This window comes from Micromonospora polyrhachis, assembly GCF_014203835.1.
GTDB lineage: Bacteria > Actinomycetota > Actinomycetes > Mycobacteriales > Micromonosporaceae > Micromonospora_H > Micromonospora_H polyrhachis.
In genome coordinates, this window is record NZ_JACHJW010000001.1 from 1,844,495 (window position 1) to 1,902,165 (window position 57,671).

The following is a 57,671-nucleotide window of genomic DNA, read 5'->3' on the forward strand; positions in this document are numbered from 1 at the left end:
CCGGGAGACCGAGGCGATGGCCGACGGCTCGGACGCGATCGCCGACTGGCCGCTACTCAACGCGCTGGTCAACACCGCGTCCGGGGCGTCCTGGGTGTCCCTCCACCACGGCGGCGGGGTAGGCATCGGCCGCTCCATCCACGCCGGCCAGGTCTGCGTGGCCGACGGCAGCGCGCTGGCCGGGCAGAAGATCGAACGAGTGCTCACCAACGATCCAGCCATGGGCGTCATCCGGCACGTCGACGCCGGCTACGACACCGCCCGCGGCGTCGCCGACGCCACCGGCGTCCACATCCCCATGCCCCAGGCGTGAAGGAGATCCCCGTGTCATCGCATCCTGCGGCGGAAGGCTCGTTGACCGACCGGTTCCGGGACCTGTGGGACCAGCTCGCGCCGATCGGTCGGGACGAAAGCACCGGCGGCTACCTGCGCTACACCTGGACCGCACCGGAGCTGCGGCTGCGGGACTGGTTCCGGGAGCAGGCCGCCCAGCGGTCGATGCCCGTCACCGACGACGGTAACGGCAACCTCTTCGCCTGGTGGGGCGACCCGGCCGCCGGGGACGCGCCCGACGCCGAGCGTGGCGGGGACGTGGTGCTCACCGGCAGCCACTTCGACTCGGTGCCGCACGGCGGCGGCTATGACGGGCCGTTGGGCATCGTCAGCGCCCTGCTCGCCGTCGACGAGCTGCGCCGGACCGGGGTCACCCCGAACCGGCCGATCGGCATCGTCGCGTTCGCCGAGGAGGAGGGAGCGCGGTTCGGCGTACCGTGTCTGGGGTCTCGGCTGCTCACCGGGGCGCTGACTCCCGAGCGAGCGGTGGCGCTGACCGACCGGGACGGGGTACGCCTGGCCGACGCGTTCGGCGGCGAGCCGGCCGGGGCCCGCCCGGAGCTGGTCGGGCGGATCGGTGCGTTCGTGGAGTTGCACGTCGAGCAGGGGCGCGCACTGGTCGACCTGGACTCACCGGTCGCGGTGGCGAGCGCGATCTGGCCGCACGGCCGGTGGCGGTTCGACTTCACCGGCGAGCCCAACCACGCCGGTACGACCCGGATGGCCGACCGGCGTGATCCGATGCTCACCTACGCGTTCACGGTGCTCGCGGCGAACAAGGAAGCCCGGCTGCGCGGCGCGCACGCCACCGTCGGCCGGGTGCACGCCGAACCGAACGCCACCAACGCCATCCCGGCCCGGGTAACCGGCTGGCTGGACGCCCGGGCCGCCGAGCCGGAGACGCTGGCCGCTCTGGTGGAGGCGGTCCGGGCGAAGGCGGCCGAGCGGGCCCGCCGCGACGGTACGGAGTTGTCGGTCACCGAGGAGTCGGTGACCCCGTTGGTCGGCTTCGACCGAGGGCTGGGCGGGCGGCTACGCGACCTGCTGGACGTACCGGTGCTGCCGACCGGGGCGGGTCACGACGCCGGGGTGCTGGCGGCGCACGTGCCGACGGCGATGCTCTTCGTGCGTAACCCGACCGGGGTGTCGCACTCCCCGGCCGAGTCGGCCACCGACGACGACTGCGCCGCCGGGATCGCCGCGCTGGCCCGGGTGCTGACGGAGTTGGCATGCCAGTGACCAGGTGGACACATCAGCCCGACGGGAGCAGCCGTTGATCGCCTATCTCGCCGAGTACGCCTGGCTGCCGGACGCCCCGGCACCGACGGCGGAGGTGCTGATCGAGGTTGCCGACGGGCGCATCACCGGGGTGACCACCGGAGCTGACGCGCCGGCGGGCGTACCCCGCCCGCCGGACGCGGTCCGACTGCCGGGGCTCACCCTGCCGGGGCTGGCCAACGCCCACTCGCACGCCTTCCACCGGGCGCTGCGCGGTCGTACCCACGGCGGTCGGGGTGACTTCTGGAGTTGGCGGGACGGCATGTACGCCGTCGCCGCCCGCCTCGACCCGGACCGCTATCTGGCCCTGGCCCGGGCCGCGTACGCCGAGATGGCGCTGGCCGGGATCACGTGTGTGGGCGAGTTCCACTACCTGCACCACGGGCCGGAGGGCGTGCCGTACACCGACCCGAACGCGATGGGTGCGGCGCTGGTCGAGGCCGCCGCGCAGGCCGGCATCCGGCTCACCCTGCTGGACACGCTCTACCTGACCGCCACAGTGGACGGTGATCCGTTGACCGGTCCGCAGCGTCGGTTCGGCGACGGTGACCTGGACGGCTGGTCGACCCGGCACGACCTACTGAAAGCGGCGACGCACGCCCGGATCGGGGCCACGTCGCACGCCCGGATCGGGGTTGCGCTGCACTCGGTACGGGCGGTCCCGGCGGAGCTGCTGGCCACCTTCGCCGAGCACAACGAGGGCGTCCCGCTGCACTTCCACCTCTCCGAACAGCCGGCCGAGAACGAGGCGTGCCTGGCCCGGCACGGCTGCACCCCGAGCCAGTTGCTGGCCGATCGGGGCGTGCTCTCGCCGACCGCCACGGCGGTGCACGCCACCCACCTGGCCGACGCCGACTTGGCGCTGCTCGGCGGGACCGGCACCGGCGTGTGTTTCTGCCCGACGACCGAACGGGACCTGGCCGACGGAATCGGCCCGGCCCGGGAGTTGGCCGACGCGGGTAGCCCGCTCAGCCTCGGCAGCGACAGCCACGCCGTGATCGACCTGTTCGAGGAGGCGCGAGCGGTGGAGTTGGACGAGCGGCTGCGTACCCGGCGACGTGGGCACTTCGCCGCCACCGAGCTGCTGACCGCCGCCACCTCGACCGGGCACGCGGCGCTGGGCTGGCCCGACGCCGGCCGGATCGCGGTGGGGCAGCGCGCCGACCTGGTCACGGTGCGGCTGGACAGCGTACGCACGGCAGGTGTGCCGCCGGTCGGCATGTTCTTCGCGGCCAGCGCCGCCGACGTGACCGACGTACTGGTGGACGGTCGGCCGGTGGTGCGCGACGGCCGGCACGTCACCATCGACGTACCGGACGCGTTGCGCGAATCGATCGGAGCGGTCACCCGGTGACCGCCCCCGGAGCAGACAGCGAGGTGACGCCGTGAGCCCCCGGCTCGACAGCAGTCTCCTGGTCGACAACATCGGAGAGCTGGTCACCAACGTCGCCGGCACCGGGGAGGGCGGTCCGCTCGGCATCCGGCGCGACGCGGCGGTGCTGGTCGAGGGCGACCGGATCGCCTGGATCGGCCCGGCGACGTACGCCCCGGCGGCAGACCGGCGTATCGACGTCGAGGGGGCGGCGGTGCTGCCCGGCTTCGTCGACAGCCACGCGCACCTGGTCTTCGCCGGCGACCGGGCCACCGAGTTCGCGGCCCGGATGGCCGGTCAGCCCTACACCGGCGGCGGGATCCGCACCACTGTCTCCGCCACCCGGGCCGCCAGCGACGACGAGCTACGCGCCAACGTCGCCCGCCTGCACCGCGAGGCGCTGCGGCAGGGCACCACCACGATCGAGATCAAGAGCGGGTACGGCCTCAGCGTCACCGAGGAGGCCCGGTCGCTGCGGATCGCCCGCGAGTTCACCACCGAGACGACCTTCCTCGGGGCGCATGTGGTGCCGGCCGAGTACGCCGACCGCCCCGACGACTACGTGGGACTGGTCTGTGGGCCGATGCTGCGGGCCGCCCTGCCGTACGCCCGGTGGATCGACGTGTTCTGCGAGCGGGGCGCGTTCGACGCCGACCACGCCCGCGCGATCCTCACCGTCGGACAGGCCGCCGGCCTGGGCGTACGGCTGCACGCCAACCAGCTCGGTCCCGGGCCGGGCGTACAGCTCGCCGTCGAGGTCGGGGCGGCCAGCGTCGACCACTGCACCCACCTCTCCGACGCCGACATCGAGGCGTTGGCCTCCACCACCGTGGATTGGACGTCGGGCGCGGAGACGACGACGGTGGCGACCCTGCTGCCCGGGGCCGAGTTCTCCACCCGGTCGCCATATCCGGACGCGCGTCGGCTGCTCGACGCCGGGGTCACCGTGGCGCTGGCCACCGACTGCAACCCCGGCTCGTCGTACACCTCGTCGATGCCGTTCTGCGTGGCGCTGGCCGTACGCGAGATGGGGTTGACCCCGGCGGAGGCGGTCTGGGCGGCGACGGCGGGCGGCGCGCGGGCGTTGCGCCGTGACGACGTCGGCGTGCTGCGCCCGGGGGCCCTGGCCGACCTGGTCGTCCTGGATGCCCCGTCCCATCTGCACCTGGCCTACCGGCCGGGAGTTCCACTGATCAGCCAGGTCCTGCACAACGGAGTGCCGCATCATGAGTGAGCGAATCAGCAAGCACAGCCATACAACTCATGCCATCAACGAGCAAAGCGCCGTGATTGTCCAGCCCACCGGGGTCTCCCCCGGCGACGTGCTCGCGGTGGCCCGGGGCACCGCCACCGTCACACTGGATCCGGCGACCGTGGCGGCGATGGCCACCAGCCGAAGCATCGTCGACGACATCGAGCGGGACGGCCGCCCGGTGTACGGTGTCTCGACCGGTTTCGGGGCACTGGCGAACACCTTCGTCGCCCCGGAGCGGCGGGCCGAACTACAGCACGCTCTGATCCGCTCGCATGCCGCCGGGGTCGGCGCGCCCATGCCCCGTGAGGTGGTCCGGGCGATGATGCTGCTGCGGGTCCGCTCCCTGGCACTCGGGCACTCCGGGGTCCGGCCGCTGGTCGCACAGGCCCTGGTCGACCTGCTCAACCAGGACATCACCCCGTGGGTGCCGGAGCACGGCTCGCTGGGTGCCTCTGGTGACCTGGCCCCGCTGGCGCACTGCGCGTTGGTGCTGCTCGGCGAGGGTTGGACAATCGGCAAGGGCGGGGTACGCGAAGATGCGGCGGTGGCCCTACAGCGGGCCGGGCTGGCCCCGATCGAGCTCTCCGCGAAGGAGGGCCTGGCGCTGATCAACGGCACCGACGGCATGCTCGGCATGCTGCTGCTGGCGATCGACGACGCGGCCCACCTGTTCACCATGGCCGATGTCACCGCCGCGCTGGCCATCGAGGCGATGCTCGGGTCGGAGCGGCCGTTCCGGCCGGAGCTGCACGCCATCCGTCCGCACCCGGGGCAGGCGGTCTCGGCAGCCAATATCCACCGGCTGCTCCAGGGCTCGGCGATCATGGACTCGCACCGGGACGATCTGGCGCACGCGGTGCAGGATGCGTACTCAATGCGGTGCGCGCCGCAGGTGGCTGGGGCCGCCCGGGACACCCTGTCGTTCGTGGACAGCGTCGCGGCCCGGGAGTTGGTCTCGATCGTCGACAACCCGGTGGTGCTGCCGAACGGGCAGGTGGAGTCGACCGGAAACTTCCACGGCGCACCGCTGGGCTTCGCCGCCGACTTCCTGGCCATTGCCGCCGCCGAGGTCGGTTCGATCTCCGAGCGTCGGGTGGACCGGCTGCTGGACGTATGCCGCTCCCGGGACCTGCCGGCGTTCCTGTCCCCGGACGCCGGGGTCAACTCCGGTCTGATGATCGCCCAGTACACCGCCGCCGGCATCGTGGCGGAGAACCGGCGGCTGGCCGCCCCGGCCTCGGTGGACTCGCTGCCGACCAGCGGTATGCAGGAGGATCATGTCTCGATGGGCTGGGCGGCGGCCAAGAAGCTGCGTACCGTGCTGGACAACCTGACCAGTCTGCTCGCGGTGGAGCTGCTGGCCGCCGTACGAGGATTGCAGTTGCGGGCTCCGCTCACCCCGTCGCCGGCCGGACAGGCGGCGGTGGCCGCGGTAAGCAAGTTCGCCGGGGACCCCGGCCCGGACATCTTCCTCGCCCCGGCCATGGAGGCCACCCGATCGGTGGTCGCCAACCGGGCACTCCGGTCCACGATCGAGACCCACCTCGGCCCACTTGGGTGAAAGGAAGGGCCCCTTCTTATCGCTTTCTGCCTTGAAGGGGCCCTTCCTCACGCCCCAGGGCCGGTGCAGCCACCCGTCAATGTCAGTCGAGCCGACCCGGGCGGAGATCTATCCGAACGTGTGGGACCCCCGGAAGGGGTGGAGTGGCTTCGGGGCTACTACGACGACCTGCCGCCGTGCTTCGCGGCAGCGGCGGAAGTCGGCGAGGCGATCATCTTCTGGGTGGACTGAGGCCAGCCATGCCGGGATCCGTTCTGCCCCTAGGCTGGCGAGACCGGCAGCACCTTGGCGACCACCTTGGCCAGCTCGCGCAGGGCCTTGCCCCGGTGGCTGACCGCGTCCTTCTCCTGTGGGGTCAGCTCGGCGTTGGTCCGGTCCTGCCCGTCCCCGAGGAAAATCGGATCGTAGCCGAACCCGCCGTCGCCGCGCGGTGCGCGCAGCAGCCGGCCGGGCTGCCGCCCCTCGACCAGGTGCTCCTTGCCACTGGGCAGCACCAGGGCCACCGCACAGACGAAGGCGGCACCCCGCTGTTCGTCGGACACGTCACCGATCTGGGCGAGCACCAGCTCCAGGTTGGCCTGGTCGTCGCCGTGCCGACCGGACCACCGGGCGCTGAACACGCCGGGCATTCCGTTGAGCGCATCGACGGCCAGTCCGGAGTCGTCGGCGATGGTGGGCAGGCCGGTCTGCCGGCAGCCCTCACGCGCCTTGAGCAGGGCGTTCTCACCAAAGGTGAGCCCGGTCTCGGGGACCTCCTGGTATTCGGCGACGTCGGCCAAGCCGACCAGCTTGATCCGCTGTGGACCGAGCGCACCGTCGAGGATGCGCTGCAACTCGGCGAGCTTCTTGAGGTTACGGGTCGCCAGTAGCACCTGAATCATTCGGCGAGTGCCTTTCGTTGGGCTTCGGTCAGTTCGGCACAGCCGGCCACGCCGAGGTCGAGCAGGGCGTCGAGCTGCTCGCGGGCGAACACCCCGGACTCGCCGGTGCCCTGTACCTCCACGAAGTCGCCGGTGCCGGTGCAGACCACGTTCATGTCGACCTCGGCGCTGACGTCCTCCGCGTAGCACAGGTCGAGTCGGGGCTCCCCGTCGATGATGCCCACGCTGACCGCGGCCACCGAGCGGTGCATCACCGCCGCCGGCTTGCCGGCCAGGGCCTTACGGCTGGCGAGCCAGCTGACCGCGTCGTGCAGCGCCACGTACGCCCCGGTGATGGCGGCGGTCCGGGTGCCGCCGTCGGCCTGGAGGACGTCGCAGTCGAGGACGATCGAGTTCTCGCCGAGCGCCTTCAGGTCGATGCAGGCTCGCAGGCTGCGTCCGATCAGGCGGGAGATCTCATGGGTACGACCGCCGAGGCGGCCCTTGACGCTTTCCCGGTCGGAGCGGGTGGTGGTGGCCCGGGGCAGCATGGAGTATTCGGCGGTCACCCAGCCGAGTCCGGAGCCTTTACGCCAGCGGGGTACCCCCTCGGTGACGCTGGCGGTGCAGAGCACCCGGGTGTCGCCGAATTCGACGAGCACCGAGCCCTCCGGGTGGATGCTCCACTTCCGGGTCAGGGTCACCGGTCGGAGTTGGTCGGGCCGCCGCCCGTCAGGTCGCGCCATGCTGGCAGCCTATGTGTTCACCCGAACCCGCCGACCCGGGGTATCCCGGCGCACGGCGATCCGATCAAATCTCGTAGCTGGCGCCGGGGCGGACCACCTCGACCGGGCCGGCGAAGGCGGCGGAGGCGGCCTCGAAGGTCGACGCCTCGCTGGCCCACGCGGCGACCAGGTGGGTGAGCAGCAGTTTGCCGACTTCGGCCTTGTTCGCGGTCTCGCCCGCCTCCCGGCCGGTCAGGTGCAGATCCGGCGGGTTGTCCACTCCGTCGAGATAGCTCGCCTCACAGAGGAACACGTCGGCACCGTGCGCCAGCCGCAGCAGCGCCTCGCACGGTGCGGTGTCGGACGAGTAGGAGAGGATTCGTCCCTCGTGCTCCAGCCGTACACCGTAGGTTTCCACCGGGTGGTTGACCCGGTCGACGGTGACTGCGAACGGCCCGATGGGGAAGGTGCCGGGTTGTAGGCCGTAGAAGGTGTAGACGTCGTCGACCGGCCCCTCGTCCGAGCTGTAGGCGCGGGCGATGCGGTCCGGGGCCCCCGCTGGTGCGTAGACCGGCAGCGGCGGCTGCGGGCCGTCCGGGGAGTATCGACGTACGACCACGTAGGTGACCGCGTCGAGGATGTGGTCGCAGTGCAGGTGGGTGAGGAGAATGGCGTCGACGGCGTTCAGCCCCACGTAACGCTGGAGGGCGGAGAGCGATCCGGAGCCAAAGTCCACCAGGAGACGGAAGCCCTCGGCTTCCACAAGGTACGCCGAGCAGGCCGACTCAGGGCCGGGGAAACTGCCGGCGCATCCCAGGACGGTCAATCGCATCTGGCTATCCCGTTTTCGCCCGCGGCCGGAGACAGCCCGCCCCCTACCATTTCGAAGATCGTTTCCGGCGAGTCTGCCACGGTGCGCAGCCTACGCCGCGACAAGTAGGCGGACCGAAGATCTGCTCTGTGTTGTCGTCAAGGCGACAGCACCCCTATCTCAGTTCTGGACAATTCCCTCAAATCAGGCGTTACGCCCAAGCTACCTTTCCGTTGCACTGCGTAGGAGGCCGAGCGATCAACGCGGAGCCAGAGCGCCGAGCAGGATGGTGAAGGGGTGCCCGCGCAGGTTGACAGACCTTCACCCGGTCCGGCGCTGACCGACTGCCCAGTGGTCGCGGTGGCGACCCTGGCCGCGTTGGAGCAGGCGTTCAGGCTGAAGGCCGGCTCGCCGAGAGTCGTCACCCGCTACACCTCGACCCCGGTGCCGGTGGCGACCAGGATCAAGCCACCACCGCCGACCCTGACGGTGCCGCCCAGCGCCGGTCGGCACCGTTTTCTGCGCCGCCGATCGCAACCCCGAGGAGCCAACGGGCGCATGCTCGGCATCTGCGGCTGGGCAACCGGGCTCGGCGTCGTCGGTCTCGGGCCGGCATCGCGTGCGGTGGTCGCGGTCGTGTCCGACACCGCACCCGAGTGGTACGAACCCACCCTGGCGGGCCTCGGTCTGGCCGGGATCGGGCTGACCGCGATGGCGCTGGGGGTGGCCCGACGGCGACGGCTGCCCTGGATCGCGCTGGGGGTGGCCAGCGTACCCGTCTGCGTCAGCGTGGGCCTGGCCATCGCCATCCCCTGAGTTAGGACGGTCAACTCTGCGGCGTCCGACGCGGTCTGGACGACAATGCCGATCCGGCTACGCCAGGCGCGGCCCGCCCGGCTCAGACTCTCGCCCAACACGGATACTTGATGGACAAACCGGCAGCCGGTGGCGAGCGTAGCGGCCTGATCATGATTCAACGGGAGGACACGGCACGCGTCGACGAGTCGCCCAACGGGCACACCGGCCTGATCCCGTCAGGTCAGGCCCAGAGTTGGCCCTCCAGTGCTTCCTCGGCGTCGCTGAGCGTGCCGCCGTACGCCCCGGTCGACAGGTACTTCCAGCCGGCGTCGGCCACCACGAAGGCGACGTCGGCCCGCCGGCCCTCGCGTACCGCCTGATGGGCCACGGCCAGCGCGGCGTGCAGGATCGCCCCGGTGGAGAAGCCGGCGAAGATTCCCTCCACCTCGACCAACTGCCGAGTACGTAGCACCGCGTCCCGGGTCCCGACGGAGAACCGGCGGGTCAGGACCTTCGGGTCGTACAACTCGGGTACGTAGCCCTCGTCGATGTTTCGCAGCCCGTAGACGACCTCGCCGTACCGGGGCTCGGCCGCGACGATCTCGATGCCCTCGACCTTTTCGCGCAGGTAGCGACCGGTGCCCATCAGGGTGCCGGTGGTGCCCAGGCCGGCCACGAAGTGGGTGATCGTGGGCAGGTCGTGCAAGAGTTCCGGGCCGGTCGTCTCGTAGTGGGCCCGGGCGTTGGCCTCGTTCCCGTACTGGAAGAGGGTCACCCAGTCGGGATGCTCGGCGGCGATCTGCTTGGCCGTCACCACCGCCTGGTTGGATCCGCCGGCCGCCGGCGAAAAGATGATCTCCGCGCCGTACATGCGCAGGACCTGCACCCGCTCGGCCGAGACGTTCTCCGGCATCACGCAGACCAGCCGGTAGCCCCGGGTCTTGGCCACCATCGCCAGCGCGATGCCGGTGTTGCCGCTGGTCGGTTCGAGGATCGTGTCCCCCGGCCGGAGCCGCCCGGACTCCTCGGCCTCGCGGACCATGAACAGGGCCGGGCGGTCCTTGATGCTGCCGGTCGGGTTCCGGTCTTCGAGCTTGGCCCAGAGCCGCACCGGCGGTGCCCCGTCGGGCACCGTCGGCGAGAGCCGGGGCAGGCCGACCAGCGGCGTGCCCCCACAGGCGTCGAGCAGACTGTCGTACCGCGCCATGGCGGCCGACCTCAGCGCCCGGAATCCGGGGTACGGACTGCCAGCGCCGCCGCGGTGGTGACGTTGTGCCGGCTGATCGCCGCCGCGGCGGCACGGTGCTGGCTGATCGCCGCAGCGGCGGCGAAGCCGAACGCACCACCGGCGACGGCGGGCAGGATGGTCACGGTGTCGCCGTCGGCCACCTTGGCGTCCAGTGCGCCCAGGAAGCGGACGTCCTCGTCGTTTACGTAGATGTTGACGAACCGGTGCAGGCCACCCTCTTCGGTGACCAGGCGACCCCGCAGGCCGGAGTACTTGCCGTCCAGGTCGGTCAGCAGCTCGGCGAGCGTGTCACCGGCACCCTCGACGACCTTCGCGCCGCCGGTGTAGCTACGCAGGATGGTGGGGATACGAATCTCGATGGCCATGGTCTTACTCCTGATGGAACGACGGTGTCATGGAAGAAAGGGACTACGGAGGTATGGGTGTCGAGCCGCGCTGAGAGATCAGCGGCCGGAACACTCGTAGTCGACCGTCGCCGGGCTCTGCCCGAACATGTAGGACTGCACGGCGTGCTGGTCCACGTTGGCGTCAACGCTGTCGCCGTCGAGGATGTGGACCGGCTCCTCGGTGATCACGCCGTCCACGATGCGGAACGAACGGATCTCCTCGGTGGCGGGATCGCGGGTGGAGACGAGTAGGTAGTGAGCGCCAGGCTCGCCGGCGAAGGCGACGTCGGTCCGCGACGGGTACGCCTCGGTGGCGGTGTGCGAGTGGTAGATGACCACTGGCTCCTCGTCGCGGTCGTCCATCTCCCGCCACACCCGGAGCTGTTCCATCGAGTCGAACTCGTAGAACGTCATCGAGCGCGCCGCGTTGTCCATCGGGATGTGCCGGGTCGGGGTGTCGCTGCCGGCCGGTCCCGCGACGACACCGCACGCCTCGTCGGGATGGTCCCGACGGGCGTGGGCGACGATCGCGTCGACGATCGGCCGGTCGATGCTCAGCACGCCCACCAGCCTACCCGTAGCCTCGCGAGGTTTTCACGTGGCGACCGTCACCCGGGATGGCCGCCGTGTTTCTGGATGAACACCTCGATCCCGTCCAGAACCCGCTGCAGGCCGAACTCGAAGTCCTCCGCGTCCTCGTAACCACCGATCTCGTCGAAGAAGCCGGTCGAGGTCATCTTGTGCAGCGTCGGGTAGCGGTCGGCGTCGACCACCTTGCGCAGTAGCCGCCCGTACCTGACGGGGTCGTACGCCCCGGTGCCCATGGCCCGGTGCAGCTCCCGCGAGAAGTGCGCCTCGCCATGGACGTACCCGGTGAGGAGCTGGACCACCGCGAGCCGGTAGCCGTCCGCCAGGCCGGTCCCGTCGAGCGCCCGCAGGCCACGGTCCATCCAGGTCAAGCCGTTAGGGGTGACCGGTGGGCCGCTGATCGGCACCTCCAACAGCCACGGGTGCCGACGGAAGGTCTGGAGGTGGTCACGGGCCCACCGCTCCAGACCGGCCCGCCAGCCCTCCTCCGCCGTCTCGCCTGCCGATGACGCAGCGGCCTGCGGCATCGCGCCGGCGGTCTCCTGCATGAGCATGAGCAGTTCGTCCTTGCCCTCGACGTAGCGGTAGAGGGACATGGTCGTGAATCCGACCCGTTCGGCGACACGACTCATGGACACCTGCCCGAGCCCTTCCGCGTCTGCCAGCTCGATGGCCGCCTGGACGATCTGTTCCAGGCTCAGCCCAGGTCGGGGCCCTCGACGCGGGCGCTCCCGTCGCCCCCAGAGCAGTTCCAGGCTGCGGGGCAGCTCGTCGCCGGCGTGGTCGTCGTTCGTCATCCGTGTCCCTTGGTCGGCCTTGACCCCATCCTAAAACTGTGTATAGCCTACACGTAAGCGTGTATGACATACACAGTTCGATTTCGAACAGCGCCGAAACGAGTGACAGCATGATCGATGACGCAATAGTCAAGGCCCACGGAATCCACAAGTCATACCGGAACGTCACGGTGCTCGACGGCATCGACCTACGCGTACGGAAAGGCACGGTATTCGCACTGCTCGGCCCGAACGGTGCCGGCAAGACGACCCTGGTGCGAATCCTCTCGACACTCATCAGGCCGGATGGCGGAACGGCGACGATAGCCGGCCACGACGTGCTGCGCGCACCGGAGAAGGTGCGGGCAGCGATCAGCCTCACCGGACAGTACGCCGCCGTCGACGAACTGCTGACCGGCGAGGAGAACCTGTTGATGATGGGTCGACTCTGCCGTCTGAGCCGCTCGGCGACCCGTCGTCGGGCCGGCGAACTGCTCGACCAGTTCGACCTCACCCCGGCCCGGAGCCGGTTGGTCAAGACCTACTCCGGCGGCATGCGGCGACGCCTCGACCTGGCCGTCAGCCTCCTCGGTCGACCTTCGGTGATCTTCCTCGACGAACCGACCACCGGGCTCGACCCACGCAGCCGACAGGCCATGTGGGACCAGGTCAGAGAGCTGGTCGCAGCGGAGGTCACCGTCTTCCTCACCACGCAGTACCTCGAAGAGGCCGACCAGTTGGCCGATCGGATCACCATGATCGACGACGGCCGGGTGATCGCCGAGGGCACCGCCGAGGCGCTGAAGTCGCAACTCGCCAGCGAGCGGGTGGAACTACTCCTCGGCACCGGGGACGACTTCGAGCGGGCCCGCCGGGACCTCGACGGCCAGACGATCGGCGTCGACCGGGAACTACGCACGGTCAGCGTGACGACCGACGGAAGCGCCGAACAGGTGCGACGCCTGCTCGACCGGATGGCAGGACAGAACATCGTCGTCGACCGGATATCGACCCACCGCCCCAGCCTGGACGACGTCTTCCTGGCACTGACCGGCCGCACGGAAAGGGCAGAGAACCGATGACGACCCATTCGGCGTTCTATTGGGCGGCCAGTGATTCACTCACCATGGTCGGCCGCAGTCTCCGGCACACCCGGCGCAACTTCGACTCGCTACTGCTGACCGTCTTGCTACCAACGATCATGCTACTCATGTTCGTCTACGTATTCGGCGGTGCGATCACCACCGGCTTCGACCAGTACGTCAATTACGTCGTACCCGGAATCATCCTGCTCTCCACCGGGTACGGCGCGTCGTCGACCGCCGTCAGTGTGGCCAACGACATGGTCAACGGCATCGTGGACCGGTTCCGGTCACTGCCGATCCTCAGCACCGCCGTCCTCACCGGGCACGTGGTGGCGAGCGTGGCCCGAAACGTCGTGGCCACCGCGCTGGTCGTCGGCCTGGCACTCCTCGTCGGCTTCCGACCGAACGCCGAGCCGGTGGAGTGGATGGCCACGATCGCCCTCCTGCTGTTGTACATCCTGGCGATGTCCTGGCTGGCGGTGGCGCTGGGCCTCCTGGCCGGGAACGTCGAGTCGGCCAGCGGCTTCACCGTCATCATCCTCTTCCTGCCCTACCTGAGCAGCGCCTTCGTGCCGACCGGGACGATGCCCACCGTCCTACGCCAGTTCTCCGAGCACCAGCCGATCACGCCGATGACCGAGACCGTCCGGGGGCTGTTGATGGGTACGCCGATCGGTGCCAGCGCGATGCTGTCGCTCGCCTGGTTCGGCGGAATCCTGGTGCTGGCCTACCTGGCGGCCGGCTACCTCTTCAAGCGCCGGGCCGCCCGCAGCTGATCGAGCTGTTCCCAGCGGCCGACCAAGCCGGTTCAGCCGCTAGTCGAGCAGGGCGTTCAGCAGGGACTCCTGGACGTAGCCGAGATAGGCGTAGACGGAGAGCTGGAAGACCCGGGTCGACCCCGGGTCCTCCAGCACCGCCTCGTCCAGTTCGCTGGTGAGGTCGGTGTCGTCGGTGAGTTCCAGCCGTACCCCCATCGCCAACCGGGCATCGTTGAGCGCCCGCAGCCACGCCTCGGCGGCCTCGGCGTCGAGGCGTACCCGGCCGTCGGTGTCGTCGGGCAGGGCGGCCAGGATCGCGCCCGCCTGGTCGATCTTGCCGGTCTTGAGGTCGCCCTCGGTGTACTGGCGGAACTCGGCGGAGTCGACCGGGTCCTGCGGGTAGATGTCCGGAAAGAGCCGGCCGACCACCGGATCCGAGTGGTCGAAGCCCTCGGTCAGCAGCCCGACCACCTCGGCGGCGACCTTGCGTAAGACCCGTACCTCGTCGGGTGCCAACCGGGCCACGTAGTGGTCGCCGTGGCGACGGAAGGTGCTCACGAGCGATCCACCGTCGCCCAGAGCCCGTAGGCGTGCAACTGGGACGCGTCGTGCTCCATTCGTTCCCGGGCACCGCTGGACACCACCGCGCGCCCCTTGTGGTGAACGTCGAGCATCAGCTTCTCGGCCTTCTCCCGGCTGTATCCGAAGAGCTTCTGGAACACCCAGGTCACGTAGGACATCAGGTTGACCGGATCGTTCCAGACGATCGTCACCCAGGGTTGGTCGGAGACCGGTACCTCTTCGGGGTCCATCGTCTCGACCGGGGCAACCTGTGGAGCCGTCACGTCCCCCATCGTGCCACCGTCCCGACCGCATCGTGGAACCGGAACACCTGGATGGCCGTCGACCACGGTATCGACCGCATCTAGCCGAGCAGGGTCGAGTGCTCGACGGTGTCGGTCAGCACGGTCACCAGAGCCGACCGCAGCGCCTCGAACCGCCGGTTGACCTCCCGCGACACCTCCAGCTCGACCTCCCGCAGAACCCGTTGCAACCAGGATCGGGCAGCTGTCGGGTCGGCGTTGTCGGGACCACGCCAGTGCTGGTAGCAACCACCGGCCAGGGCCACCCCGATCGGTGGCAGGACCGCCGTGCCGGACGCGCCGGGGTACGCCAGCAGCGGCCCCACCCCGCCGGAGCCGGTCCGGCCGATCACCCGTCCGGCGGCGGTGACCAGCAGCACCCGGTCCAGCCCTCGGGCAGTGCGATGGTTGGCGAGTTCGAGGCGTACCGCGGCGACCAGGCGTCGTCGTACGTCGTCCGCCTCGGGTGCCTGGAAGACCCGAGTGATGATCTCGTCGAGGACCTGGTCCACCCCCGTGTCACATTCGACGACGGCGTACAGGGACAGCGCCTGGATCTCCCGATCGAGGGTGGCCGGCAAGCCACCACAGCCGGTGGCGAAGAGGAGTTCCTGCACGCAACGCAGGTGGATGTTGGCCACTTCCAGGGCCAGGTGCTGCCGGACCCGGGGTGCCCAGGTCCGTACCTGGCGGTCGAGCAGATCCGCCCAGTCGAAGTCGGTGAGATCGGGCCGGACCCGTACGGCACGGGTGCTTCCCGGCACCACGGGCGGGTTACCACTGGCCCGGCGCAGCCCTTCGGTGCTCGCCCAGTCCACCAGGGCCCAGCGCAGGGGGACCGTGTCCCCGGCGGCCGGGTCCACCGCGAACCAGCGGGCGGCGGCGAGGGCCGGCACGGTGGCCAGCAGGGTGGCCCGATGCGCGTCGAGCGCGACCGACACCTGATCGAGGTACGGCTCGCCAACCGTGTGGACGCGGTCGTCGTCACCCCCGGCGGCCGGTGTGACGGCGAAGAAGACCGCCACGTCGTACGCGGCGAGGGTGGTCAGTAGTTCGAGTTCGGCGGCGCTCAACGTCTGCTCAGCGGAGATCACGAAGAGCACGGCACCGGCCCGGCTGATCGCGTCGAGCAGCACCCGGGCACCGGCTGGCCCGAGCGCCCCGGTGTCTGGCGTGTCGACGACGGCGAAGTGGCGCAGTATCCGGTCCGGGAGGGTCATCTCGACCCGGCGAGGTGGGCGGGCCAACGCCGGACCGGCACCGACCGGCTCGGCCCGGTAGGGGTACGGCTCGGGACGGTCGGGTAGGTAGGCGAGACCGTCGGCGACGGCGCCAGGCCGGACGACCAGGAAGCTGCCCTGGGGAACCCGCAGGGCGGCCGGGCCGACGCCGAGCAGGGCACCAAGCACCTCGGTACGACCGCCACCCGCCGGGCCGACGGCGACGACCGCGAGCGGCTCGTCGAACTCGGGGCCGCCGGGCACATCGACCGTCCGATGCTCGGCGAACTCGTGGTGTTGGGCAGAGGCAGCGGCATCGAGCGGCCGATAGCCCATCCTCGGAGGCCTCCCTTACCAAGGCGCGATTCGGTCGGCACGCAAGAAACGCTGGCGAATCAAGTCGAAAGCCGGACATCGGAACGTTACGCCTCTCGGCTGACCCCCGCCGACCGCCCCGGATACTCACGCGTAACCCTATCGATACTCAACTTCGGTCCGTCACCGGTCATACGCGGACCGAGTTCGGTCTATATGCTGCGCGGATGGCTTTGTGGGAGTTCGTCGGCCGCAGGAAGCAACTCGACCGGTTGATCGCCGCCGCGACCGGAGTGACCGGCCGGGGTCTCCTCATCAGTGGCACCGCCGGGATCGGTAAGAGCCGGCTGCTCTCCCACCTCGTCAAGCAGCTTCCACCCGACCGATACGCCGTCTGGTCCGCCTCGGCCAACATCGCCACCTCGGGCCTGCCCTTCGGAGGGCTGGCCCAGGTGCTACCAGCCGACCAGCCCTCCGGCCTCTCCCCCGCCGGCATCCTCCGCTGGGCGGTCGACGCGTTGCACCAGCAGGCCGCCGGCCGCTCGATCGTCCTCGCCGTCGACGACATCCATCTGCTCGACGACTCGTCCGCCGCCCTCGTCTACCTGATCGCCCGCTCCGACGACGCCACCGTGCTGAGCACCATGCTCACCGGATCGGTGATCCCCCTGCCCATCCGGGCACTGTGGACCGACGACCTGGTCGAGCACCTGGAACTGCCCGCGCTGACCCTGGCCGAGGCGACCGAACTGGCGGGGGCGATCCTGGGGATCCCGGTCGACCCACCCTCGGCGGAACGTCTCTGGCGGTTCTCCGGCGGTAACGCGTTACTGCTGCGCGAACTGGTCAAGGCGGCGAACGACAGCGGCGAACTGGTCGAGATGTACGGCGTACTGCACTGGACCGGTCAACCGGGACTGACCGCCACCCTCGACGCACTGATCGACAGCCGGGTCACGCAGTTCAGCCCCGGCGTTCGTACCGCCGTGGAACTGGTGGCGTTCGGAGAGCCCATCGGTGAGGCGATACTGAAACAGGCGGTGCCGTGCGCGGACGCGGAGGCGGCCGAACAGCAGGGGCTGATCCGTACCGTCCAACACGACCGGCGCCGAAACGTGGTCCTGGCCCACCCGATCTACGGCGAGGTGGTCCGCCAACGCTGCCCGGTGATCCGGCTCCGCCGGCTGACCGCGCAACTCGCCGACCTGGTGGAGCGCACCGGTGCTCGGCGCCGCGACGACCTGCTGCGGGTGGCGGTCTGGCGGCTCGAATCCGATACCGCCGACAAGCCGGAGCCCCTGCTGCGCGCGGCCGGGCTGGCGTTCAGCCAGTACGACGTACCGCTGGCCGGGCGACTGGCGCGGGCGGCGCTCCGGACCGGCGGGGGGTTCGCCGCCGCCGAACTGCTGGCCACCATCCTGATGTTCGGCGACCAGCCGAGGGAGGCGATCGAGGTGCTCGACTCGGTCGCCGACGAGATCACCTGCGACCAGCAGCGCAGCCGCTGGCTGACGGTACGCGGGATGGTCTCCTACTGGGGCCTGAGCCAGGAGTCGACGATCGAGTCGATCGAGGCCGACGTGGAGCAGCTCACCGACCTGGCGCACCGGGCCCGGGTCCGGTCCTTCGAGGCGATCATGCGGTTGCATCGGCTCGACTGCGCCGGGGCGCTCCGGCTCAGCCGCAGGGTGCTGGACCGTCCCGCCGCTTCCGTCGCCGCCCGGGGGCTGGCCCGGTGCACCATCGCCCACCTCCAGGCGGCCCGGGGTGAGCTGGTCCAGAGCGGTCGGGCCATCGCCAGTGTCGAGGCGGACGCGGCCCAGTGGCGGGGCGACATGCCCTACCTACAGCTCGCTCTGGAGTTGGCCCGGGGCACCCGGCTCGCGCTCGCCGGTGACCTCGCCGGCATCGACACGATCGTCGCCGACGAGTTCGCGGACCTGGCCGACGCGGGCGACTTCCGGCTCGGTTCGGGTTATCTGTCGATCCTGCGCGCGCAGGCCGCCCGGCTCCGTGGCCAGACCGGCGACGCACTCCGGTTCAGCCTCGGGGCCTGCGCGGTGCTCGCCGGTAGTCCGGCCTTCGCCGGGCTGGCCCACGCGGAACGGACCCAGGCGGCGGCGCTGCGGGGCGACGTGGAACAGGCCGCGCTGGCGATGGCCGAGTCCGACCGGATGCACATCTGCGGCATGGAGGTGCTCTATCCGTGGCGGGAGCAGGCCCGCGCGGCGATGCTGGCCAGCGCCGGAAATATTGGGAGCGCGGTCCGGACCCTGGCCGAACTGGTCCGCCGGCTCCGGGCCGACGGGTTCGCCGGTCACGAGGTCCACGCCCTGCACGACCTGGTCCGTCTCGGTCACGCGGACTTCGAGATCGACCAGCCGAGCAGCAAGCAACAGCCGAACAGCGAGCACGAGCCGAACGGCGACCAACAGCCGGAGGGCACCGCGCGACCGCTCGGGGCCGGGCGACGGCAGACAGTGGCACAACGGTTGACCGAACTCTCCGAGACCGTCGACGGGCGGCTGCCCCCGCTGCTCGCCCGGCATGCCCGCGCCGCCGCCACCCGCGCCGGTGAGGAGTTGCTCGCGGTGGCGGAGAGCTACGCCGAGCAGGGCCTGAACGTGTACGCCGCCGAGGCCGCCGCCGAGGCGGTCACCCGGCTACGGGCGGTCCGCTCCCCGCAGGCACACGCGGCCAACCTCTGCCTCGGCGACCTGCTGGCCCGCTGCGACGTCGTACGCAGTCCGGTCTTCTCGATCCGGCAGCCGACGCTGACCGAGCGGGAGCGCCAGATCGCCCGGCTGGCGGCGGGCGGACTGCCCAGCCGCAACATCGCCGAAGAGCTCTACATCTCCACCCGTACCGTGGAAAATCATCTGCAACGGGTCTACAGCAAGCTGGGCGTGACCGGACGAAGCGAACTCTGGTCCGCCCTCCGGGCGATGCCCGATCCGGACAGCAGACCGGGAAGGTAAGGCGGGCCCGTCGACCTTCCGGACAACGTCCTAGGCTGGGATGGTGAACCTCTCTCGTCCCGCGTTGCTGACCGACCACTACGAGCTGACCATGATCAGCGCCGGACTGCGTGACGGCACCGCCGAGCGGCACTGCGTCTTCGAGGTCTTCGCCCGACGGCTGCCCACCGGGCGGCGCTACGGCGTGGTGGCCGGCACCGGCCGCCTGGTCGAGTTGGTACGCGACTTCCGGTTCGACGAGACGGAGGTGGCGTTCCTGCGGGAGACCGGCGTCATCGACGCGGAGACCGCCGACTGGCTGTCCCGCTACCGCTTCAGCGGCGACATCGACGGATACGCCGAGGGTGAGCTGTTCTTCCCCGGGTCCCCGATCCTCACCGTCTCCGGCACCTTCGCCGAATGCGTGCTACTCGAAACGCTCATCCTGTCGGTGCTCAACTACGACAGCGCCGTGGCCGCCGCCGCGGCCCGGATGGTGACCGCCGCCCGGGGCCGTACGTTGATCGAGATGGGTTCCCGACGGGTCCACGAGGAGGCGGCGGTGGCCGCCGCGCGCGCCGCCTACCTGGCCGGCTTCGGCTACACCTCCAACCTGGCCGCCGGTCAGCGGTACGGGATACCCACCGCCGGTACGGCCGCGCACGCGTTCACCCTGCTCTACGAGGACGAGAAGGCGGCGTTCGCCGCACAGGTCGCCGCCCAGGGCAAGAACACCACGCTGCTGGTCGACACGTACGACATCAGCCAGGGCATCCGTAACGCGATCGAGGTCGCCGGCCCGGACCTGCGGGCGGTCCGGATCGACAGCGGCGACCTGTCGGTCTTGGCCCACCAGTCCCGGGAACTGCTCGACTCGCTCGGTGCCACCGAGACGAAGATCATCGTCTCGGGTGACCTGGACGAGTACGCCATCGCCGCACTCGCCGCCGAACCGGTGGACATGTACGGGGCGGGTACCGCCGTGGGCACCGGTTCCGGCGCACCCACCGCCGGCCTGGTCTACAAACTGGTCGAGGTCGACGGGCGGCCGGTCGTTAAACGCTCGGAGAACAAGGCGACGGTCGGCGGGCGCAAGCTCGCGGTCCGGCGGCACAAACCGACCGGTACGGCCACCGAGGAGATCGTCGTCTCCCAGGGCATGCCGGAGCAGCTGCCCCACGACCGGGCGTTGCAGCAGTCGTATGTGGTCGGTGGGGAGCCGGCGGCACTGCCCACGCTCGTCGAGTCCCGGGAACACCTGCGCCAGTGCCTGATCTCCATCCCGTGGGAGGGGTTGAAGCTTTCCGGTGGCGATCCGGCGATCCCGGTCACCATCGTTCCCGCCGGCTGAGCCGTGCGGCGGGTGGGTCTGGTCGAGCCGGTTGCCCCGATCCGCCGCACCCACCAGGATCGTCCAGAAGGCCGCCAGTTGCGGAAAGGGTTCCCATGCGCCGTGCACTGATCATCGTCGACGTGCAGAACGACTTCTGCGAGGGCGGCTCGCTCGCCGTGACCGGGGGCACCGAGGTGGCCTCGGCAATCACGCGACTGCTGGCCGACCAACCCGAGCGGTGGGACCACGTGGTAGCCACGAAGGACTACCACGTGGATCCCGGAGCCCACTTCGGCAGCCCACCCGACTTCGTCGACTCGTGGCCGGCGCACTGCGTGGTGGGCACCGAAGGGGTCGAGTTCCACCCCGACCTGAGCACCGAGCCCATCGAGGCGGTCTTCCACAAGGGCGAACGTTCCGCCGCGTACTCCGGGTTCGAGGGCTACGCCGCCGACGGTCTGGACCTGGCCGAGTGGCTGCGCGAACACGACGTCGCGGCGGTCGACGTGGTCGGCATCGCCACCGACCACTGCGTACGTGCCACCGCCCTGGACGCGGCCCGGGAGGGCTTCACCACCACCGTGCTGCTCGACCTGACCGCTGCGGTGGCCCGGCCCACCACCGAAGCCGCGCTGCTCCAACTGGCCGAGGCGGGGGTGCAGCTCACCGGCACGCCGATCGTCCGGGTGTGACGGCCGGGCACGGATAATCGCCGTGCGCCGGTCGTACCCCGGCGGGAGGATGGCTGCCGGAGGTACGGACCCTGATGAACCTGAAGCCTTACCGGCACGCGCTCGCCCTGCCCGGTGTCCGATCGCTGCTACTTGTGTCGTCGCTGGCCCGCATCCCGCTGACCGCCACCTCGGTCGTACTGACCCTCTACGTCGTCACCGATCTCGGCCAGACCTACGCCGCCGCCGGAGTGGTCGGTGCCACGATGACGATCGGGATGGCGATCGGCCAGCCGCTGCTGGGCCGGTTGATCGACCGGCGGGGCCTGCGACCGGCGTTGTTGTTGGCCACCATCGGCGGGGCGGTGTTCTGGGGCACGACCCGGTTCATGCCCTACCCGGTCCTGGTGGGTACGGCCCTGCTGGGCGGAATACTGGCCCTGCCGCTCTCGTCGGTGGTTCGGCAGTCCATCGCCGCGCTGGTACCCGAGGGAGAGCGCCGGCAGGCGTACGCGTTGGACTCGATGACGACCGAACTGTCGTTCATGGTCGGCCCGTCGCTGGCGGTGCTGCTGGTCACCACCGGCTCGGCGCGGGCCACCATGGCGATGGTGGGCGGCGGCCTCGTGCTCGCCGGGTTGGCGCTCATCGCGCTGAATCCACCGGTACGCGGCCACGACGAACCGGCCGTCGCCTCGGATCGGCGGCTCTCGCGCCGGGACTGGCTCACCCCTCGGCTGATCGGGGTGATGGCCATCGGTGCCGCCAGCACCCTGGTCCTGGCCGGGGCGGACATCTCCATCATCGCGGCGCTCCAGGACGCCAACCAGGTCGCGTGGACCGGGGTCGTACTGGCCCTGTGGTCCGCGGCTTCGCTGGTCGGCGGCTTCTCCTACGGCGCGATGGCGCAACCGCCGTCCCTGCTGCGACTGGCCCTACTACTCGGGCTCTGCACCATCCCGGTCGGGCTGGCCAGCGGCCAGTGGTGGCTGCTGGCCCTCGCCCTGCTGCCCTCCGGGCTGATGTGCGCCCCGACCCTGACCGCTTCCGCCAACGCGGTCAGTCGCCTCGTACCGGCCGTGGTGCGCGGGGAGGCGATGGGCCTGTACGGCTCGGCGCTGACCGTCGGGCTCGCCCTGGGTGCCCCGTTCGCGGGCGCGGTCATCGACCGGTCGGGTCCGGGCTGGGGGTTCGCCGCGATCGGCACCCTCGGCACCCTGGTGGCCCTGACCGTGCTTGCCGGTCAGCTCCGCCAAGCCCGGCGTGCCGGTGGGACCAGCGTCGTCCCGGCGAGCCCTGATCCGGCGACGCCGCTGGCCTCCGATCAGGCCGCATGACGAAAGGCGCTGCCTCCCGGCCAACAACTGGGAGGCAGCGCCTTTCGCGTCGCGCGGTCGGCGGGTCAGCGCCGGTCGAGGTTGGACTCCACGTCCTCCTGGTAGCTCGCGCCGTGGTCCGACTCGCTGGTGAGCGGCTTGGCGCCACCCTCCGGCGGCCCGGCCAGCGACTGTCCGCCGGCCGCCAGCTCCGGGAACTTGGCGTCGAACGCCGGCCGCTCCGAGCGGATCCGGGGCATCACGTCGAAGTTGCGCAGCGGCGGCGGGCAGGTGGTGGCCCACTCCAGCGAGTTGCCGTAGCCCCACGGGTCGTTGACCTCGACCACCGGGCCGGTCTTGTACGACTTCCACACGTTGTAGAGGAACGGCAGGGTCGAGATACCGGTGATGAACGCGCCGATCGTGGAGATCATGTTCAGCTCGGTGAAGCCGTCGATGGCCTGGTAGTCGGCGTACCGCCGGGGCATGCCCTCGGCACCCAGCCAGTGCTGCACCAGGAAGGTCATGTGGAAGCCGACGAAGGTGAGCCAGAAGTGCACCTTGGCCAGCCGCTCGTCCAGCATCCGGCCGAACATCTTCGGGAACCAGAAGTAGATGCCGGCGAAGACGGCGAACACGATGGTGCCGAAGAGCACGTAGTGGAAGTGGGCCACCACGAAGTAGGAGTCGGTGACGTGGAAGTCGAGCGGCGGGCTGGCCAGCAGCACGCCGGTGAGACCGCCGAAGAGGAAGGTGGTCAGGAAGCCGATCGACCAGAGCATCGGGGACTCGAAGCTGATCTGGCCTCGCCACATGGTGCCGATCCAGTTGAAGAACTTCATGCCCGTCGGTACGGCGATCAGGAAGCTCAGGAAGCTGAAGAACGGCAGCAGCACCTGACCGGTGGCGAACATGTGGTGCGCCCACACGCTCATCGACAGGGCGGCGATGGAGAGGGTGGCCGCGACCAGCCCCTTGTAGCCGAAGACCGGCTTACGGGAGAAGACCGGGATGATCTCGCTGATGATGCCGAAGAAGGGCAGCGCGATGATGTAGACCTCGGGGTGACCGAAGAACCAGAAGAGGTGCTGCCAGAGCATCGGCCCGCCGGTGGCCGGGTCGTAGACGTGCGCGCCGAGGATCCGGTCTGCGGCCAGCGCCAGCAGAGCGGCGGCCAGCAGGGGGAAGACCAGGAGCACCAGCAGGCTGGCGACCAGGATGTTCCACGTGAAGATCGGCATCCGGAACATCGTCATGCCCGGGGCGCGCAGCGTGATGATGGTCGTGATCAGGTTGACCGAACCGAGGATGGTGCCCAGACCGGAGATGGCCAGGCCGAAGATCCACAGGTTGGCACCGACGCCCGGCGTATGCTCCACGCTGCTCAGTGGCGCGTAGGCGAACCAGCCGAAGTCGGCCGCGCCACCCGGGGTGAGGAAGCCGGCCGTGGCCATCGTGCCGCCGAACAGGTAGAGCCAGTAGGCGAAGCTGTTCAGCCGGGGAAACGACACGTCCGGCGCGCCGATCTGGATCGGCACCAGATAGTTCGCGAAGGCGAACACGATCGGCGTCGCGAAGAACAGCAACATGATCGTGCCGTGCATGGTGAAGAGCTGGTTGTACTGCTCGGGCGACAGGAACTGTAGCCCGGGTCGCGCGAGTTCGGCCCGCATGATCAGCGCCATCAGGCCGCCGATCAGGAAGAACACGAACGCGGTGACCATGTACATGATCCCGATTTGCTTCGCGTCGGTCGTACGCAGCAGCCGCGCGAATGCCGAGCCCTTGACCGGCTGACGGACCGGCCATGGCCGGGTCACAATCGGCTTGGGTGCGACGGTGGTCACGAGTGGCCTCCGGTTCTCGTTAGTCCCACTCGGCACGCGCTGTTGATCTGCGAGCCGTACCTCGCAGGCAGAATAGTCCCCAGCAGCCGCGGGTCACGCGTCGGGTGCCACACGTGCCGTCCACGGTTCCCACGGCGGGTGGCCCGGGTGGTCCACCCGGTGACACCCGGGGCTCGGATCAGGCGTCGGTCGCCGCACCCTGCCGATGCTCCGGCCAGCCGGCGCGGACTCGTCACACCGGGTCGAGGAGCAACCGGTAGTGCTCCTGGAAGATCCGTCCACCCCGGCCCCGCAACAGCGGATCGCGCAGCGCTGGCGTCACGTCCCGGGTCCGGTCCCGGTCCCGGGTCCGGTCGAGCACCCATTTCGTACGCGGCCGGCGGCGGCTCTCGTAACCGGCCAGGGCCTCCGGGATGCTGTCCGCCCCGCGCAACGTGTCGGCGAGCACCACCGCGTCCTCGATGGCCATCGCCGCGCCCTGGGACAGGGTCGGTGCGGTGGCGTGCGCGGCATCCCCGACGAGCACCACCCGGCCATGTGACCAGCGTCCTAGTTCGACCTCCTCCGTCACCTCCACCCGTACCCGGTCCAGTGCGTCGAGCACGGCCGGCACCGGCCCACCGTAGTCGCCGAAGACCTCGCGAAACCGGGCCCGAGGGTTCGATGGGAGCAACGTACCGGCCTCGTCTGCGCAGCAGTAGAGCCGACCGGCCCCCATCGGGATGATTATGAGGCTCGCACGCTGCCCCAACAGGGCGGTCCAGTCGGCGACTCGCGGGCCGCCGGTGACCACACTGCGGTAGACGACCTGGCCGGCCGGTCGGGGCGCTCCGCCGAGCGCGGCCAGGGTACGGACCACGGAGCGCCGCCCGTCGGCGCCGATCACGAGGTCGTACTCGGCGGTCTGCCCGTCGTCGAAGGTGACCGTCACCGCGTCCGCCGCCAGGTCCAGCCGACACAGGTCGACACCGTGCCGTACGTCACCGCCGGCCGCGGTGAGCAGTACCTGGTGCAGTTCGGCCCGGGGCAACGCGCGGCACTCCCCGACGCCGGACCACAACCGGCCGAGGTCCACTTCACACAGTTGCCGACCTGCCGCGTCGAAGAACCGCTGCCGTCCGATCACCTGTCCGAGCGGCCGGAGCGGACCGTCCAGGCCGAGTTCCCGGAGTGCCCGGGCAGCGTTGCCGGGAAGGTAGATGCCGGTTTCGACGGGCCGCCCCGCGGGCAGCCGCTCCACGATCTCGGGCCGGAATCCGGCGAGCCGCAGGGTACGAGCCACGGCCAGGCCGGCGATGCCCGCGCCGACGACGAGAATGCGCAGGGTGGATCCGGGCATGGTGGTCACGCCTCCGGAGGGGAATTCGGCACGCGATGAAGGCAAGACACTACTCCGCGCAATCGAAACACGGAAGTTCCGCCCAGACCTGCCCAGGTCACCGCCATTGATCGGATTCCAAGCCTGAATAGATGCCCCACCTTCTCCACGCAGGGCTACCAAGAAGCGACAGCCGGTAGGGCCGACACAACCGTTGCCAATTCGACCCATCGATGCAAACCTGTCAATAAATCGTGGGAGCGCTCCCGGAACCTTTCGGCATCACCGAGTGCAACAGGACAAGGAGCAACATGAAACGTTCTCACCGGGTCCACCTTCGATGGCGGAACCGCCCGATGGTGGCCCTCGCGGTCTCCGGTCTACTCGTCACCGGGTCGTTCGTCGCCGCCGGGATCCCCACCAACCTCGGCACCCCGGGGGCGCAGGCCGCCACCCGCCCTGTCGGCGCGACCGCGGTCGACACCCGTATCTGCGAACAGTACGGCTCCACCACCATCCAGGGCCGGTACGTGGTGCAGAACAACCGCTGGGGCAGCACGGCCGAGCAGTGCATCGACGTCAGCGACACCGGCTTCACCATCGCCACACAGCAGGGATCCGCACCGACCAACGGTGCCCCGGTGTCGTACCCGTCGGTCTTCGTCGGCTGCCACTACACCAACTGTTCCCCGGGCACGAACCTGCCCATCCAGGTGGACCGGATCAGCAGCGCCACCAGCAACATCGACTACCGGTACGTCAGCGGCGCGACCTACAACGCCTCGTACGACATCTGGCTCGACCCGACGCCGAGGACCGACGGGGTGAACCAGATGGAGATCATGATCTGGTTCACCCGGCAGGGGCCGATCCAGCCGATCGGTTCCCCCGTCGGCACCACCACGATCGGCGGACGCAGCTGGGAGGTCTGGCGGGGCAGCAACGGCTCGAACAACGTCGTCTCGTACCTCGCGTCGACCACCATCAGCAGTTGGAGCTTCAGCGTGCTGGACTTCGTCCACGACGTACGGGCACGCGGCGCGATCACCAACTCCTGGTACCTGACCAGCATCCAGGCCGGTTTCGAACCCTGGCAGGGTGGTGCCGGCCTCGGCGTCGACTCGTTCTCGGCCGCCGTCAACGGCGGCGGCAACCCGAGCCCGAGCCCGACCGCCACGCCCACGACACCCCCGCCCAACCCCGACCCCTGCCGGGTCACCTACACGCCGAACTCCTGGCCCGGTGGCTTCACCGCCAACGTCACCGTCACCAACACGAGCCCACGCTCGCTCAACGGCTGGACACTGACCTATTCCCTACCGGCCGGGCAGCAGGTCACCACCGCATGGAACGCGACCGTGACCCAGAACGGATCCGGGGTGACCGCCCGCAACCTGGGCTGGAACGCCGTGGTCGCCCCCGGCGCAACCGCCTCCTTCGGATACCAGGGCACCCTGACCGGCGACTACCGCAGCCCGACCGACTTCTCGCTCAACGGGGTCACCTGCGCCCTGGGGTAGCCCTGGGATAGCCGCAGCGAACCCGAGTGCACCTCGGCGCTGACGGGCCGGGCTCGGTCCGTGATCGCACGACCGAGCCCGGCTCGCCGAGCGTCACACCGAACCCAGGTCCAGTGGATGCAGGGCGGCGCGACGCGAGCCGTCGTCGGGCATGAGCGCGGGCCCGAGCTCCAGCTCGGCACCGGGCTGCCGGGCGTCCGCGAAGACCACCCGGCTGAGATCGTGCCCCGGCAGGTCGCAGGGCTGCCCCGGCGGCAGGATCGGTGCCAGGGCCCGGAACACGGACCGGACCCGGTCGGCCCGGTAGTCCGCCGGCGCGTCGGTCGCCCGCAGCAGTGCACCGCCGTGCGCCAGCGGCACCACCTCGTGGAACGCCCCGGAGCTGCGGAACGTGGCCGAGCCACCGACCCGTGTGGTCAACTCCTTCGGGCAGACGGTCACCCACTCGTAGCCCCGCAGCCGGTCCCGGCTGGTCCGGGCCGACTCCTCGTCGCGCCGGTACAAAGCCAGGTCCAGCATCGTCGCCGGCGACACGGTCTCCGCGTTGACCACGATCTCGCCGTACGCCGGATCGGCCGCGTCCGCCACCAGCCGGGTCAACTCGACCAGCGCCGGAATCACCAACGGCAACCGGTCCGGCCGGTTCTGGAAGCCGATCGACACCTGGAGCTTGACGTGCCGCCGCTGCGCGAACCGGAAGACGTAGAGGTCGAGTTCGGAGGCGATCGAGGAGGGTACGACGTCGAACCAGTGCGCCGACAACTGGAACAGGTCCTCGGTCAGACCCTCCGCCCACCCGGCGGGCCGCCGACGCCGCCCCCGACCCTCGGCGTTCTCCTCGTAGGCGCTGATCGATCTCGTCGGCTCCGGTGCCCCCAACGGCTGCACGAACGGCAACAGCAACCGGCACGCCTCGTCGTACCAGAGCTGCAACAGCGGGGCGACCCGATCCAGATCATCCCCGTGGTCCAGATAGAGCAGGCAGGTCGCGAAATCCGGTTTCGGTCCGCCACTCGGTGCCCAGGATGCGACGGGTCCGCCGTCGCCGAAGTAAGTTCCGTCCACTCCCACTTCCTCCCCCGATTCCACCCCCACGGCTGTCAAGCAGCCACCGTAGCGGTAGCGGTCCAGGAACAGGGGGTAGTGCGGTCAACCGGCGATCGCGTCGATGTCGCGTCGCTCGTCGTCGGTCAGCGAGAACCCGAAAATGTCGAAGTTCGTCCTGATCCGTTCCGGGGTCACCGACTTGGGGATCACCACGATGTCATGGTCGAGATGCCAGCGGAGCACGACCTGCGCCGGGGTGACGCCGTGCGCCTGGGCTACCCGTACCAATACCGGATCGTCGAGGTCGGTCTTGCGGAACGGGCTGTACCCCTCCACCACCACTCCCCGGTTCCGGTGCTCGGTGAGCAGTTGGGCGTCGAACTTCGCCGGACTCCACGGAATCTGGTTGACCGCGGGTGCCTCGTCGGTGGCCTGGATCAACACGTCCAACTCCGGGAGGCTGTAGTTGCTCACCCCGACCGCCCGGGCCAGCCCCGCGTCGCGGGCGGCCAGGAACTCCCGCCACGTCGCCAGCCCGGCCGCGTCGGCCGGCGGCCAGTGGATCAGCCACAGGTCCACGTAGTCGGTGCCCAGGTCGGCCAGACTCCGCTCGATCGTCTGCCGTTCCGCGCCGGCTTGCTCGGGCGGCAGTTTCGTGGTCACGAAGATCTCCTCGCGGGACACCCCGCTGTCCCGGATCGCCTGGCCCACCTCCTTCTCGTTGCCGTACATGGTCGCGGTGTCGATGTGCCGATAGCCCGCGTCGAGCGCGTCACGTACGGCCTGGTAGCCGTCGCGTCCCGTTGCCTGCCAGGTCCCGAAGCCGAGCAGCGGCATCCGGACCTCGCCGGTCAGCAGGACGGTGGGTTGGTCGCCAAATTGGTCAGCAGCTTTGATCATGCGGCCAGTTATACCCTGGACAAGTTGCCAATAAGCTGCCTTTTCCGGCGACGGACGTTAGGTCAGTTATGGCCGACCACCGGGAAGATCTGCTCCAGGCCCGGATCCGTGAGGTCCTGGACGCCAACTGGACCGGTACGCACACCGTCCCGTCGCGCACGCTCTACCCGCACCAGTGGAGCTGGGACGCGGCGTTCATCAGCATCGGTCTGGCCCGGATCGCCCCGGACCGGGCCTGGCGCGACCTACGCAGCCTCTTCTTGGCTCAGTGGCCGGACGGCCGGGTGCCGCACATTGTCTTCGACCCGGGTGTCGCCGAGCGCGACTACTTTCCCGGCCCGACGTTCTGGGCCGCGCCGGCCAGAGCCGGCGCGGCCGCAACAGCGGGGCCAGCCGGCACGACCGGACCCGCTACTACGTCCGGACCAGCTACTACGTCCGGAACGGCGGCGTCGGCACCCGGGCCTCGGGCCCCGACCGCCGCCGAGATCCGGTCAGGGTCGCCGACGACGGGCAGCACCGGCATCGTCCAGCCCCCGGTGCACGCCCTCGGGGCCTGGGAGGTCTACCGGCGCACGCCGGACGAGACAGGGGCGGCACAACTGCGATGGCTCTATCCCCGGCTCGTCGCCCAGCAGGACTATCTGTCCGGCGCCCGGGACGTCGGTGGCGGTGGACTCGCCAGCATCGTGCACCCGTGGGAGTCCGGCCTCGACAACAGCCCGGCCTGGGACACCGCCCTGGCCGCCGTACCGGTGGTGGCCGACCTGCTTCGCCGGCACCGCCGCCGGGACAACCAGGTCGGCCTGGTCGACCACCGGCCCACCGACGACGACTACGCCCGCTACCTGGCGCTGGCCGCCGCGTACCGGGATGGTGACTACCAGGACACCCACCTGGCCGACCGGCACCTGTTCCTGGTCGAATGCCCGGCGTTCAACGCGCTACGCGGCGTTGCCGAGTTGGCGTTGGCCCGCATCGCGGAGGTGGTCGGCGGCGATCCGACCGGGCACCGGACGCGCGCGGCGGCCATCACCCGGGCCCTGGTCGACCGGCTGTACGACGCCAGGACCGGGATGTTCCACGCCCTGGACGTACGGACCGGCCGGCTCAGTCCGGCCCGCTGCGTCAACGGCCTGGTACCGCTGGTCCTGCCCGATCTGCCCGGTCGACAGGTGACCGAGCTGGTCGCGACGCTCCGGTCTTCGCGGTTCGGGCTGACCAGCACGTCGGCGGTGCCCAGTTACGACCGGACCGCCGCCGACTTCGACCCGGTGCGCTACTGGCGCGGACCGGTCTGGCTGAACATGAACTGGTTACTGTGGCGGGGACTGCGCAGCCACGGTCGCGACGAACTCGCGGCGACGCTGCGAGGCACGCTGCTCGACCTGGTACGCCGCTCCGGCTGCCACGAGTACTTCCACGCCGACACCGGAGCGGGCATCGGCGCACCGGCGTTCAGCTGGACCGCCGCCCTCACCCTGGATCTGCTCGGTGCCGACTGACATCTGCCCCACTCGACCAGACCGAGGGCTGCCCCACTCGACCAGACCGAGGGCTGCCCCACTCGACCAGGCCGAGGGCTGCCCCACTCGACCAGACCGAGGGCTGCCCCACTCGACCAGGCCGAGGGCTGCTCCACTCGCCCAGGCCGACCGGCTCACCGACTCGGCACGGACTCGGTCAGCCGCCAGGCGGCGTTGATCAACCCGATGTGGGACAACGCCTGCGGGGTGTTGCCCAGGTGCGCCCCGTCCGGGGCGAGCTGCTCGGCGAAGAGGCCGACGTCGTTGGCATGCGCCACCGTACGGTCGAACAGCTCCACCGCTCGGTGGTACTCGCCCGCCAAGGCCAGGCACTCGACCAGCCAGAACGTACACAGCACGAAGCCGGCCGGGTCACCGGACCAACGCCGGACCAGACCGTTGACGGTGAGCCGGGACTCGATCGCGTGGATGGTGGCGCGCATCCTCGGATCGGTGGCCGGCAGGAAGTGCACCAGGGGCAGGATCAGCACGGAGGCGTCGAGTTCCGGTGAGCCGAACGCCCCCGTGTAGGCATGCACCTCGTCGTTCCAGCCGCTGTGCAGCACGGCGAGCCGGATCTCGTCCCGTACCGCCGCCCAACGCTCGGGATCGGCCCGCTCGCCGAGCAGCGGCGCGAGCCGTACCGCCCGCTCCAGGGCGACCCAGCACATCACCTTCGAGGAGAGGTAGTGCCGTTCCTGGTCCCGGGCCTCCCACATGCCGGCATCGGCCTCCCGCCAGGTGGCGGCGGCCTGGTCAGCCAAACCGACCAGTAGTTCGCGTAGCTCCTCGTCGAACTCGTGCAACTGGTCCCGCATCCGGTACGCGGCCTCCAGCACCTCGCCAAGCACGTCGAGCTGACGTTGCCGCCACGCATCGTTGCCGGTGCGGACCGGCCGGCTCTCCGCATAGCCCCGCAGGTTGCCCATGACGTTCTCGGCGAGATGCCGCTCGCCCTCGACGCCGTACATGATCGGCACCGGGCTGGCACCGATCCGGCCGGCGGACCGGGCCGCCCAGCCGAACAACCGGGACGTCTCCTCCGGGCAGGCCCCGACCCACAGGGCGTTCATGGTGAAGGCGAAGTCGCGCAGCCAGGCGTATCGATAATCGTAGTTTCGGTCCGCGGCGAGCTGCTCGGGCAGGGATGTGGTTGCGGCGGCCACCACCGCGCCGCTGCGCTGATAGGTCAACCCCTGGAGCACCAGCGCGCTGTGCCGGACAAGTTCCGGGTAGAGCCCCTGGTAGCGATGGGTTTCCCGGATCGCCCGCCAGGCCTCGACGGTGTCGGGGATGGTGGCGACCGGGTCGAGTTCGGCCGGGGCCACGGTGTCGTAGGCGGGGGCGTACGCCACGTCGAAGCCGAGCACCTGCCCGGCGGTCACCTCGAACTCGCCGTACACCCGGCCGGGCTGGCAGGTCAGCGGCACCGGCGCGCGCAGGGTGACGGTGGTCGGGCCGGCGGCGGCCACCACCCGGTCCGGCTGGCGGTGCAGGTACGGCGTGAGCAGCCCGTACTCCGGGCGGGGTACGAAGTCGACGCGCATCCGTACCGTGCCGGTGAGCCCTTCCACGACCCGCACCAGTACGGCCGGCGAGGCCCGGCCGAGTTCGTGGCCGCGGGCCCCCGGTTCGACGGCGAGCGCTTCGGTGACCGCCACGCTGCCGCTGCCGGTGTGGTGCACGGTACGCAGCACCAGCGTGTCGGGAAGATAGCTTCGTTCGACGTACGGGCCCGGCCCGCTGGCCGATTCCGCCTGCGTCTCGCTCTCCTCCGTCGGGGCGAGGGACCAGTAGCCGGCCTGCGGGTCGAGCAGCCGCCCGAAGACCGATGGGCCGTCGAAGCGGTCCGGACACCACCAGTCGACCGAGCCGCCCCGGCTTACCAGGGCGGCCGAACGACAGTCGGACAGGAACCCGTAGTCGGAGATGGGTACCTGCGACACCGGGTGGGGGCCGTCATGGTCGGTGACGAAGGATACGTTCGGCACGCCTGCCCGGTTACCCGGTTCTGCCCCGCTCAGCCCTCCACCCGGGATTCCAGTGTTCAGGAGGTCGGCGGCTCGTCCTTGCCTGCTTCCTCGGCCGCGTCGGCCTGCTCCTTCGTCTTGTGCACCGCCTGGTCGGCATGCTCCGGCGGTCCGTAGACGGTGTAGAGGACGAGCGGGTTGGGACCGGTGTTGACGAAGTTGTGTTTGGTGCCCGCGGGAACGACGACGAGATCCCCCTGGGCCACCGCCTTCTTCTTGCCGGACACCCGGGCCTCGCCCGTGCCGCTGACGAAGGTGAGGATCTGGTCGGTGCCCTCGTGCACCTCCTCACCGATCTCGCCGCCGGGCGGGATGGTCATGATGACGAGTTGGGTGTGTTCACCGGTCCACAGGACCCGGCGGAAATCCGGACTCTTCTCGGCGACTGTGGCGATAGTGAAGTGCTCCATGCCTGGCCACATACCCGGCGAGAGCGCAACCTACGCACCATGGGGCGCAGCCGGGACGGTAATGCCGATCACCCCGCCGTGGCGTCCTGCGGCGGGTCACCCCGACCGACCTTCCACAGGCAACCCACGACGATCATGGTGACGCCGACCAACAGGGCGAGTACGGTCCCGGCCTGGGCCGGATCCCCGATGTCGCCCAGCCCGGGACCGGTGCCCGCCACCCGGACGGCGCTGGCGAGGTAGACCTCTGACACGTCCCCCGGATCGGGATACCGCACGTCCCAGGTCAACAGCGTCTCGTCGAGCGGTTCGACGGTGGCCAGCGTGGTGAACGCCAGGCCCAGGCCGGACAGTAGTTGACCACCCCGACCGAGGGCCGCACCGGCTGCGACGAACGCCGCCCCGGCGAGAACGAGCGCCAACAGCAGCCCCAGAACCGAACCTTTCCACTCGGTCCGGCCCTCGAACTTGCTCCATGCCATCAGTCCCACGTGAACGAGCAGAAGGCCCGCCCCGACCAGCGCGCCGATCCGGGCGGCCCGGGGCGATCGCCGGGCCGGTGCCGCGAGCACCGCGACGCTCAGGGCGGCGTAGCCGGCCACCATCAGGAGGAACTGCCAGGGACGGAGCCCCATCGACTCGAACGGACCGGGTACCGACGCATCCGCCAGCGGAGAATAGGAGAACCAAGCGGACGCGTTCCGATCAGCAGTCGACAGGAATCTGGTGGGCCCCTGGTCAGCCTCCGCCGGTTGGAGGTAGCCGACCAGAGCGATGGCCCCAAGCGCGGAGAGACCGCCGAGCAACGCGAGGCGCACCCGGGCGGGGGCGGTACGTCCGGCGAGCACCGCGTAGCCGACCAGCGCCCCCCAGGCCAGCACCTCGGCGTACGGGAGGATCGGCGCGTTGAAGAGCAATCCGGTGACGTGGATGACGGTGAAGCCGCCGGACGCGGCGAGCAGACATCGACGGATCAGCACCCGGGAATGCTGCCACAGGCCGGGGACATTCTCGGAGACAGCGCACACGGGCCAGGGACGTCCCCGACGCCTGGACGGGTGGGCCGGTGCCGGCCCCCGGGGTAGGTCCCGGGAACCGACACCGGCGGTCATCTCCTGCGGGTGCTGGGCGCGGTCAGGAGAGGACGGCTAGGTGGAAGGCGCGGTCGGCTGCCGCACCTGCCGAGGTGAAGGTCTGGACAAAGACACCATTGGCGACACCGGAGCGGCCGACCACAGCGATCTCACCGGAGGGTGAGGTGCCGACGTTCCCGGGCAGCCCGAGGGTGCCGATGTAGGCGGAGCCGGTCACGTCGTGGCTGAAGACCACCTGGTACGTCCCGGTGCTCAGCCGGGCCGAGGAGACCACCCCGAAGCCCCGGACCAGGGCGCCGCCGGCGGTGACCACGGCGAAGAAGGTCTGCGCGGTGGGGGGCATCCCAGCGGAGGTCGCGGGGACGAACTCGGCGCCTACCTCGTCCGGAGCGGCGCTGGCCGGCGGCTGTTCGTCGGCACTGTGCTTCGCTTGGGCGCTACTGGATTCGGACATGCTGCCACTCCTTGCTGAGGCGGGCCATGGACGGCCCAGGACCAACGGGTTTTGCGGCGAAAGTACTGATCAGCGAGGAAAGAGAACTCGAACATGATCAATACCTATTTACATCGATAGGTTAGCCAGCCGCTAACCCCTGAGACCAGATGGCACACCTGTACAATCATGGACACAGGCCGATATCTCTGAATAACTTTCGCCTTACGCAAAGATCGCCCGTATCGGACTCAACTCATCCGGGTCGACAGCTCATTCGGCTCGGCAACTTCCTCGGGTCGACAGCTCATCCGGGTCGGCGGCGGTCACGTAGCCGAGCGGCACCACCAACCATGACGAGGACCACCCCGGCCACGCCAGCGAAGAGGACCACGCCGAGCAACGCCCGTCGACCCGCCCGCGTCGCGTCGTCCGACTCCCGTGCGGCAGCACTCGGCAGCACCGCCGTCCGCTCTGACGCCGATGCAGTGGGGGCAGCCTGAGCCGGCCCGGTGGGCACGGCATGCCCCGGCCCGGTCGGCGCCGCACTTGCCGGCCCGGCAGGTACCGCCGACGGATAACGCCGGATGACCGGCCTGGTACCGGCTGGCGCATCGCTGACTTCGGAGACGGTGACCAGAAATCGCCCATCCGGGGTGTAGCTGATCGACTCCCCCTGCGGTTCGTCCGGTAATGGAACCGCGGTTGGCTTGCCCTGGGTAATCGCCTTGACCGGATCGCCGTCGGCCACCTTGAACTCGAACGCGTCCGCATAGGTACGCAGCACCACCCGGGTGCCATCCGCCGCAGTGGCCGCACCGGTGACCACGAACCGGCCAGCCAACCCGAACGGATTACTCGTCCGGCTCGTCGGCAACCGGAACTCGCCAACCGCCGTCAGCCGTACGGTCTTGTTGGCGCGTAGCGGTTCCGCTGGCGCGTACAGCCGGGGGCGGAAGGGGTCCTTGGTGACGATGATCGGCGTACCGTCGCCGGTCAGTAGCAGCGCCTCGGCGTCGCGGGCACCATCCGGATAGCTGAGCCGGTGGATCACGGGCGATGTCGATCCCGGCAACAGTTTCCAGAGCGCGACAGTCTCCCGTGCCGCGTCGTTGTCGCCAACGTCGGCGACCCACAGGGTGCCGTCCGAGGCGAGCGCCAAGTCCTCCGAATCGCGGGGGCGGGACGGATAGGAGACCGTTCTGGTCACCGCACAATTGCGGTTGAGATAGAAGATCCGCCGTCGGTTGGCGACGTCCGAGCTGTCGTTGATGACGACGTAGCCGTTGTTGGTGGCCACCATTCCGGAGATCTCGTCAAGCCGCTCGTCGTCGATCTCACAGACCTCGACCCCGGTCGGTGCGGCGGCGACGGCCCCGGCCGCCGCGACGGGGATCGGGGTGGTGGTGCCGGCGACGACGCCCAGCACCAAGCTGACGACGATCATGAGCCGGTGCACCCGCCCAGTTTTCCACGGTGCAACCATCCCGGCACAACGATCCGACGCAACGCCGCTCGCCACGGGCCGGTCCTTACTCCCGGACGAACACCACCGAGTCCGACTTCCCCGCCTCCCTGATCGTCAGCTCGTCGCCGGACGAACGCAGGTTTGCCCACAGCGTGGCCTTGTCATCCGAGTCCGAGCCACAGTCGAACCTGATCGTGTACTCGAATCGCGCGGGCGAGTCGATCTCTCCTACGCAGGACCGGCTCCGGTTGCTCAACATTGCCGTGCCATCCGAGTTGATGGTGAGCACGACTCGGCTGGCGCTGTCCTGGCCGTGCCACTGACCCGCCACCCGGTCCAGCCGGGCCCCCTCGGTGAGACCGACGTAGGGTGCCACGACATTGAGATACAGCGCCGCGCCGACCACCAGGACGACCACCGCGACGGCGATTCCCACCACGATCCCGGTCTGGCTCAGCCCCGAACCTCGCGCCGGTCGGTCGACTGGCCGGATGCCATCACCTGCCGCCGCAGCGATCGGTAGCTGCCCGACCAGCTGACGCAGCGCATCGGCGAATCCGGCGTCCGCCTCGGCCTCGGCGGCCACGGCCTGCGTGGCATCCCATCGGGCGACGGGGTCGGCAGGTCCGGCCTCCAGCGTACGCAGGATACGTCCGCCGATCGGCGACCCGCTCAGGCGTACAGCGACAACGCCGTAGAGCCGATCGACAGTGGACTCACCGAGTGCGGCGGTGTGAGCGGTCCCGACAGCAACAATCCGGTCGGCCACGACGTCGACTGCCGTACGCGCCACGTCGAGCATGGCTCCCCACCTTCCCAGTGGTCGTCGAAATGTGTCCACACTCTACTGTCGGGACACAGCCTGACGAGTTACCACTCGCCGACCGGTTACTCACGTTCGGTCGAGCACAACCCGCACGGACTGCCCCGGCCAATCGAGCGTCAACCGGTCACCGTCCGGGGACAGTTCCGCCGTCAGCGCGGTCTCAATCAGTCCACAGTCCACTCGAATCGTGTATTCGGATCGGGCGGGAGAGGTGACCTCCCCCGCACAGGACCAGATGCGGTTGGCCACCGTCGCCACGCCATCGGGCCCGATGGTGAGCACGAGTTGACCGCCGCCGACCTGGCCTCGCCACTCTCCCGCCACCCGGTCCAGCCGGTCCGCCTCGGTCAGGCCGAGACGGGGTGCCACAAGGTTGACGTAGAGCGCCGTACCGAGCACCAGCAGGACCGCCGCGAGCGCGACGCCCACCACGATCCCGCCCAGGTGCAACCTCGGCCGCCGGGCTGGCCGGTCCGGCGGCGGGACCGGATAGCTGACCGCCTGACCGGGATCACTGATCGGCTGCGTGGGATGACTGGCTGACTGGCCCGGATGGCCGACCACCGTGGTGGGCAGTTCCGCGACCAGCCGCCCCAGCTCACTGGCGAACCAGGCATCCGACTCTGCCTCGGCGGTCACGGCCTGTATGGCATCCCATCGAGCAGCGGGGTCGGCAGGGTACGTCTCCAGCGCCCGCAGGAAGCGTCCGCCGATCGGTGACCCGCCCAGGCGTACGGCGACAGTGGCATAGAGCTGGTCCACAACGGACCCGGTGAGCGGGGCGGTCTGCGCATCGCCCACGGCCAGAATTCGGTCAGCCACGGTGGCCACCGCCGTACTCGCCAGCTCCAGCACCGTTCCTCACTTTCTGACCTCTGTCGATGCGCGCCATCAACCTACCGCCGTGGCCAGGGTTGAAGAAGCCCACTGTGGCTCGACAAAGGTCGCTCACCACTCACCCCCAATCACTGCAAGCAATGACTTGGCTACCCAAATGACATAGACTCGATCCGATGGCGAGCAGGGAGGTCCCGTTGTACGCATACGAGAAGCCCGATGGGCCAGCCGACCGGAACCGACACCCCCGTCCGCCGACAGTTACCCCCCACGCACCTGCCTCGCTGGTCGTACCCCCTGGTCTGCCGGCCGCCGCCACCGCCGCGCGGTTGGTGGCGCTCCAGCGCGCGGCCGGAAACACCGCAATCGCCCGCCTGCTCGGCGGAAGCGGTCCTGCGGAACGGGCTACGGACCGGGCCACGCCGGATCGGCCGCTGGCGGTCCAGCGCGCCAACTCCTACACCGACGAGGCTGCGACCATCTCCCACTACGAACCGAAGATCCCCACGAATTCCGCCCCCTACCACGCCAGGGATCTTGTCGTCCGGAGACCAAGGCAGGTGGCCGGGACTGTTTCCCCGACCGGCACCAAGGGCCGGCCCGACGCGCCGGCCCCGTGGGCGATGGTCCAGCTCGCGGAGGCGTACCGCGCCGCTCGGATCAACGCCGAGCAGACCAGCGGCAAGCACTATCCGCACATCAGCGTCGGCGACGTCTGGCGGGACCTACTAGCCGGCGCAGGTGCCGACCGAGGCCACATCATGGGCCTGGAGTTGGGCGGAGATGACATCTCCGAGAACATCGTGCCGCAGTGGTCGTTCAACCAGCAGTCCGGCCCCTGGCGCAAGCACGAGAAGGCCCTTCGCGCCTCCAAAGGGGCCACCGTCGAGTTCACCGTCAACTACGCGTCCGACCAGGGTTCGTGGCGCAAGGCCATAATCCCTAGAAGTATCGAGTACTCCGTCGTTGGTGGGCCGGTCACCACCTGGGAAAACGCCCCGGACGACAACGACCTCTTCCGATCTGGTGCCAGTCCCGACGACCACAACAAGGCGCTGTTCGAATTCGTCAGGACCCAGGCTCCCCCTGGCACAGTGTGCACGGAGGCGAAGATGGACGAGTACGCCTTCAAGGCGCTCGCCGACGCCATGGCCCGACACCAGGATCATGAGGCGTACGTCAAGGCACGCAAAGCGAACGTCAAGCCGGTCTCGCAATACGACGCCCGCTTGGCGCGCATCACCAAGTCGCACATCGAGAAGCGGAAGCGCACCTCGCTGATCAAGAAACTCGAGGCGAGCGGCCGGATAGTCAAGAAGAACAACAAGTACGAGATCCGGTGAGGTCGGGCCAGCCGGCCGCTGGAAAGACGGTCCAGGCGATCCCACATCAGAACGGGCCAAGACCGATTGCGGTGAGGGCGATCTCAGCGGTTCGGGCAGTGGCGAGATGCCGGACGGTGTCGCGTTCGTGTAGGTAGAGCTGGCATCCGGTGTCGTGGTAGCGGATGCTGACCGGGTCTCCGGCGTGGTGTCGGCCGAGGCGTCGGATCAACGGCACGGGGTCTTCGACCAGCGGCGCGGGCTGCGGGGTCTGCGGGACACGGATGGCCTGGTACAGGTCGGTGGGCACCGCCGCGTGGATAGCGTTTTCGAGGTATTCGAGAAAGCATTCGGCGGCGGCTTCGACGCTGGGTCGGTAGGGGCGCATGTCGACGTCGATCGCCTGGTCAGGCGCGATCATCTCGATGTTCCAACCTTCGCCGTGAACACAGCGCGGGTCGTCAGCGTTGAATCGGTGATCCTCAAGGGTGACCACCAGGGTTTGGTGCAGCCCCAGGGCGAGCCGGATCAGCTCGGTCAGCCGCGCGGCCGGTGGCCGGGCGACACTGATCAACACCCGGCCAGCGGGTTGGTGGCCGCTGGCGTCGGCGATGTACTGCACGTACGGGTCGACCCCGAGATGATCGACGGTAACGATCCCTTCACGTACGTCCTGGCCAACGGGCTGACCGCCATCAAGATAGGTGAGGTCGACCGGTCGGGCCTGGAGCACGGCGGCCCAGTGCCGCAGCTGGTAGTGGCGGGGCAGTTGGCAGACCGGCTTTCCGCCCGGCTGGGTCGCGACCTGCGGTGCGGTGGCTGGTCGGGCCGGGGAAAGCCAGTTGAGGTGCAGAATGCCCTCGGCCTCGTCGGTAAGCGTCACCACCGCACCCCGGTAGACCCGGCGGCTGCCCCGACAGGTGTGGCACGGCCCGGATTCCGCAGCCACCCCGAGACCTTGACAGCCGGGGCAGTCCGGATCAGGCGACCGGTCGCCCAGGGTGCAGAGGCAGCGCCGAAGCCGATGTGCCGGGTCGCAGTCCGGGCACGGGTCGTACGGAATCGGCTCGCCCCGCCACAACGGCGCGGGCGGTTCCCAGGCCCGTGACAGCGCGGTCACGGTCTCGCGGACGACCTGCCCGGTGCTCTGCTCACGCAGCACCTCGGTAACGTCACCCGGGCAGAGCCGGGTGTGCTGCCAGCGGCCGTCCCGCCAGATCGCCTGCGCGCCAGCCGCTGGGCCGGCGAGGCCGTCCAGGTCGGCGTGGACCCGCCGTTCGACCTGGTCCAGGTCCACATTTGGCAGCCCGGAACGGTCCAGCCGATGCGGCCGCAGGTAGTGCGCCGGGGCGGTCAGCGACCGGTCGGCCAGGCCTAACATCGCATGCGCGATCGTGGTGGCCGCCACCGCCGCCGGCAAATCGTCGGCCCAACCCCGCTGACCGACCGGCACCCCAGCACCGGGCAGCTCGTAACGAATGTCCCAGTTCAACCGGCCGTACCGGACCCGCCGGACCTCCACCACCAGGTCCAGGCAGCACAGGTCCGCCAGGTGACACAGCCAACCCAACTCGGCGTCCAGATCCCGAGTGGGTGCCGGCTCGACCCGACCGAACCAGAGCCGCCACGGATGCCAGGAGTGCCGGGCTATCGCCTGCCCTTCCCACCGCCAGCGGTCCGCCACCGGCAGGTCCGGCCGCCAATCAGTCGGCAGCAGGATGCTCTCTCCGGTCACGGGCCGACGCGCGTCATAGGCGTCCCAGAACTCGGCCGCACCCACCTCGGCGGCAAGGGCGGCGACGATCGGCGACAGGGCCAGCTCCCACCGCCCGCCCGCGTTGCGTCGTGGCTCCACCCCACCGGGTACGACATTCGCCGAGCGCACCGCACCCGTGTCCACGTTGACCACCGTCAGCACCAGTTGCGCCCGCCGCTGACCTGTCCGACCGCAGTAGCTGCAATTCTGGGCCACGTAGCCGCTGCCCCCGCACAACTCGCACCCCTGATAGGCGCAACCGTCGGCCCCCTGGTCGTCAGCCTCCGCATCGATCAGAAAACGGTCGCCCCAACCAACACACCGGCACAGGTTCAATGTCTTGGCCAGCCCTTCGCAGTGGTCACAGACCACCACGGGCGGCGAGAACAGCTCGGTCACGATCGCAGCCCACCCCGAGGTTGGCACGACCCCTCATGGTCGGGTCGCCGTTCGCAGCGCCGCCCGTTGGCGACCAACTGGGAGCAGAAGACCCGATGGTGAACGTCCTGCTCGTCCTCGTACGTGACGGTGGCCTCGCCGCCGTCCAACTCGTCCAGGAACGCCAGCGACCGCACCAGGGTCCTGGCGAAGATCAGCGCCGAACTCAGGTCACCTGCCGTGAACGGCAGATGTGCCACGTACCGCGCCGACTCGACCGGCGCGACCTTCCGTACCTCATCCACGGGATCAGACCACCCTTTCCGCAGCTCATCGGGGATGAAGGGGCGGCCCGGCACCCTGCCGCAGGGGCCGGGCCGCCCACGCTGCCAGGAGGAAACCCCGGGGGACGGGATTGGCAGCGCACAGCAACGAACTAGGGGGCCGGGACGGGCGACCCGCACATGCCACCCGCCCCGACCGGAGGTGCGAGGACATCGGAGGTTGGAGACCAAGAAGGCCCTCGCGGGTCGAACTTAAGCGAACTACTTCGCTTAAGTCAACACAACTAGTCCGCTGTACCGACAACTTGCAGCCTGAAGTTCGAGCGTGATCTCATGGTCAACGGAGACCAAGGAGTGCCCATGCCTGCAACGAAGTGGGAGAAGCTCGCCGACCACATCCGTGGCCAGATCAAGTCTGGAGAGCTGAAGCCCGGCGACAAGCTGCCATCGACAGCCCAGCTCAAGGCCGAACATGGCGTGTCCGACTCCGTGATTCGCTACGCCATGCACGCCCTTCGGATGGAAGGGCTCGTCGAAAGCGCCCACGGCGTGGGTGTCTTCGTTGCCGAGCCGAATTAGCTCTGACCTGCGCCGTCCAGCATCGCTGGACACGGGGATACCAGGCAACGTATGGCCACCAGTGCTACAAGGCCAGTGGAGACAGCCATCCGGTTTCACCATGATTTAACTCAAGGCAGAGCGTTCCGCCTACAGTCAGCGCAAAAACGTGGCGTTCATGTGCCGAATCAGGGGGCGAGCTGACGGCCAGCTCAGCCGAGCGTCATCCAACACATGCCGAGCACCGCACGTCAACCGATGCCAGGCTGGCGCTAACCTCGGTCTTTCACTTGAGTGTCGACTCATAGTTGGCGCTCGATGAGCGGCGATTCGGGTGTTTAGAGAGGTTCCACCGGTATGCCGAGGGCCCGGCGCTGGGCCGGGTTCCTCCGTTGAGCGTTGGTCGGGCGTGGGGGTGTGGGGTCAGCCGGCGGGTCGGGGCAGTGCGGCGAGCCTGTTGAATGCGCTGGTGAGGGCATCGGTCCAGGGCCAGTTGGCGGCGATGGCCAGGCGGGTCCGGCGGGCGGTGCGGGTGATCCGGCCGGCGACGTGCAGGAGCCGGTAACGCAGTTTCTTGGGTTCGGCGGTGGCGAGGTCGCCGTCCAGGAGCAGGGCTTGGGTCCAGGCGAGCAGGTCGATGCCGGTCAGGGCGAGTTGCAGCCATGCCTGGTTGATCGCGAACACCCGGGACGGGAACCGGCCGAAGCCGGTGTTCTTGCCGGTACGGATACGGTCTTCGACGCGGGCATGCGCCCGGTGCAGGGCCTCCAGGTGCTGGATGCTGCCGTTGCCGGGTGGGGTGTCGGTGGCCACGAGCTGATGCCGCCAGCCCTCGACGGTGTCGAACAGCGACAGTTGGGCGCCAGGGTGCGGGCGTTCCCGGCGGACCACAAAGCGGGTGCCCTCAGGCCAGCCGGCCGCGTCGAACAGGCCGGTGATCTCGCAGACCTGCGCATGTTCACGCAGGTCACCATCGGTGTCGACGGCGGGGATCCAGCCGGTCGCGGCCCGGATCGCCTCACGTACGGGTTCGGTGATCGCGACGCCGACGGAGAACCGAATGTCGAGGTGCTGCTCGCGCAGGCCGCGGATGTGGGCGAGGAAGCCGTGGCTGGAACCGGCGGCGTCACTACGCAGCAAGATGGGGGTGCCGTGCCGGTGGGCGTCGGGGATCTGCGCGAGGGCCTGGTCCAGGACGGTGATGTGGTCGGCGGTGGTGTTGGATCCGGCCCGGCCCTCCCGTAGCAGGCCGGCGAGGGCTTCACCGGTGTTGTCCAGGAAACACAGCAACGGGTGGAACCCGAACGTCTTCTTCCAGGTACGGGTCGCCGATTCCTTCTCGGAATGGGAGATCACGATGGTGGCGTCGATGTCCAGGACCAGACTATCGACCTGCTGGCCGGCCACCATCGGCTGCGGCAGGTCGCCGTGGGTGTCGGCGTGCTGAGCCCAGGCGATCTCACGGGCTCGGGCCCGGGCGGTCCGCAGTTCGGCCAGCATCGTGTCGTCGAGCTGCGACAACAGCCGCCATGCGGTCGGGTCGGACGCGACCGGCCCGAACAGGGCCTGCTGGTTTCGCAGGACTGCCAGGTCAGCGATGGTCTCACCGCCGTCGGCGAGCATCACCGCGAGATCTACCGCGATCCGTCCCGGGTCGTGCCCGCCCTGCCGCTGCCGCAGCCCGGCCAAGGCCTCACCGAACGCGCTGGTCAGCCCGGTAGCGTCGGCCAGATCAGTCAGCAGCCGGGCACCGGCGTGACCGACTACGCCCCGCCCACCACCGGTCACCATGATCTTCGGACGTGTTGCGGTAGCCTTCACTCAGCAAGTGCCTTCCGTGGCGGGTGAACAGGACTCTCGACAAGCCCTATTTTCCCTGATCAGAAGGCACTTCTTCGTTTCCGGTCCACTCCTTGGACAGCCCTTAACGTAGGGTCGGGAGCTGGCGCGGTGGCACGTCGTGGTGGTAGGCCCGGCAGCCTTGAATTCCACCGGTTTCCCTTCTGGCTGTCCCACTGCCGTGGCCGTGACCGTGGTGCTCCGTTTCCAGCTCCCGCCGCTTCGAACCGTGCATGCGGTTCTCCCGCACACGGCTCACCGACGTCGTTCACCGCCGGCATTCGGCTTATCCCGCCGCCAAGGCTTAAATGGCCTTGGTGCGACGACGGTTCCCAGGCCGATCAGGCCCAACTCGTTGCTCGACTGGAAGGACAGCACCTGCCAGCCGAACTTCCGGCTGCGTTGGTGCCGCTTGGCGATCACCAGCGCTAGCCGTATCTTCGCGTAGTACCTGATCTTCTCGAAGTGTCGGGCCGAGTTGCCGTACTTGAAGAACCCGGCCCAGCCGCGCAGGAACACGTTGATGTGTTCCACGATCCACTCCACGGGCAGCCCCAGCCGGGACCGGGCGGTCAACTGCCGAATCCGGTCCCGGGCGTGCTGCATAGCCTTGTTCGCGGGCCAGCGGGCCAGGAAGGTGACCTGTTTACCTCCCGTGCGGGCCCAGGCGCGCACCAACCGGTGGTGAAAGCCGAGGAAGTCGACCCCTTCCCCACCGACCTGAAGGTGCACGATCCTGGTCTTGACCTCCTTCGGCTCCAGGCCGAGTTCAGCCAACAAGTGCCGAAGCCGCTGAAGCGCGGCCTCGGCCTGCGCCCGGGAGGCGCACATCACCAGCAGATCGTCTGCGAACCGGACCAGCACCCCGTGCTCACGCATGTCCCATCCCCGATCGAGTCGGTGCAGGTAGACGTTGCACAGCAACGGCGAGATGACCCCGCCTTGTGGGCTGCCGGTGACCGGTCGCCGGACCTGGCCGTCCTCCATCACCCCAGCGCGCAGCATCGCCCGCAGGAGCTTGAGTACGGCCTGGTCACAGACGCGTTCCTGAACTGCTTGCATCAACTTCTCATGCGGAATCGCCGAAAAGCAGTTGGCGATGTCCGTCTCGACCACCCACCGCCGACCCCGCCAGGACTCGTCCACGAGTACCTGCAGGGCATCGTGCACCGACCGCTTCGGGCGGAACCCGAAGCTACACGGCAGGAACTGGGCTTCGAAGACCGGTTCGAGCACGATCTTCACCGCCGCCTGCACGATGCGGTCACGAACCGCGGGGATCGACAACGGCCTCAACTCGCTGCTACCAGGCTTCGGGATGAACACCCGACGCGCCGGCAACGGCCGATACCGTCCTTCCCTGAGTTCGTCAGCCAACTCGTCCAGCAGCCGGGCAACCCCGTACTGTTCAACCTGGCCCAAAGTGGTCTGGTCGACGCCCGGCGCACCGTTGTTACGGCGCACCGCGACCCACGCCCGCCACAAGACGTCCCTGCGGAAGACCTTGTCTCGCAGCGCATGGAACCGACGCCCGGGATCGGCCTTGGCCGCCCGGTACAGCGCATGCTGCAAAGCTCGAACCGGATCAACGATCGATCCCGAAACGGTGGAACTAGCCTGACCGGCACTCACCGGGCTCCTCCAGACAGCAGGCGCGTCAACGAAGTAGCGGCCCTTCCCATCACCGGCGGTTGTGTTGTCCGTCCGGCTCGATCGGTACTACGGCCGCCTCCGACTCCCTCCCGGCCAGCAATCCCCTTCCCGAGATCATCGGTTATAGGACGCCACGCTCCGGCAACACTCCGCAGGTTGCCGGGCCGGGGAGGGTCTCCCCAGTTCCCGCCGCCACCATCTGAACGTTCCGCGCCCCATACGCCGGGGAGTTCTTCGCGGCTGCAATCCAGGAGCTACACCGCTTCCATGGCCTTCACCCTGAATTCGGGGGCTCGGCACTCCCTCTGCCCCACCCCAACAGGCGAGACCTCTAACGACGCCGCAGGCTTCGCGTCATGCTACGGACCGCTCAGTCGCTCCCCCAATAGGGCTTTCGACGCTGGGCTTCGACCCGACCCGTTTCCAGACCGAGCCGCCAGCCTGCTACCGGGCCTCCTGGCAGCTACCCGGACCGGACTTCCACCGGCAGGCGACGACGAGCTTACGACCCAAGATGAACTACACACTCACCTCCAGGTCAGCTGGGCGCACGAAGGGCCGAGGCTAAGTACAACTGGCGATCACTGCCGCCAACTACGAACCACGCCGAGGCCACCACCCCAGGAGGCCTCCCTTCACGGCGCGCGAAAAAGCTCCGTCCGCCCCTTGAACATTCGCCACCGAAGATGCAAGATCACAACATGAAGGCCTACCTCGGCGTCACTGATGACAAGTGGTTTCGATTTCTTGCCGCCAACACTATGCTGAGGGAGATTAATTTCTGGCGCCCAGCCGGAGGCCGAGAGTTTCGAGTTCTCAAAACAGGCGAGCCCTTCTTCTTCAAAACCCACTACCCACATAATCGAATAGTCGGCGGCGGCTTCTACAGCGGCTTTGCGCAGTTGCGAATTTCTGAGGCGTGGAGCCTATTCAAAGAAGGCAACGGAGTTAGCAGCCTCCACGACATGCGACAAATAGTCAGCCGATATCGCCGAGAACCCATCCGCGCCGACGAAGACCCCGTCATCGGGTGCATCCTTCTGAAAGATCCCGTCTTCTTTCCCGACGGAACACATGCTGCCCCACCCCCAGACTTCAAGGCGAACATCGTTCAGGGCAAGGGGTACGAGATCTCGAAAGATTCCTCCGGGTATTTCGAGGTGCTCCTCAGCCAGATGCTAGGCATAGCCGTAGAAGTTGATCCAAGCGGACCATGGCATCGACCGGGACCCGTATATGGCAATCCCCGCCTGACCTCTCCACGCCTCGGACAGCAGGCGTTCAAGGCCGTGATACTTAGCGCCTACAACAGACGTTGCGCCATCACCGGCGACAAGATCCAGCCCGTCCTACAGGCAGCACATATTCGCCCACTTCCCGCCGGAGGCGAGCACCGCATCGATAACGGAATACTCCTACGATCAGACATCCACACCCTCTACGACCTCGGATATCTGGGAATAGACCTCAAGCATCAACTGCTTGTCAGCCCTCGGCTTCGTAACGAATTCGGAAACGGTGAGCAGTTTTATTCACGCGCAGGAGATCCGATCGGCGTGCCCGAACAACGACAAGACAGGCCACACCGAGAATTCCTAGAATGGCACCTGGACAATGTCTACAAGCCATCTTGATTCAAAGACCGAATGACACTGGCAGGCCGCGATCAGATGACTGAAGGTAACGCTGGACAAACAGACGGCGCATTTTTCGGTCGCCCGACTACACGCCGGCGCGCCTTTCTCGAACGCGTAGGTCAGCGGTAGCCGAGGCGGGCCAGGGGTTCGACCAGTTCTCCTTCCTCGTACGACAGGTGGGACAGCAGAGTGTCGGTGAGCAGATCGATGGCGGCACGCAGATCCGCCATGTTGCCGGGGGCGGTCACCAGGGCGACCAGCGCCTGATCGACCCGTTCGATCACTCCGTGGATGACGTGGTGTTCCTGCTCCAGCCGTTCGATGACCGGCTTGAGTCGGGGGTCGGCACGCCGCAGATGCGGAAACATCGCCTGGTCTTCGATCGTGTGATGGGTGGTGACCACCCGGCAGTACGACTCGCAGTAGGCGCCCAACGTCCAGTTATTCTGACGCATCGTCATCGTGTTCAGGTGTGACCGGGCCGCGCCGACGTCCATCGCCCCGGCCGCCACCTGGTCGGCGATGTCCCGCAACTGGGCGAGCTCGCTGCGCAGGTGGTCGTGCACGTCGACGAGATGCTGACCGGATGCCTGCTCGTGTCGGGTGTACCGCCGGCCCGGCTCCGGGTCCGGCCCCGTCGGGCGGTCGCTCTCGTCCCACGGGCGCTCAGCGCTGAACCGTACGCCGTCGTCCGGGGTCGGGGTCACGGCGAGCCCTTCGGCGGCGCGCCTGACCGGTGCCGGGGCCGGTGCGACGGTGACCGCCTCGGCAGGCGTACCGGGCACTTCCGTGACGGCCTCGGTCGGCGTACCGGATCCGCTCTTGACCGACGAAACCGCCGCGCGCTCGGCGGCGACCAGTTCCCGTACGGCCGGCGCGACCTCGGCGGCGAACCGCCGGATGCTGTCGGCGGACTCGGCCATCAGGATGTAGCCGCTGACCCCCTGGTCGAGGGTGAGTTCGGCGAGCTGTTCGACCCAGACGGCGGGTGCCCCCTGGAGGAACTCGCGCCCGTCCCCGTTGAACGAGCCGACGATGTTGTAGAGCCGGCGTACCGCACTTGGGGATCGACCGGCCTCGGTCGCCGCCTGGTCGATGAGCTGGTTGGCGGCGGTCAGTTGCTCCGGTGGCACGTAGGGCGAGCTGGGCAGCCAGCCGTCGGCGACGCGACCGGTCAGCCGCAGCATGCGGGGCTTGATGGCTCCGAGCCAGATGCCGATGTCGTGCGCCGGGAACGGGCCTGGTTTCGCGCCCTGAAGGGTGTAGTGCTCGCCATCAAGGCGTATTCCGTGGCCGGGGGTCCAGAGCGCCCGGATGACCTCGATCGCCTCGGTGAGGGCGGTGACCGCCTCGCTCGGGCTACGCCGAGGGCCACCCTGGGCGGCGATGGCGTCCCAGAACGATCCGGCCCCGAGGCCCAGCTCGACCCGTCCGCCGCTGAGGATGTCCAGGCTGGCTGCCGACCGGGCGAGCACTGCGGGCGGACGTAGCGGCAGGTTGGCGACGTTGGGCAGCACCGTCACCCGGGTGGTACGGGCCGCGATGACCGACAGCAGCGTCCAGGCGTCCAGGAACTTCGGCTGGTACGGGTGGTCCTGGACGCTGACCAGGTCCAGACCGACCTGCTCGGTGAGTTGCGCCAGCTCGACGACCTGCTGCGCCTGTTCGGCGGTGGGCGTCAGGAAGGTGCCGAACAGCAGGTCGTGACCGTAGTCCGCCATGAGATCTCCTCGCCCCCCAGATTACGTGAGCACATCAACCATATATTACGGAAATGATTTGTCAGCGGAGGGCCTGCTCGGCCACCCGCCGCCGCCGGCTTCCAACTCGAACCAGCCATTGACGATCTCCCAAGTTTCGATATAACACTGTCCCTCAATCGCTCCGAGCGCCGGCACGACCGGCATCACGAGTCACAGAGGAGACCACGTGTATCGATCGCGGACCTTCCGCCGTACCACCCTGTCACTGGGCTTGGCCGCTGCCCTGGCCACAACGGTCGCCACCCCGGCGTACGCCCGACCGGGCCACGGGCAACCGACGACCGCCCCCACCACCGCCGCTGCCCCCACCACCGGCCAGGTCTTCTCGATCACCGACCGGATCGCCCGGGAGGTCGCCGGCACACTGGCCAACCCGAGCGCCCGCCACCGGATCGTGCCAGCGGTGACCCGGGCCCCGCTCGACCTCGCCACCGCGGAACCAGGTACGTCCCTGGCTGCCGCCGTACAGATCGCCAACCGGGAGGTGCTGACCGCCAAGGGGCTGCCCAGCACCGGCAGCTCGCTGCTCCAGCTCCGACTGGCCGACCCGCAGATGCGCGCCGCCCTCGACCGAGGGGCCACGCCGCTCGTCACGGCCGTCCCGAACGACGACACCAGCACCAGCGTGACCGCGTACGAGCCGACCGGCCGGGCCGTCCAACTGGACCCGGTACGGCTGCCCGCGCGGCCGGTCCTCGTGGTGGAGGTGGACACGGCCACGGCCCTTCCGATGGGCCTCGACCTGCTTCGCGACACGTTGACCGCGAACGGCATCGGCAGCGCGGCGGCCAGCGCCGCCACCACCTCGGCTACCGCCAGCGCCACCAGCGCGGGTACGACCGCCACCGGCTACTGGGCCACCAAGGTCACCGCGATCCAGGTCGCTGACGTCAAGGAGCCCTGGATCAAGGGCAACGCGGAGATCTTCAACCTCGTCGGCGGCTTCGGCCTCGACGGCAAGGTCAAGGTCGACGCCGTGCAGATGCCGTACCTCGACAAGGCCAACCAGACGTACTACCCGAACCAGCTGTTGGTCCACTTCAACGGCTACAAGTACAACCTGGCCGACGTGGTGATGATGGAGGACGACGGCGACACCAACTACCAGGCTCTGGTCAAGGCCCTGGTCACCGCCCTGCTGACGATCATCGACGGTGGCGTGTACATCCCGCTGGCGAACGCGATCCTCGACGCCCTTCCGACCTCGTGGTACACCGACGACCCGGACTACGTCGACTCCTGGTACACCCTCTCCAAGACCAGCAGTGGTCGGATCAACGGTGCGGCCGGCAACGGCTGGATGACCGTGGCACCGTACTTCGTCGAGGCCCTGTAAGCACCATCGCCAGCGCCCGGTAAGCACCACCTCCGGGCTCGGTAAGCGCCATCGCCGGCCGGTCAGCGACGTTTCGCGATCCGGCCGGCACCAGTACCCCGCTATTGCAGGTGGGCAGAGCAGAGCAAGATCCCATCTGTGACCTGCTCTTCCGATTTGACCACACCGTCAAAAATGATCTTGCAGGTGATGGTCCCCGGGTCGGTGACCGTCATTGACACCTCAGTCTCCCCGGAGATGTCGATCTCCCTACTCCACGGGCTGGACACCCCCGGCTCCGTTCCCGCGTCGCTGGAGGTCCTCCAGGCGACGAGCGCAATGTCGCCGTTGTCCGAGGTCGCCTCCAGGCGTACCGTGCCACCCCCGTTGCCGACACTGCCGCTGTTCCTCAACACCAGCACCCCAGCCACCCCCACACCGCCGCACAACACCAGTAGCACGACGGCGGTGATCGCCCCAATGAGCAGCCCCTTGCCGCCCGATTTGGGCTTACCCACCGGAGGCATACCAACCGGTCCGGATGCCGGATAGCCATGTTGCGGCTGGCCGGGATACCCGGCTACCGGCTGAGCCGGATAACTCGGCTGGCCCTGCCGCCACGGCTCCCGGGGTCTCGAGGTTCCGTCAGATGGCTGCATCCGACCATAATGGACATACTCTGCGCCCAGCGAAATCCGCCAAATAGGTCGACCGAATCAGCCCTACTCATTCCCGCCCGCCCCTGCCTCAGGTGTTAGGAAGGGCCCCTTCTTATCGCATTCTGCCTTGGAAGGGGCCCTTCCTAACACCGAAGCGGGCTACGGCGAGCAGCTCGGGCAGATGGTGTCGACGGCGGATCAGCAGCCCGACGGCCAGTACGACGTACACGGCGGCGATGAGATAACGAATGGCCGGCGTCGGGAACGCGAACTGGACCGCGAACAGGACGAACAACAGCGCCGCCTCCAGCCGGGTGATCCGCAGGTCGACCAGGACCGCGACCCCGAGCGCGGTCTGCGCGACGGTGAGCACGAGTTCCTCGACCTGCCGGGCGTCCAGGGGCAACCCGGCAAGCTCACCGCCGCCGAGCAGGAAGGCGATCGGCAGGCAGGCGATCAGCAGGGTCCACTGGTTGAGTTTGGCGGCCAGCAGGGCCCCCAGGCCGTCGTCGGCGCGTCCCCGCAGCGCGAAGGCGACCGCGACGATCACCTCCGGGGCCTCGGAGGCCACCGGGGCCAGCCACTGGACCAGTAGGAACTCGTCGATACCGAGGGAGACGCCGCCGGCGATGAGGGACTCGCCGAACGGCTCGGCCGCGGCGAGGATGACCACCGCCGCCGCGACGAACAGCAGCCCGGCGGTAATCCGCCGTCGGACGTCCGGCTGGTGGGCCAGGGTCGCCGCCACCCCGACCAGGTTCTCCTCGGCATGTTCGACCCGGCGGATCCGCCAGAGATAGAGCACGAAGAGCCCACCCAGGACCACCGTGTCGTACCAGGCCAGCCGCCGGGTCAGCGGGATGACCAGCGCGTACGCGGTGGCCACGGCGAGGAAGAAGATCTCGATGCGCCGGTGGGGCCGAAGTCGTACGGCGTTGCGGTCACCTTGCCGCCCGCGCCGCCGTACCGCCCAGATGGCGAAGACGACCAGCAGCGGCCAGGCCACCCCGATGAGCAGTCGGTTTGCCCCGGTCATGTTCGCCGTGGCGAAGGCGGCGTAGTGCGGATGGGAGCCGGCACGGTAGGCGAAGTAGATGTCGATCGCGTATTCGGGCAGCACCGCCACCAGCGCGAGCAGCGCCAGCGCGACGGTGCCCGGCACATCTACCCGGACCACCTCGGCGGCCCACATGAGCAGCGCCACCGAGGCGAGGACCGCCGCACCGAAGACGACCATGCCGGCCACCGAGGGCAACTCCAGGCCCGCTGACCGTACGACGACAGCGGGCAGCGCAACCACCACCGCTGCCCCGACCCGTACCAGTGCGGTCGGGACGGAAAGCGTGACGTCGAGTCCCACCCGCACAGCCGCCACCACCCCTGTCACCGCCGAGCCTGCCCGACAAGGCCGGCGGTGGCGGCGGAACGGGGAATTAGCCCGGTAGCGGACCGACAATGGCGCGACGACGGCTGGTGGCCGTACGACGGCGGGTGGTGTCCGTACGCTGGCGGCTGGCCGCCCGGTCCAGGGCGGCCAGCCGGCCGATCACACCGGGCGTGGGTTCTCCGCGAAGCCGAACTGCACGGTGCCCTCGGCATCGACGGCGGCATCGAGTGCCTTGTCATCGAGCAACTGGGCAGCGTCGGCGTCCAGGAAGATGCGCGCTCCGGACTCGTCGACCACCTGGTCGCCCTGGACCGGCTGCTCGGCGAGCGCCAGTGTCAGCGACCCGGCCGCCAGATCGGTGGCGATCCGCAGTCCGGCACCTTCCGGCGCTGCCTGCTGGGCGGTCAGATCTCGGATCACGAGCACGGCGTTCTCGGTCAAGGTAAGCATGGAACTCCTCGTGGATTCTCGTAGCGGTCACCCGGCACAGGCTGATCAGACCCGATTGCGAGCACCACGCGGGAGGTTTCAGAAGTACGGCTGGGTTCTGTCGGAATGATGGGCAGGTCAACGGCCGTCCTGCCCTACGTTGCCCGCTCTTGCCCGGTTCGTCAAATCGATCCGGCTCAGCCGTACCCATGCTTGCCCCCTTGCTCACCGGCACCTTCGGTGATGAGATCGATACGTTCCAGTAGCAACGGGGAACGGGGGCACCATGGGACAGCTCGATGGGAAGGGCGCGATCGTCACCGGGGGTTCGCGCGGCATCGGTCGGGCGATCGTGTCCCGACTGGTGGCGGATGGTGCCACCGTCGTGTTCACGTACCAGCAGGACGAGACCGCGGCGAAGCAGGTGGCCGAGGAGTCGGACGGACGTGCCATCCCGATACGGGCCGACCTCGGGGTGGTCTCCGATGTCGTCTCTCTGTTCGAGGCGGCCGATGCACACCTCGACGGGCTGGACATCCTGGTCAACAACGCGGGCACGGCGGTGCCCGCGTTGATCGTCGACGTGACCGAGGCGGACTACGACCGGATCATGGCGGTCAACTCCAAGGGCGTCTTCCTCGCCATCCAGCAGGCCGGTCGACGAATGCGTGACGGCGGCCGGATCGTCAGCATCTCCAGCAGCAACACCGTGCTGGCCGGTCCCGGGGTCGCCGTGTACGCGGCCAGCAAGGCGGCGGTGGAGCAGTTCACCCGGGTGGCCGCCCGTGAGTTCGGCGGCCGGGGCATCACGGTCAACTCGGTCTCTCCCGGGGCCACCGACACCGATCTGCTCCGCGGCACCAACAGTGCGGAAGGGCTGCGAATGGCGGAGGAGATGACCCCGCTGGGGCGGCTCGGTCAGCCCGCCGACGTCGCTGACGTGGTCGCGTTCCTCCTGGGGCCGGACGGCCGCTGGATGACCGGTCAGAACCTGGTCGCGGCGGGCGGCCTGATCTGAGGGTCGGAACCTCGTCGCCGGCGGCCTGATCTGGCCACCGGTCGCCCTGCGCTCAGCCCGCCACCTGCCGGGCATCGGACGGCGCGGCGCAGGGGCCAGGGTGCTCGTGGCGGAGGGTGCAGCAACCTTGGCCGGGCAGCGCGCTGCCACAGAAGACCTGATGACGGACCATCAGTCGGTCTTTCTCCGACAGCGTTGCGGCATTGAAGTCGATAACTGCCACGTGTGACAACGCTTCTCGGAGGCGTTCGGTCAGAGCGGTCGCCTCATCGAGCGAGGTCAGCTTCGTGGGCAGATGCAGGACCCACCGGGGAGTGGTCATGCCGGACCTCCATGCGCGTAGACCAGCCGTCCGCGGAGCGACCGGCATATCGACTGACGGAAAGCTACCGGACCATCGACAGAGGGCGACGGACACGCTGTACTCGCGGCGAGTCGCCCCATTTCCCCCACAAGTCCCAAGTAGACTGTTGCGCCCAGACTGACCACCCACCTGCGGAGCGCTCACCACACCGGCCGTAGCGGTGGGATTCGCTCGCCAGCGAGTTCCCGGACCAGTCGAGCCAACTCCACCCGGAGGCCGGCGAGGTTCGCGTCGCCGAGCTGAGCAGCCAGTTCGGCTTCGAGCCCGTGCAACACCTGCCCGGCGACGGCCAGGTGGTCGAGCGCCCGCTCGGTGAGCACCACCAGTCGACGCCGACCGCCGTCCGGGTGCGGCTGTCGGCGTACGTATCCGCGCTTCTCCAGATCGTCGACGATCTGCCCGGCGGCCTGTTTCGTGACCCCCAGCCGATCGGCCAACTCGGTGCTGGTGATGCCCGACCCGCGTAACGCCTGGAACGCCAACCCATGCACCGGCCGCAGGTCGGAATAGCCCACCTCGGCCACCCGACGGTTGAACTCGCCGAGGACGAGCTGGAAGCCGAGCCCGAGCAGGAAGGTGAGCTCGGTCCGCTCAAGCGGATCACCACTGGACATGCCTCATCTTGACACACGCGAGTCAAGCAGCTTTACTCATCACTTCCGAAGCAAGTAAAGCCACTTGACTCAGGAGTAGTCATGATCGTGATCAGCGAGACCGAAGACCGGACGACGACGACCCCGGGCGGCGTGATGACCGCCCTCGCCGGCCCCAGCCAGGGCAGCACCGAGTTGAGCACCTGGCGGGTACGGATGGCCCCCGACGGGCACGGGCCGGTGCACACGATCGACCGGGAACAGGTGTGGATGTTGCTCACCGGCTCGGTCTCGATCACTGTCGACGGGACGGCCCGGACGGTGTCCAGCGGTCAGGCAGCCGTCCTGCCCGCTGGCGTCGTACGCCAGATCACCGTCGACGAGGGACCGGTCGAGGCCCTGGTCTGCATGCCCATCGGTGGGCAGGCCTTCGTGCCGGGAAACGACGAGCCTCGGCAACTGCCCTGGGCCCAGTAACCCCCGGTCTGGGTTAGGAAGGGTCCCTTCCTAACACCCGTGGGGTCGGTGGTGCTGTTGTAAAACAGCGAGACGGATGGTTTCTCCCGTCTTGCCACGTTTGCCGGGAGCGCTCCCTAGCCTGATGGTAAGAGGTCAACACGCACCGACAGGGCGGAGCGGAATCGATCGGCGGCCGAGATGGCAGACCGGACCAGGAGCGCGTCGAAGAACAACCAGCGATCCCGGCAGTGGGACGAGCGAACGCCCCACCGGCTCAGGAGAGACTCGCGTGCCGCTCCGGCCCCGCTGCCGATGCCGAGAATCTGGCTCTGGCGGCTGATGGTCCTGGCCACCACGTCGGCGGTGCTCGCCGCGCTGTATCGGGCAGGCGACGCGACCGGAGTCTGGTGGCACGGCACGCCGGTCGTGTCGATCCTCGACGGTCTCGCCGCGCTGTTCGTCCGAGGCGGCGTCGACCTGTGGAAACGGTTCGGCTTCGTGGTACTCGCCATCGTCTGCTTCCTGGCCTGGCGACACTGGCAGATGGCCCGACTCGCCTACCTGCCCGGCCCGGTGGACGTACACGCCTTCACCAACGCCACCCCGGACGAGAAGGCACCGGTCGACGATGTGAAGAGCCAGTTGTGCCGGCACCTGTCCGAGACCCACATCTACCCGCCGTACGCCGGACCGGCCGACCCGCCGCCAAAGGGCTTCCTCGACGTCGCGGAGAAGATGGACGTCACGTCGACCAACGCGATCCTGCTGGCCCTCCAGACGCTGCCCCGGATGTGGCCCCGAACCGGTTACCTGGTCACCGGCGCGCTTCAGATCCGCCGCCAGGAACCGAGGTACGGCATCTCGGCCACGGTCACCTCGTTCCTCGGCGGCGGGCGCAGCGCCATGACGACCCAGTGGGGACGCGACTGGGACGAGGCGGCCAGCAAGACGGCGTACTGGGTCCTCGCGACAGTGCTGCCGGTGACCCGGCTCGCCAAGATTGCCCCGTGGCGCAAGTGGCGGGGACGGGAGCTGCCGGCGGACCTCTTCGAGGCGTACAACGAGGGCAAGAAGGCACAGGACCGGCGGCAGCTCGATGCCGCGCTGTGGAGCTATGCCCGGGCTCTGCGTAGCGACCCGTTCAACGCCGACCTACGGCTGATGGTGGCCAGCGTCCAGGAGGATCTTGGCCTCTTCCTCGACGCCCTGGACACGTACCAGGGGGCGCTGGCGATCGGCGAACTGACCGGGCGCTACTCCGACCACCTGTGGAGCACCCGGCGCCGCCGACTGCGCCACCCCTGGCGCTACCTGCTCGGCTTCCTCAGCTACGTGGTCCGGCGCCGCGAGTCCATCCAGCTCCGCTACCAGTACGCCTGCACGCTCGCCTACTCGGAGCGCACCATCGAGCACTGGTTCGCGCAAGACGCGGTCGGGGAACGGGCGAAGGTCCATCGGCAGATGCGGGAGCGACTACAGGAGGCCTTCGTCGACCGGTACTGGCCGGTGGCGGCATCGTTCGTCAGGCGGACCGCCGAACGGATCGACGAGCGGAGCGACGAGCCGGCGGACGAGCACGCCGCCAAGGAGTGGCTCCGGCAGGTGCTGGCGGAGTCACCGGAGGCGGCCCGGGTCGTCCTCCAGGTCGCCGCCGCACAGGAGATGTACCGACTGCACGAAGATGTCCTGCTCGCCCGGCTGGTGCCTGGTACGCGCTCCGCCGCCACCCGTACGGTGCTCCGCCTCGCCCGGGACGTCTGGGCCCCACTGCGCCTGTCGAAGGCGTTGTACGAGTGGCGGCACCAGGGCTGGCGACCGGCCCGGTTGGACGGGGCCGGGGTCCCCGCCCCGGTCTTCGGCCAGGGCGGCTCATTACGGCCCTGGTGGCGTCGGACCGCCCGCCGTCGGGCCCAGGCGATCACGGTCAGCTGGCCGCCCTCCGTGGAACTCCTGGACCGGGCGATCCGGCGCGCACAGCGACGCTGGCTGCACTGGCCGCACCTGAGCTCCTACGACTACTACAACGCGGCGTGCACCTACGGGTTCGCCCTGTACGGCTACGTGTCGAATCAGCCCCTGAGGCCATCGGACTGCGATTCGATCGAACAGCTCTCCTGCAAGGCGGTGGAGCAGCTACGCGCCTCCCTGGCCTGTACGGAGAGCGGAGTCGCCGCCCGGCTGCGTGCCTGGATCGTCAGCAGCGATCCGGACCTGGCCCCCCTGCGACACCAACCAGAGTTCTGGCACTTCGAGCGGGACGAGTACCCCAGTCTGAAACTCTTCTTCCCCCGCCCCGACAAGGTGATCAACCTCCGGATGTCGGCGTACGTGAAGGAACTCCTCTGCGAGGGTGCGGGCCTGCTGGAACAGACCTGGCACCGACGCAGCCGGCAGTCCGAGGGGACGGACATCCACCAGGTCATCGACTGGCTCGGGGTGGACATCCGGACCTGGGAGGTGCTGGAACGCATCGCCCGGGACCGGGCCCGCT

52 protein-coding genes (2 of these 52 running past the window's edge) are annotated in these 57,671 nt (G+C 69.0%); 21 read left to right on the plus strand and 31 right to left on the minus strand.

What is annotated here, in order from left to right:
• The 5 genes in view from hutU to hutH are tightly spaced (at most 34 nt apart) and all read left to right on the plus strand, a layout consistent with a single transcriptional unit that may run on beyond the window.
• Nucleotides 1–313 carry the final stretch of a urocanate hydratase gene (gene hutU, locus FHR38_RS07530; RefSeq protein ID WP_184533994.1) on the plus strand. It extends 1,367 nt beyond the left edge of the window, so the window shows 313 of its 1,680 coding nt (coding positions 1,368–1,680); its start codon lies beyond the left edge, outside the window; it ends in the stop codon at nt 311–313.
• 11 nt (nt 314–324) lie between these two features.
• Nucleotides 325–1,572: an allantoate amidohydrolase gene (locus FHR38_RS07535; RefSeq protein WP_184533995.1), complete on the plus strand. Its 1,248-nt coding sequence runs from the start codon at nt 325–327 to the stop codon at nt 1,570–1,572.
• Between the two features lie 34 nt (nt 1,573–1,606).
• Complete coding sequence (locus FHR38_RS07540) at nt 1,607–2,965, plus strand: formimidoylglutamate deiminase (protein WP_184539359.1); 1,359 nt, start codon at nt 1,607–1,609, stop codon at nt 2,963–2,965.
• A gap of 31 nt (nt 2,966–2,996) precedes the next feature.
• Entirely contained in the window at nt 2,997–4,217 is a 1,221-nt protein-coding gene (hutI, locus tag FHR38_RS07545; protein ID WP_184533996.1) for an imidazolonepropionase, read from the plus strand.
• Nucleotides 4,210–5,799, plus strand: coding sequence for a histidine ammonia-lyase (gene hutH, locus FHR38_RS07550; protein ID WP_184533997.1), 1,590 nt, complete (start codon nt 4,210–4,212; stop codon nt 5,797–5,799). The genes hutI and hutH overlap by 8 nt, the downstream gene beginning before the upstream one ends.
• 260 nt (nt 5,800–6,059) lie before the next feature.
• On the opposite strand, the gene rdgB is transcribed toward hutH, so the two are convergent.
• The 3 genes from rdgB to FHR38_RS07565 all read right to left on the minus strand — a co-directional run bounded on the left by rdgB (nt 6,060) and on the right by FHR38_RS07565 (nt 8,216).
• A complete protein-coding gene (rdgB, locus tag FHR38_RS07555) occupies nt 6,060–6,680 on the minus strand; it encodes an RdgB/HAM1 family non-canonical purine NTP pyrophosphatase (RefSeq protein ID WP_184533998.1) in 621 nt (206 codons plus the stop codon).
• The gene (gene rph / locus FHR38_RS07560; protein WP_184533999.1) at nt 6,677–7,405 is read right to left on the minus strand and encodes a ribonuclease PH; all 729 of its coding nucleotides are present in this window, start codon (nt 7,403–7,405) and stop codon (nt 6,677–6,679) included. Before rph ends, rdgB begins: the two co-directional genes overlap by 4 nt.
• A gap of 64 nt (nt 7,406–7,469) precedes the next feature.
• Nucleotides 7,470–8,216 carry an MBL fold metallo-hydrolase gene (locus FHR38_RS07565; protein WP_184534000.1) on the minus strand — a complete coding sequence of 249 codons (747 nt, stop codon included), beginning with the start codon at nt 8,214–8,216 and terminating at the stop codon, nt 7,470–7,472.
• A gap of 276 nt (nt 8,217–8,492) precedes the next feature.
• On the opposite strand from FHR38_RS07565, the gene FHR38_RS07570 reads away from it, so the two are divergent.
• Nucleotides 8,493–9,011: a hypothetical protein gene (locus FHR38_RS07570; RefSeq protein ID WP_184534001.1), complete on the plus strand. Its 519-nt coding sequence runs from the start codon at nt 8,493–8,495 to the stop codon at nt 9,009–9,011.
• A gap of 223 nt (nt 9,012–9,234) precedes the next feature.
• Here FHR38_RS07570 and FHR38_RS07575 read toward each other — a convergent pair whose 3' ends face one another.
• The 4 genes from FHR38_RS07575 to FHR38_RS07590 form a co-directional block, all read right to left on the minus strand.
• Entirely contained in the window at nt 9,235–10,200 is a 966-nt protein-coding gene (locus FHR38_RS07575) for a PLP-dependent cysteine synthase family protein (RefSeq protein ID WP_184534002.1), read from the minus strand.
• A gap of 11 nt (nt 10,201–10,211) precedes the next feature.
• Complete coding sequence (locus tag FHR38_RS07580) at nt 10,212–10,607, minus strand: MoaD/ThiS family protein (protein WP_184534003.1); 396 nt, start codon at nt 10,605–10,607, stop codon at nt 10,212–10,214.
• A gap of 78 nt (nt 10,608–10,685) precedes the next feature.
• Nucleotides 10,686–11,189, minus strand: coding sequence for a M67 family metallopeptidase (locus FHR38_RS07585; protein WP_184534004.1), 504 nt, complete (start codon nt 11,187–11,189; stop codon nt 10,686–10,688).
• A 47-nt stretch (nt 11,190–11,236) separates the two neighbouring features.
• Entirely contained in the window at nt 11,237–12,013 is a 777-nt protein-coding gene (locus FHR38_RS07590; protein WP_184534005.1) for a TetR/AcrR family transcriptional regulator, read from the minus strand.
• Between the two features lie 110 nt (nt 12,014–12,123).
• Here FHR38_RS07590 and FHR38_RS07595 point away from each other — a divergent pair, with 110 nt between their 5' ends.
• Together FHR38_RS07595 and FHR38_RS07600 are read left to right on the plus strand one after the other, a co-directional pair.
• Nucleotides 12,124–13,074, plus strand: coding sequence for an ATP-binding cassette domain-containing protein (locus tag FHR38_RS07595; RefSeq protein WP_184534006.1), 951 nt, complete (start codon nt 12,124–12,126; stop codon nt 13,072–13,074).
• Nucleotides 13,071–13,853, plus strand: a complete 783-nt coding sequence (locus tag FHR38_RS07600) for an ABC transporter permease (protein WP_184534007.1) — start codon at nt 13,071–13,073, stop codon at nt 13,851–13,853. Before FHR38_RS07595 ends, FHR38_RS07600 begins: the two co-directional genes overlap by 4 nt.
• 39 nt (nt 13,854–13,892) lie before the next feature.
• Here the strand turns inward: FHR38_RS07600 and FHR38_RS07605 are convergent, their stop codons facing one another.
• The 3 genes from FHR38_RS07605 to FHR38_RS07615 form a co-directional block, all read right to left on the minus strand.
• Nucleotides 13,893–14,414: a DUF2017 domain-containing protein gene (locus tag FHR38_RS07605; protein ID WP_184539363.1), complete on the minus strand. Its 522-nt coding sequence runs from the start codon at nt 14,412–14,414 to the stop codon at nt 13,893–13,895.
• Nucleotides 14,390–14,680, minus strand: coding sequence for an ATP-dependent Clp protease adapter ClpS (clpS, locus tag FHR38_RS07610; protein ID WP_184539361.1), 291 nt, complete (start codon nt 14,678–14,680; stop codon nt 14,390–14,392). Before clpS ends, FHR38_RS07605 begins: the two co-directional genes overlap by 25 nt.
• Nucleotides 14,681–14,760: 80 nt before the next feature.
• Entirely contained in the window at nt 14,761–16,254 is a 1,494-nt protein-coding gene (locus tag FHR38_RS07615) for a P-loop NTPase family protein (RefSeq protein ID WP_184534008.1), read from the minus strand.
• A gap of 206 nt (nt 16,255–16,460) precedes the next feature.
• On the opposite strand from FHR38_RS07615, the gene FHR38_RS07620 reads away from it, so the two are divergent.
• The 4 genes from FHR38_RS07620 to FHR38_RS07635 all read left to right on the plus strand — a co-directional run bounded on the left by FHR38_RS07620 (nt 16,461) and on the right by FHR38_RS07635 (nt 22,531).
• The gene (locus tag FHR38_RS07620) at nt 16,461–19,211 is read left to right on the plus strand and encodes a helix-turn-helix transcriptional regulator (RefSeq protein WP_184534009.1); all 2,751 of its coding nucleotides are present in this window, start codon (nt 16,461–16,463) and stop codon (nt 19,209–19,211) included.
• Between the two features lie 40 nt (nt 19,212–19,251).
• Nucleotides 19,252–20,541 carry a nicotinate phosphoribosyltransferase gene (locus tag FHR38_RS07625; protein WP_221448943.1) on the plus strand — a complete coding sequence of 430 codons (1,290 nt, stop codon included), beginning with the start codon at nt 19,252–19,254 and terminating at the stop codon, nt 20,539–20,541.
• Between the two features lie 95 nt (nt 20,542–20,636).
• Nucleotides 20,637–21,215 (plus strand): nicotinamidase, encoded by a 579-nt coding sequence (locus tag FHR38_RS07630; protein ID WP_184534011.1) that lies wholly within the window; start codon nt 20,637–20,639, stop codon nt 21,213–21,215.
• A 74-nt stretch (nt 21,216–21,289) separates the two neighbouring features.
• A complete protein-coding gene (locus FHR38_RS07635) occupies nt 21,290–22,531 on the plus strand; it encodes an MFS transporter (RefSeq protein WP_184534012.1) in 1,242 nt (413 codons plus the stop codon).
• A 65-nt stretch (nt 22,532–22,596) separates the two neighbouring features.
• Here FHR38_RS07635 and ctaD read toward each other — a convergent pair whose 3' ends face one another.
• Nucleotides 22,597–24,357, minus strand: a complete 1,761-nt coding sequence (gene ctaD, locus FHR38_RS07640; RefSeq protein WP_184534013.1) for an aa3-type cytochrome oxidase subunit I — start codon at nt 24,355–24,357, stop codon at nt 22,597–22,599.
• A 232-nt stretch (nt 24,358–24,589) separates the two neighbouring features.
• Nucleotides 24,590–25,696, minus strand: coding sequence for an FAD-dependent monooxygenase (locus tag FHR38_RS07645; protein ID WP_184534014.1), 1,107 nt, complete (start codon nt 25,694–25,696; stop codon nt 24,590–24,592).
• A 290-nt stretch (nt 25,697–25,986) separates the two neighbouring features.
• Between FHR38_RS07645 and FHR38_RS07650 the strand changes: the two genes are divergently transcribed.
• Entirely contained in the window at nt 25,987–27,195 is a 1,209-nt protein-coding gene (locus FHR38_RS07650) for a glycoside hydrolase family 12 protein (RefSeq protein ID WP_246446373.1), read from the plus strand.
• Nucleotides 27,196–27,288: 93 nt separating this feature from the next.
• Here FHR38_RS07650 and FHR38_RS07655 read toward each other — a convergent pair whose 3' ends face one another.
• Nucleotides 27,289–28,260, minus strand: coding sequence for a hypothetical protein (locus tag FHR38_RS07655; RefSeq protein WP_184534015.1), 972 nt, complete (start codon nt 28,258–28,260; stop codon nt 27,289–27,291).
• Nucleotides 28,261–28,344: 84 nt separating this feature from the next.
• Complete coding sequence (locus FHR38_RS07660) at nt 28,345–29,142, minus strand: aldo/keto reductase (protein WP_246446376.1); 798 nt, start codon at nt 29,140–29,142, stop codon at nt 28,345–28,347.
• A 68-nt stretch (nt 29,143–29,210) separates the two neighbouring features.
• Here FHR38_RS07660 and FHR38_RS07665 point away from each other — a divergent pair, with 68 nt between their 5' ends.
• The gene (locus FHR38_RS07665; RefSeq protein WP_184534016.1) at nt 29,211–30,647 is read left to right on the plus strand and encodes an MGH1-like glycoside hydrolase domain-containing protein; all 1,437 of its coding nucleotides are present in this window, start codon (nt 29,211–29,213) and stop codon (nt 30,645–30,647) included.
• Nucleotides 30,648–30,802: 155 nt separating this feature from the next.
• Here the strand turns inward: FHR38_RS07665 and FHR38_RS07670 are convergent, their stop codons facing one another.
• The 7 genes from FHR38_RS07670 to FHR38_RS07700 form a co-directional block, all read right to left on the minus strand.
• Entirely contained in the window at nt 30,803–32,614 is a 1,812-nt protein-coding gene (locus tag FHR38_RS07670; protein WP_184539370.1) for a glycoside hydrolase family 15 protein, read from the minus strand.
• 101 nt (nt 32,615–32,715) lie between these two features.
• On the minus strand, nt 32,716–33,108 hold the full coding sequence (locus FHR38_RS07675; protein ID WP_184534017.1) for a cupin domain-containing protein: 393 nt from the start codon (nt 33,106–33,108) through the stop codon (nt 32,716–32,718).
• A gap of 68 nt (nt 33,109–33,176) precedes the next feature.
• On the minus strand, nt 33,177–34,088 hold the full coding sequence (locus FHR38_RS07680; protein WP_184534018.1) for a hypothetical protein: 912 nt from the start codon (nt 34,086–34,088) through the stop codon (nt 33,177–33,179).
• 154 nt (nt 34,089–34,242) lie between these two features.
• Nucleotides 34,243–34,656, minus strand: a complete 414-nt coding sequence (locus tag FHR38_RS07685) for a hypothetical protein (RefSeq protein ID WP_184534019.1) — start codon at nt 34,654–34,656, stop codon at nt 34,243–34,245.
• Nucleotides 34,657–34,942: 286 nt separating this feature from the next.
• Nucleotides 34,943–36,082 (minus strand): hypothetical protein, encoded by a 1,140-nt coding sequence (locus FHR38_RS07690; RefSeq protein WP_184534020.1) that lies wholly within the window; start codon nt 36,080–36,082, stop codon nt 34,943–34,945.
• Nucleotides 36,083–36,167: 85 nt separating this feature from the next.
• Nucleotides 36,168–36,905: a hypothetical protein gene (locus FHR38_RS07695; RefSeq protein ID WP_184534021.1), complete on the minus strand. Its 738-nt coding sequence runs from the start codon at nt 36,903–36,905 to the stop codon at nt 36,168–36,170.
• 90 nt (nt 36,906–36,995) lie between these two features.
• Entirely contained in the window at nt 36,996–37,751 is a 756-nt protein-coding gene (locus FHR38_RS07700; protein ID WP_184534022.1) for a hypothetical protein, read from the minus strand.
• Between the two features lie 191 nt (nt 37,752–37,942).
• Between FHR38_RS07700 and FHR38_RS07705 the strand changes: the two genes are divergently transcribed.
• Nucleotides 37,943–39,109, plus strand: coding sequence for a hypothetical protein (locus tag FHR38_RS07705; protein ID WP_184534023.1), 1,167 nt, complete (start codon nt 37,943–37,945; stop codon nt 39,107–39,109).
• Nucleotides 39,110–39,155: 46 nt separating this feature from the next.
• Here FHR38_RS07705 and FHR38_RS07710 read toward each other — a convergent pair whose 3' ends face one another.
• Together FHR38_RS07710 and FHR38_RS07715 are read right to left on the minus strand one after the other, a co-directional pair.
• Nucleotides 39,156–41,243 carry a hypothetical protein gene (locus tag FHR38_RS07710; protein WP_184534024.1) on the minus strand — a complete coding sequence of 696 codons (2,088 nt, stop codon included), beginning with the start codon at nt 41,241–41,243 and terminating at the stop codon, nt 39,156–39,158.
• Nucleotides 41,240–41,527 carry a hypothetical protein gene (locus FHR38_RS07715; RefSeq protein WP_184534025.1) on the minus strand — a complete coding sequence of 96 codons (288 nt, stop codon included), beginning with the start codon at nt 41,525–41,527 and terminating at the stop codon, nt 41,240–41,242. The genes FHR38_RS07710 and FHR38_RS07715 overlap by 4 nt, the downstream gene beginning before the upstream one ends.
• A gap of 339 nt (nt 41,528–41,866) precedes the next feature.
• Here FHR38_RS07715 and FHR38_RS07720 point away from each other — a divergent pair, with 339 nt between their 5' ends.
• Nucleotides 41,867–42,085 (plus strand): winged helix-turn-helix domain-containing protein, encoded by a 219-nt coding sequence (locus tag FHR38_RS07720; RefSeq protein ID WP_184534026.1) that lies wholly within the window; start codon nt 41,867–41,869, stop codon nt 42,083–42,085.
• 402 nt (nt 42,086–42,487) lie between these two features.
• Here FHR38_RS07720 and FHR38_RS07725 read toward each other — a convergent pair whose 3' ends face one another.
• Together FHR38_RS07725 and ltrA are read right to left on the minus strand one after the other, a co-directional pair.
• A complete protein-coding gene (locus FHR38_RS07725; RefSeq protein WP_184534027.1) occupies nt 42,488–43,885 on the minus strand; it encodes an IS1380 family transposase in 1,398 nt (465 codons plus the stop codon).
• A gap of 273 nt (nt 43,886–44,158) precedes the next feature.
• Complete coding sequence (gene ltrA, locus FHR38_RS07730) at nt 44,159–45,475, minus strand: group II intron reverse transcriptase/maturase (RefSeq protein WP_246446378.1); 1,317 nt, start codon at nt 45,473–45,475, stop codon at nt 44,159–44,161.
• 782 nt (nt 45,476–46,257) lie between these two features.
• Here ltrA and FHR38_RS07735 point away from each other — a divergent pair.
• Nucleotides 46,258–47,190 (plus strand): HNH endonuclease, encoded by a 933-nt coding sequence (locus FHR38_RS07735; protein ID WP_184534029.1) that lies wholly within the window; start codon nt 46,258–46,260, stop codon nt 47,188–47,190.
• Nucleotides 47,191–47,312: 122 nt separating this feature from the next.
• On the opposite strand, the gene FHR38_RS07740 is transcribed toward FHR38_RS07735, so the two are convergent.
• Nucleotides 47,313–48,914, minus strand: a complete 1,602-nt coding sequence (locus FHR38_RS07740; RefSeq protein WP_184534030.1) for an LLM class flavin-dependent oxidoreductase — start codon at nt 48,912–48,914, stop codon at nt 47,313–47,315.
• 208 nt (nt 48,915–49,122) lie between these two features.
• Between FHR38_RS07740 and FHR38_RS07745 the strand changes: the two genes are divergently transcribed.
• A complete protein-coding gene (locus tag FHR38_RS07745) occupies nt 49,123–50,292 on the plus strand; it encodes a DUF3103 family protein (RefSeq protein WP_312881947.1) in 1,170 nt (389 codons plus the stop codon).
• Between the two features lie 101 nt (nt 50,293–50,393).
• Here the strand turns inward: FHR38_RS07745 and FHR38_RS07750 are convergent, their stop codons facing one another.
• The 3 genes from FHR38_RS07750 to FHR38_RS07760 form a co-directional block, all read right to left on the minus strand.
• Nucleotides 50,394–50,789, minus strand: a complete 396-nt coding sequence (locus FHR38_RS07750; protein WP_184534031.1) for a hypothetical protein — start codon at nt 50,787–50,789, stop codon at nt 50,394–50,396.
• A 253-nt stretch (nt 50,790–51,042) separates the two neighbouring features.
• Complete coding sequence (locus FHR38_RS07755) at nt 51,043–52,317, minus strand: calcium:cation antiporter family protein (protein WP_312881948.1); 1,275 nt, start codon at nt 52,315–52,317, stop codon at nt 51,043–51,045.
• A gap of 159 nt (nt 52,318–52,476) precedes the next feature.
• Complete coding sequence (locus FHR38_RS07760) at nt 52,477–52,767, minus strand: adhesin (protein WP_184534032.1); 291 nt, start codon at nt 52,765–52,767, stop codon at nt 52,477–52,479.
• A gap of 265 nt (nt 52,768–53,032) precedes the next feature.
• On the opposite strand from FHR38_RS07760, the gene FHR38_RS07765 reads away from it, so the two are divergent.
• Nucleotides 53,033–53,764: an SDR family oxidoreductase gene (locus FHR38_RS07765; RefSeq protein WP_184534033.1), complete on the plus strand. Its 732-nt coding sequence runs from the start codon at nt 53,033–53,035 to the stop codon at nt 53,762–53,764.
• Nucleotides 53,765–53,816: 52 nt separating this feature from the next.
• Here FHR38_RS07765 and FHR38_RS07770 read toward each other — a convergent pair whose 3' ends face one another.
• Together FHR38_RS07770 and FHR38_RS07775 are read right to left on the minus strand one after the other, a co-directional pair.
• A complete protein-coding gene (locus FHR38_RS07770; RefSeq protein WP_184534034.1) occupies nt 53,817–54,086 on the minus strand; it encodes a hypothetical protein in 270 nt (89 codons plus the stop codon).
• 182 nt (nt 54,087–54,268) lie between these two features.
• Nucleotides 54,269–54,742, minus strand: coding sequence for a MarR family winged helix-turn-helix transcriptional regulator (locus FHR38_RS07775; protein WP_184534035.1), 474 nt, complete (start codon nt 54,740–54,742; stop codon nt 54,269–54,271).
• An 81-nt stretch (nt 54,743–54,823) separates the two neighbouring features.
• Here FHR38_RS07775 and FHR38_RS07780 point away from each other — a divergent pair, with 81 nt between their 5' ends.
• A complete protein-coding gene (locus FHR38_RS07780) occupies nt 54,824–55,198 on the plus strand; it encodes a cupin domain-containing protein (protein WP_184534036.1) in 375 nt (124 codons plus the stop codon).
• Nucleotides 55,199–55,492: 294 nt separating this feature from the next.
• On the plus strand, nt 55,493–57,671 hold the 5' portion of the coding sequence (locus tag FHR38_RS07785) for a hypothetical protein (RefSeq protein WP_184534037.1). Its footprint extends 434 nt past the window's final position; 2,179 of the gene's 2,613 nt are visible here — the first part of the coding sequence; it begins with the start codon at nt 55,493–55,495; its stop codon lies off the right edge, out of view.

Excerpts from the sequence above, each read along its gene's own strand:
- hutH (WP_184533997.1), top strand. The coding sequence starts at position 4,210 with ATGAGTGAGCGAATCAGCAAGCACAGCCATACAACTCATGCCATCAAC.
- rdgB (WP_184533998.1), bottom strand. The coding sequence starts at position 6,680 with ATGATTCAGGTGCTACTGGCGACCCGTAACCTCAAGAAGCTCGCCGAG.
- rph (WP_184533999.1), bottom strand. The coding sequence starts at position 7,405 with ATGGCGCGACCTGACGGGCGGCGGCCCGACCAACTCCGACCGGTGACC.
- FHR38_RS07565 (WP_184534000.1), bottom strand. The coding sequence starts at position 8,216 with ATGCGATTGACCGTCCTGGGATGCGCCGGCAGTTTCCCCGGCCCTGAG.
- FHR38_RS07575 (WP_184534002.1), bottom strand. The coding sequence starts at position 10,200 with ATGGCGCGGTACGACAGTCTGCTCGACGCCTGTGGGGGCACGCCGCTG.
- FHR38_RS07580 (WP_184534003.1), bottom strand. The coding sequence starts at position 10,607 with ATGGCCATCGAGATTCGTATCCCCACCATCCTGCGTAGCTACACCGGC.
- FHR38_RS07590 (WP_184534005.1), bottom strand. The coding sequence starts at position 12,013 with ATGACGAACGACGACCACGCCGGCGACGAGCTGCCCCGCAGCCTGGAA.
- FHR38_RS07595 (WP_184534006.1), top strand. The coding sequence starts at position 12,124 with ATGATCGATGACGCAATAGTCAAGGCCCACGGAATCCACAAGTCATAC.
- FHR38_RS07600 (WP_184534007.1), top strand. The coding sequence starts at position 13,071 with ATGACGACCCATTCGGCGTTCTATTGGGCGGCCAGTGATTCACTCACC.
- FHR38_RS07615 (WP_184534008.1), bottom strand. The coding sequence starts at position 16,254 with ATGGGCTATCGGCCGCTCGATGCCGCTGCCTCTGCCCAACACCACGAG.
- FHR38_RS07620 (WP_184534009.1), top strand. The coding sequence starts at position 16,461 with ATGGCTTTGTGGGAGTTCGTCGGCCGCAGGAAGCAACTCGACCGGTTG.
- FHR38_RS07625 (WP_221448943.1), top strand. The coding sequence starts at position 19,252 with ATGGTGAACCTCTCTCGTCCCGCGTTGCTGACCGACCACTACGAGCTG.
- FHR38_RS07630 (WP_184534011.1), top strand. The coding sequence starts at position 20,637 with ATGCGCCGTGCACTGATCATCGTCGACGTGCAGAACGACTTCTGCGAG.
- FHR38_RS07635 (WP_184534012.1), top strand. The coding sequence starts at position 21,290 with ATGAACCTGAAGCCTTACCGGCACGCGCTCGCCCTGCCCGGTGTCCGA.
- FHR38_RS07645 (WP_184534014.1), bottom strand. The coding sequence starts at position 25,696 with ATGCCCGGATCCACCCTGCGCATTCTCGTCGTCGGCGCGGGCATCGCC.
- FHR38_RS07650 (WP_246446373.1), top strand. The coding sequence starts at position 25,987 with ATGAAACGTTCTCACCGGGTCCACCTTCGATGGCGGAACCGCCCGATG.
- FHR38_RS07660 (WP_246446376.1), bottom strand. The coding sequence starts at position 29,142 with ATGATCAAAGCTGCTGACCAATTTGGCGACCAACCCACCGTCCTGCTG.
- FHR38_RS07665 (WP_184534016.1), top strand. The coding sequence starts at position 29,211 with ATGGCCGACCACCGGGAAGATCTGCTCCAGGCCCGGATCCGTGAGGTC.
- FHR38_RS07675 (WP_184534017.1), bottom strand. The coding sequence starts at position 33,108 with ATGGAGCACTTCACTATCGCCACAGTCGCCGAGAAGAGTCCGGATTTC.
- FHR38_RS07685 (WP_184534019.1), bottom strand. The coding sequence starts at position 34,656 with ATGTCCGAATCCAGTAGCGCCCAAGCGAAGCACAGTGCCGACGAACAG.
- FHR38_RS07690 (WP_184534020.1), bottom strand. The coding sequence starts at position 36,082 with ATGATCGTCGTCAGCTTGGTGCTGGGCGTCGTCGCCGGCACCACCACC.
- FHR38_RS07695 (WP_184534021.1), bottom strand. The coding sequence starts at position 36,905 with ATGCTCGACGTGGCGCGTACGGCAGTCGACGTCGTGGCCGACCGGATT.
- FHR38_RS07705 (WP_184534023.1), top strand. The coding sequence starts at position 37,943 with ATGGCGAGCAGGGAGGTCCCGTTGTACGCATACGAGAAGCCCGATGGG.
- FHR38_RS07720 (WP_184534026.1), top strand. The coding sequence starts at position 41,867 with ATGCCTGCAACGAAGTGGGAGAAGCTCGCCGACCACATCCGTGGCCAG.
- FHR38_RS07735 (WP_184534029.1), top strand. The coding sequence starts at position 46,258 with ATGAAGGCCTACCTCGGCGTCACTGATGACAAGTGGTTTCGATTTCTT.
- FHR38_RS07740 (WP_184534030.1), bottom strand. The coding sequence starts at position 48,914 with ATGGCGGACTACGGTCACGACCTGCTGTTCGGCACCTTCCTGACGCCC.
- FHR38_RS07760 (WP_184534032.1), bottom strand. The coding sequence starts at position 52,767 with ATGCTTACCTTGACCGAGAACGCCGTGCTCGTGATCCGAGATCTGACC.
- FHR38_RS07765 (WP_184534033.1), top strand. The coding sequence starts at position 53,033 with ATGGGACAGCTCGATGGGAAGGGCGCGATCGTCACCGGGGGTTCGCGC.
- FHR38_RS07770 (WP_184534034.1), bottom strand. The coding sequence starts at position 54,086 with ATGACCACTCCCCGGTGGGTCCTGCATCTGCCCACGAAGCTGACCTCG.
- FHR38_RS07775 (WP_184534035.1), bottom strand. The coding sequence starts at position 54,742 with ATGTCCAGTGGTGATCCGCTTGAGCGGACCGAGCTCACCTTCCTGCTC.
- FHR38_RS07780 (WP_184534036.1), top strand. The coding sequence starts at position 54,824 with ATGATCGTGATCAGCGAGACCGAAGACCGGACGACGACGACCCCGGGC.